50 protein-coding genes and 1 riboswitch are annotated in these 51,571 nt (G+C 73.7%); of the genes, 17 read left to right on the top strand and 33 right to left on the bottom strand.

From position 1 onward, the window contains the following. Positions 1 to 2,553: ATP-binding protein (locus KME80_RS32880; protein WP_219510431.1), on the top strand; the 2,553-nt coding region annotated here is incomplete at its 5' end. A 21-nt stretch (positions 2,554 to 2,574) separates the two neighbouring features. On the opposite strand, the gene KME80_RS52920 is transcribed toward KME80_RS32880, so the two are convergent. From KME80_RS52920 to KME80_RS32920, 8 genes are all read right to left on the bottom strand, one after another. Beyond that, positions 2,575 to 4,089 (bottom strand): PucR family transcriptional regulator, encoded by a 1,515-nt coding sequence (locus KME80_RS52920; RefSeq protein WP_219510432.1) that lies wholly within the window; start codon positions 4,087 to 4,089, stop codon positions 2,575 to 2,577. A 38-nt stretch (positions 4,090 to 4,127) separates the two neighbouring features. Beyond that, positions 4,128 to 5,192: a DUF917 domain-containing protein gene (locus KME80_RS32890; RefSeq protein WP_219510433.1), complete on the bottom strand. Its 1,065-nt coding sequence runs from the start codon at positions 5,190 to 5,192 to the stop codon at positions 4,128 to 4,130. After that, on the bottom strand, positions 5,189 to 6,112 hold the full coding sequence (locus KME80_RS32895) for a hypothetical protein (protein WP_219510434.1): 924 nt from the start codon (positions 6,110 to 6,112) through the stop codon (positions 5,189 to 5,191). Before KME80_RS32895 ends, KME80_RS32890 begins: the two co-directional genes overlap by 4 nt. Beyond that, entirely contained in the window at positions 6,109 to 7,416 is a 1,308-nt protein-coding gene (locus KME80_RS32900; RefSeq protein WP_219510435.1) for an MFS transporter, read from the bottom strand. Before KME80_RS32900 ends, KME80_RS32895 begins: the two co-directional genes overlap by 4 nt. A 134-nt stretch (positions 7,417 to 7,550) precedes the next feature. Next, on the bottom strand, positions 7,551 to 7,919 hold the full coding sequence (locus KME80_RS32905; protein WP_219510436.1) for a nuclear transport factor 2 family protein: 369 nt from the start codon (positions 7,917 to 7,919) through the stop codon (positions 7,551 to 7,553). Between the two features lie 83 nt (positions 7,920 to 8,002). Next, a complete protein-coding gene (locus KME80_RS32910; protein WP_219510438.1) occupies positions 8,003 to 8,758 on the bottom strand; it encodes an ATP-binding cassette domain-containing protein in 756 nt (251 codons plus the stop codon). Further along, positions 8,755 to 9,777 carry an ABC transporter permease gene (locus KME80_RS32915; protein ID WP_219510440.1) on the bottom strand — a complete coding sequence of 341 codons (1,023 nt, stop codon included), beginning with the start codon at positions 9,775 to 9,777 and terminating at the stop codon, positions 8,755 to 8,757. Before KME80_RS32915 ends, KME80_RS32910 begins: the two co-directional genes overlap by 4 nt. Beyond that, complete coding sequence (locus KME80_RS32920; RefSeq protein WP_219510442.1) at positions 9,774 to 10,751, bottom strand: sugar ABC transporter substrate-binding protein; 978 nt, start codon at positions 10,749 to 10,751, stop codon at positions 9,774 to 9,776. The genes KME80_RS32915 and KME80_RS32920 overlap by 4 nt, the downstream gene beginning before the upstream one ends. 124 nt (positions 10,752 to 10,875) lie before the next feature. Between KME80_RS32920 and KME80_RS32925 the strand changes: the two genes are divergently transcribed. Continuing rightward, on the top strand, positions 10,876 to 11,508 hold the full coding sequence (locus KME80_RS32925) for a TetR/AcrR family transcriptional regulator (RefSeq protein ID WP_246646160.1): 633 nt from the start codon (positions 10,876 to 10,878) through the stop codon (positions 11,506 to 11,508). Positions 11,509 to 11,517: 9 nt separating this feature from the next. On the opposite strand, the gene KME80_RS32930 is transcribed toward KME80_RS32925, so the two are convergent. Both KME80_RS32930 and KME80_RS32935 read right to left on the bottom strand, forming a co-directional pair. Then, on the bottom strand, positions 11,518 to 12,375 hold the full coding sequence (locus tag KME80_RS32930; protein WP_308126021.1) for an HpcH/HpaI aldolase/citrate lyase family protein: 858 nt from the start codon (positions 12,373 to 12,375) through the stop codon (positions 11,518 to 11,520). After that, positions 12,372 to 13,559: a CaiB/BaiF CoA transferase family protein gene (locus KME80_RS32935; protein WP_219510444.1), complete on the bottom strand. Its 1,188-nt coding sequence runs from the start codon at positions 13,557 to 13,559 to the stop codon at positions 12,372 to 12,374. The genes KME80_RS32930 and KME80_RS32935 overlap by 4 nt, the downstream gene beginning before the upstream one ends. A gap of 58 nt (positions 13,560 to 13,617) precedes the next feature. Between KME80_RS32935 and KME80_RS32940 the strand changes: the two genes are divergently transcribed. The 4 genes from KME80_RS32940 (at position 13,618) to KME80_RS32955 (ending at position 16,038) form a co-directional block, all read left to right on the top strand. Beyond that, positions 13,618 to 14,283 carry a GntR family transcriptional regulator gene (locus tag KME80_RS32940; RefSeq protein WP_246646161.1) on the top strand — a complete coding sequence of 222 codons (666 nt, stop codon included), beginning with the start codon at positions 13,618 to 13,620 and terminating at the stop codon, positions 14,281 to 14,283. A gap of 4 nt (positions 14,284 to 14,287) precedes the next feature. Beyond that, entirely contained in the window at positions 14,288 to 14,824 is a 537-nt protein-coding gene (locus KME80_RS32945) for an HAD family hydrolase (RefSeq protein WP_219510446.1), read from the top strand. A gap of 10 nt (positions 14,825 to 14,834) precedes the next feature. Next, positions 14,835 to 15,575, top strand: coding sequence for a GntR family transcriptional regulator (locus KME80_RS32950; protein WP_219510447.1), 741 nt, complete (start codon positions 14,835 to 14,837; stop codon positions 15,573 to 15,575). A 106-nt stretch (positions 15,576 to 15,681) separates the two neighbouring features. Continuing rightward, positions 15,682 to 16,038 (top strand): STAS domain-containing protein, encoded by a 357-nt coding sequence (locus KME80_RS32955; RefSeq protein ID WP_219510448.1) that lies wholly within the window; start codon positions 15,682 to 15,684, stop codon positions 16,036 to 16,038. A gap of 22 nt (positions 16,039 to 16,060) precedes the next feature. Here KME80_RS32955 and menD read toward each other — a convergent pair whose 3' ends face one another. Next, positions 16,061 to 17,725 (bottom strand): 2-succinyl-5-enolpyruvyl-6-hydroxy-3-cyclohexene-1-carboxylic-acid synthase, encoded by a 1,665-nt coding sequence (gene menD / locus KME80_RS32960; protein WP_219510449.1) that lies wholly within the window; start codon positions 17,723 to 17,725, stop codon positions 16,061 to 16,063. Continuing rightward, the gene (locus KME80_RS32965) at positions 17,722 to 18,615 is read right to left on the bottom strand and encodes an o-succinylbenzoate synthase (RefSeq protein ID WP_246646173.1); all 894 of its coding nucleotides are present in this window, start codon (positions 18,613 to 18,615) and stop codon (positions 17,722 to 17,724) included. Before KME80_RS32965 ends, menD begins: the two co-directional genes overlap by 4 nt. An 81-nt stretch (positions 18,616 to 18,696) precedes the next feature. Here KME80_RS32965 and KME80_RS32970 point away from each other — a divergent pair, with 81 nt between their 5' ends. From KME80_RS32970 to KME80_RS32980, 3 genes are all read left to right on the top strand, one after another. Beyond that, positions 18,697 to 19,842 (top strand): AMP-binding protein, encoded by a 1,146-nt coding sequence (locus KME80_RS32970; RefSeq protein WP_219510451.1) that lies wholly within the window; start codon positions 18,697 to 18,699, stop codon positions 19,840 to 19,842. Positions 19,843 to 19,888: 46 nt separating this feature from the next. Further along, complete coding sequence (locus KME80_RS32975; RefSeq protein WP_219510453.1) at positions 19,889 to 20,233, top strand: hypothetical protein; 345 nt, start codon at positions 19,889 to 19,891, stop codon at positions 20,231 to 20,233. Positions 20,234 to 20,385: 152 nt separating this feature from the next. After that, entirely contained in the window at positions 20,386 to 21,699 is a 1,314-nt protein-coding gene (locus KME80_RS32980; RefSeq protein WP_219510454.1) for an RNA polymerase sigma factor, read from the top strand. Between the two features lie 63 nt (positions 21,700 to 21,762). On the opposite strand, the gene KME80_RS32985 is transcribed toward KME80_RS32980, so the two are convergent. Then, positions 21,763 to 22,161, bottom strand: coding sequence for a hypothetical protein (locus KME80_RS32985; RefSeq protein ID WP_219510455.1), 399 nt, complete (start codon positions 22,159 to 22,161; stop codon positions 21,763 to 21,765). Between the two features lie 130 nt (positions 22,162 to 22,291). Between KME80_RS32985 and KME80_RS32990 the strand changes: the two genes are divergently transcribed. Next, entirely contained in the window at positions 22,292 to 22,852 is a 561-nt protein-coding gene (locus KME80_RS32990) for a TetR/AcrR family transcriptional regulator C-terminal domain-containing protein (protein ID WP_219510456.1), read from the top strand. Between the two features lie 198 nt (positions 22,853 to 23,050). Beyond that, the gene (locus tag KME80_RS32995; RefSeq protein WP_219510457.1) at positions 23,051 to 23,248 is read left to right on the top strand and encodes a DUF5999 family protein; all 198 of its coding nucleotides are present in this window, start codon (positions 23,051 to 23,053) and stop codon (positions 23,246 to 23,248) included. Positions 23,249 to 23,297: 49 nt separating this feature from the next. On the opposite strand, the gene KME80_RS33000 is transcribed toward KME80_RS32995, so the two are convergent. Beyond that, a complete protein-coding gene (locus tag KME80_RS33000) occupies positions 23,298 to 23,891 on the bottom strand; it encodes an alpha/beta hydrolase family protein (RefSeq protein WP_219510458.1) in 594 nt (197 codons plus the stop codon). 82 nt (positions 23,892 to 23,973) lie between these two features. Here KME80_RS33000 and KME80_RS33005 point away from each other — a divergent pair, with 82 nt between their 5' ends. After that, a complete protein-coding gene (locus tag KME80_RS33005) occupies positions 23,974 to 24,330 on the top strand; it encodes a hypothetical protein (protein ID WP_219510459.1) in 357 nt (118 codons plus the stop codon). A 209-nt stretch (positions 24,331 to 24,539) separates the two neighbouring features. On the opposite strand, the gene KME80_RS33010 is transcribed toward KME80_RS33005, so the two are convergent. The 13 genes from KME80_RS33010 to KME80_RS33070 form a co-directional block, all read right to left on the bottom strand. After that, positions 24,540 to 25,373, bottom strand: coding sequence for a tetratricopeptide repeat protein (locus KME80_RS33010; RefSeq protein ID WP_219510461.1), 834 nt, complete (start codon positions 25,371 to 25,373; stop codon positions 24,540 to 24,542). Positions 25,374 to 25,511: 138 nt separating this feature from the next. After that, entirely contained in the window at positions 25,512 to 28,331 is a 2,820-nt protein-coding gene (gcvP, locus tag KME80_RS33015) for an aminomethyl-transferring glycine dehydrogenase (RefSeq protein WP_219510463.1), read from the bottom strand. 166 nt (positions 28,332 to 28,497) lie between these two features. Next, a riboswitch (glycine riboswitch) is annotated at positions 28,498 to 28,590 on the bottom strand. A gap of 203 nt (positions 28,591 to 28,793) precedes the next feature. After that, positions 28,794 to 29,414 carry a MerR family transcriptional regulator gene (locus tag KME80_RS33020; protein ID WP_219510464.1) on the bottom strand — a complete coding sequence of 207 codons (621 nt, stop codon included), beginning with the start codon at positions 29,412 to 29,414 and terminating at the stop codon, positions 28,794 to 28,796. A gap of 147 nt (positions 29,415 to 29,561) precedes the next feature. After that, complete coding sequence (locus tag KME80_RS33025; protein ID WP_082310546.1) at positions 29,562 to 30,032, bottom strand: bifunctional nuclease family protein; 471 nt, start codon at positions 30,030 to 30,032, stop codon at positions 29,562 to 29,564. 106 nt (positions 30,033 to 30,138) lie between these two features. Further along, on the bottom strand, positions 30,139 to 30,765 hold the full coding sequence (gene ftsR / locus KME80_RS33030; RefSeq protein ID WP_246646162.1) for a transcriptional regulator FtsR: 627 nt from the start codon (positions 30,763 to 30,765) through the stop codon (positions 30,139 to 30,141). Positions 30,766 to 30,788: 23 nt separating this feature from the next. After that, positions 30,789 to 31,301, bottom strand: coding sequence for a double zinc ribbon and FHA domain-containing protein (locus KME80_RS33035; RefSeq protein ID WP_219510466.1), 513 nt, complete (start codon positions 31,299 to 31,301; stop codon positions 30,789 to 30,791). Between the two features lie 237 nt (positions 31,302 to 31,538). Next, the gene (locus tag KME80_RS33040; RefSeq protein ID WP_219510467.1) at positions 31,539 to 34,043 is read right to left on the bottom strand and encodes a mannose-1-phosphate guanyltransferase; all 2,505 of its coding nucleotides are present in this window, start codon (positions 34,041 to 34,043) and stop codon (positions 31,539 to 31,541) included. A gap of 4 nt (positions 34,044 to 34,047) precedes the next feature. After that, entirely contained in the window at positions 34,048 to 34,629 is a 582-nt protein-coding gene (clsA, locus tag KME80_RS33045; RefSeq protein ID WP_219510468.1) for a cardiolipin synthase ClsA, read from the bottom strand. Positions 34,630 to 35,004: 375 nt separating this feature from the next. Further along, positions 35,005 to 35,766, bottom strand: coding sequence for a GNAT family N-acetyltransferase (locus KME80_RS33050; RefSeq protein WP_219510469.1), 762 nt, complete (start codon positions 35,764 to 35,766; stop codon positions 35,005 to 35,007). Between the two features lie 165 nt (positions 35,767 to 35,931). Beyond that, on the bottom strand, positions 35,932 to 36,525 hold the full coding sequence (locus KME80_RS33055) for a phosphoribosylanthranilate isomerase (RefSeq protein WP_219510470.1): 594 nt from the start codon (positions 36,523 to 36,525) through the stop codon (positions 35,932 to 35,934). A 117-nt stretch (positions 36,526 to 36,642) separates the two neighbouring features. Then, on the bottom strand, positions 36,643 to 37,086 hold the full coding sequence (locus KME80_RS33060; protein WP_246646163.1) for a hypothetical protein: 444 nt from the start codon (positions 37,084 to 37,086) through the stop codon (positions 36,643 to 36,645). 59 nt (positions 37,087 to 37,145) lie between these two features. Beyond that, entirely contained in the window at positions 37,146 to 37,844 is a 699-nt protein-coding gene (locus tag KME80_RS33065) for a response regulator (protein WP_219510471.1), read from the bottom strand. After that, positions 37,841 to 39,442, bottom strand: a complete 1,602-nt coding sequence (locus KME80_RS33070) for a sensor histidine kinase (protein WP_246646164.1) — start codon at positions 39,440 to 39,442, stop codon at positions 37,841 to 37,843. Before KME80_RS33070 ends, KME80_RS33065 begins: the two co-directional genes overlap by 4 nt. A 128-nt stretch (positions 39,443 to 39,570) precedes the next feature. Between KME80_RS33070 and KME80_RS33075 the strand changes: the two genes are divergently transcribed. Further along, a complete protein-coding gene (locus KME80_RS33075; protein ID WP_219510472.1) occupies positions 39,571 to 40,188 on the top strand; it encodes a class I SAM-dependent methyltransferase in 618 nt (205 codons plus the stop codon). Next, on the top strand, positions 40,188 to 41,369 hold the full coding sequence (locus KME80_RS33080; protein ID WP_219510473.1) for an acyl-CoA dehydrogenase family protein: 1,182 nt from the start codon (positions 40,188 to 40,190) through the stop codon (positions 41,367 to 41,369). Before KME80_RS33075 ends, KME80_RS33080 begins: the two co-directional genes overlap by 1 nt. Positions 41,370 to 41,489: 120 nt before the next feature. Here the strand turns inward: KME80_RS33080 and KME80_RS33085 are convergent, their stop codons facing one another. From KME80_RS33085 to KME80_RS33095, 3 genes are read right to left on the bottom strand one after another with little or no spacing between them, the layout of a single operon-like run. Beyond that, the gene (locus tag KME80_RS33085; protein WP_219510474.1) at positions 41,490 to 42,269 is read right to left on the bottom strand and encodes an enoyl-CoA hydratase/isomerase family protein; all 780 of its coding nucleotides are present in this window, start codon (positions 42,267 to 42,269) and stop codon (positions 41,490 to 41,492) included. Beyond that, complete coding sequence (locus KME80_RS33090) at positions 42,266 to 43,180, bottom strand: alpha/beta hydrolase (RefSeq protein WP_219510475.1); 915 nt, start codon at positions 43,178 to 43,180, stop codon at positions 42,266 to 42,268. Before KME80_RS33090 ends, KME80_RS33085 begins: the two co-directional genes overlap by 4 nt. Positions 43,181 to 43,190: 10 nt before the next feature. After that, on the bottom strand, positions 43,191 to 43,877 hold the full coding sequence (locus KME80_RS33095; RefSeq protein ID WP_219510476.1) for a gamma-glutamyl-gamma-aminobutyrate hydrolase family protein: 687 nt from the start codon (positions 43,875 to 43,877) through the stop codon (positions 43,191 to 43,193). 434 nt (positions 43,878 to 44,311) lie between these two features. Between KME80_RS33095 and KME80_RS33100 the strand changes: the two genes are divergently transcribed. Next, positions 44,312 to 45,439, top strand: a complete 1,128-nt coding sequence (locus tag KME80_RS33100; protein WP_219510477.1) for a globin domain-containing protein — start codon at positions 44,312 to 44,314, stop codon at positions 45,437 to 45,439. A 3-nt stretch (positions 45,440 to 45,442) separates the two neighbouring features. On the opposite strand, the gene KME80_RS33105 is transcribed toward KME80_RS33100, so the two are convergent. Further along, entirely contained in the window at positions 45,443 to 46,234 is a 792-nt protein-coding gene (locus tag KME80_RS33105) for a helix-turn-helix domain-containing protein (RefSeq protein ID WP_219510479.1), read from the bottom strand. Between the two features lie 143 nt (positions 46,235 to 46,377). Here KME80_RS33105 and KME80_RS33110 point away from each other — a divergent pair, with 143 nt between their 5' ends. Both KME80_RS33110 and KME80_RS33115 read left to right on the top strand, forming a co-directional pair. Next, positions 46,378 to 47,457, top strand: a complete 1,080-nt coding sequence (locus tag KME80_RS33110) for a WD40/YVTN/BNR-like repeat-containing protein (RefSeq protein WP_246646165.1) — start codon at positions 46,378 to 46,380, stop codon at positions 47,455 to 47,457. 3 nt (positions 47,458 to 47,460) lie between these two features. Then, positions 47,461 to 47,769 (top strand): ubiquitin family protein, encoded by a 309-nt coding sequence (locus KME80_RS33115; RefSeq protein ID WP_053174846.1) that lies wholly within the window; start codon positions 47,461 to 47,463, stop codon positions 47,767 to 47,769. A 6-nt stretch (positions 47,770 to 47,775) separates the two neighbouring features. On the opposite strand, the gene thyX is transcribed toward KME80_RS33115, so the two are convergent. Beyond that, positions 47,776 to 48,486 (bottom strand): FAD-dependent thymidylate synthase, encoded by a 711-nt coding sequence (gene thyX, locus KME80_RS33120; RefSeq protein WP_219510481.1) that lies wholly within the window; start codon positions 48,484 to 48,486, stop codon positions 47,776 to 47,778. A gap of 100 nt (positions 48,487 to 48,586) precedes the next feature. Then, positions 48,587 to 51,196, bottom strand: coding sequence for a M4 family metallopeptidase (locus KME80_RS33125; protein ID WP_219510483.1), 2,610 nt, complete (start codon positions 51,194 to 51,196; stop codon positions 48,587 to 48,589). Between the last annotated feature and the right edge of the window lie 375 nt (positions 51,197 to 51,571).

Consider the following 51,571-nt stretch of genomic DNA (forward strand, 5'->3'; position numbering starts at 1 on the left):
GAGGCGATCCCCCGCCAGGCCCCCCCCCTCACCCCCGCCCCCGCCCCCGACCCCGACGCTCCCGACGCTGCCGGCTTCGCCGACGGGACGGGGGCGCGGGCCCGGGGGAACCTGCCCGCGCCGCTGACCGGGCTGATCGGCCGGGAGGAGGAGGTGCGCCGCATCGGCGCGCTGCTCGCCGACGAGCGGCTGATCACGCTGACCGGCGCGGGCGGCGTCGGCAAGACGCGGCTGGCGCTGGAGGCGGCCGGGCAGGTCGCCGCCCGCCACCCCGACGGGGCCTGGCTGGTGGAGCTCGCCCCCGCGCGCACCGCCACCGAGGTGCACGAGGCCGTGGCGGCGGTGCTCGGCCTGCGCGACGACGTCCGCGCCCCCGCCCGCTCCCGGCCCGGCCGCCTCGCCGACGCCCTCGCCGGCCGCGACCTCCTGCTCGTCCTGGACAACTGCGAACACGTCGTCGAGCCCGTCGCCGAGCTGACCACGCGCCTGCTGCGCGCCGCCCCCGCCCTGCGCGTCCTGGCCACCAGCCAGGAGCCGCTCGCCGTCGCGGGTGAGCGCCTGTGGCCCGTCGCCCCGCTGTCCCTGCCCGATCCGTACGACGAGCGCCCCGAACGCTCGGACGCGGTGCGGCTCTTCGTCGCCCGCGCCACCGCCGCCGACCCGGGCTTCCGCCTGGGACCGGGCGACGCGGAGGCGGTGGCCACGATCTGCCGCCGCCTCGACGGCATCCCGCTCGCTCTGGAGATGGCCGCCGCGCGGGTGCGCGCCATGCCCGTCACCGATCTCGCCGCCCGCCTCGACGACCGCTTCCGCCTGCTGACCGCGACCCTGCGCGGCGCCCCGGCACGGCAGCGCACGCTGCGCGCGGCCATCGACTGGAGCTGGGGCCTGCTCAGCGAGCCGGAGCGGATCGTGCTGCGCCGCCTGGCCGTCTGCGCCGACGGCTGCACCCTGGAGGCGGCCGAGGCCGTCTGCGCGGGCGGGCCGGTGGGCCGTGACGACGTGTTCGGCCTGCTCGCCCGGCTGGTCGACCGGTCCCTCGTGCATCAGCGCGAGGGCCGCTACCGGCTGCTGGAGTCGGTCGCCGCCTACTGCGCGGAGCGCCTGGCCGGCGCCGGTGACGACGACCGGGCCACGCGCGACCGCCACCTCGCCCACTACACCGCCTTCGCCGAGCACGCCGACGCCCGGCTGCGCGGCCCCGAGCAGCGCCTGTGGCTGCGGCGGCTGGAGGCCGAGACGGCCAACACCCGCGCCGCCCTCGCCCACGCCGCCCGGACGAACCCCAACACCAGCCCCGGCACCGGCACCAGCCTCGGCACCGGGACTGGCGTCAGGACCGGTGGCGGTGCCGCGTTGCGGCTGGTCGGCGCGCTGGCCTGGTTCTGGTTCCTGCGGGGCCGGTTCGCCGAGGCGCGGCGCTCGTTCGACCTGGCGCTGTCGACCGGCGGCGGCCCGGAGCTGAAGGCGGCCGCCCGCGCCTGGCGGGCGGGCATGTCCCTGTTCCTCCTGGACGCCGACGACCCGGGCGAGACCGGCGAGGCGGGCAGCCGGGCCGCGCTCAAGCTGTACGACACGGTCGCCGACCCGGCCGGGCAGGCTCGGGCGCGCTGGTTCGTGGCGCTGGCCAGGGCCGGGTTCGGCGACCCCGGCGTGCCGCTCCGCCTGGCCGGGCTGGCCCACGACGCCTTCGACGCCCTGGGCGACCAGTGGGGGGCCGCCGCCGCCCTGTCGGTCCGCGCCGAGGTCCATCTCTACCAGGGCAGGGCCGTCGAGGCGGACGCGGACGCCCGCCGGGCGCGGGCGCTCTTCCGCGACGTCGGCGACGGCTGGGGCCTGCTCCAGACCGCCTACGTCCTGGGCGACCTGGCCGAGATGTCCGGCGACTACGGCGAGGCAGGGCGCCTGCGCGAGGAGGGGCACCGGCTCGCCCGCGACCTGGAGCTGTGGAGCGACGCCTCCAAGATGCTGTCCAGGCTGGGCCGCACCGCCATCCTCACCGGCGACCTCGACCACGCCCGCGACCTGCACGAACGCGCCCGCCGGCTGGCCGCGGCCCACGCCTACCGGCGCGGCGAGGAGTTCGCCGAGGTCGGCCTCGGGATCGTGGCCCGCCGCCAGGGCCGCTTCGACGACGCCGAGGCCCACCTGCGCGCCTGGCTCGACTGGTGCCGCCGCTGGGAGGGCGACCACGGGACGGCGTTCATCCTGGCGGAGCTCGGCTTCATCGCCGAACAGCGCGGCGACGCCGCCGCTGCGCTGGCGCTCCACCGGGAGGGGCTCGGCCACGCCCGCCGCACCGGCGACCCGCGCGCGCTCGCCCTCGCCTGCGAAGGGCTGGCCGGCGCCGCGGCCCTCGCCGGTGACCACACCCGGGCGGCCCGGCTGCTCGGCGCCGCCGCCGCGGCCCGCGACGCGGTCCACGCCCCGCTGCCCCCGGCCGAGCGCGCCGACGTCGACCGCGTCACGCGGGCCGTCAGGGCGGCACTCACCCCCGAGGCGTACGAGCGCGCCTTCCACGCGGGGCTTCCCGGCGACCTCGGCCCGCCCTGACCCAGGCCGGCGGGGGGCCGGTCAGCGCAGCACGACGTGGCAGGCGAGTTGGAGGGCCAGCCGTGACGCCGGGTCCTCCAGGTCGAAGCCCGCCGCCCGGACCCGTTCCAGCCGGGCGGTGACGGTGTTGCGGTGCACGCCCAGCCGGTCCGCCGCCCGCAGCGCGCCGCCCTCGTCGAGGACGGCGGCCAGCGTCTCCAGCAGGCTGCCGTCCTTGTCCACGGCGAGCAGCGGGCGCAGGACCACCGTGGCGGGCGCCTTCAGCACCCCGGCGGGGAGCGCGCCGAGCAGTTCGGCGGGCCCCATCCGGTCCGCCCGCGCCACCCGGCCCGGCCCGGCCACGAACGCCGCGGCCTCCGCGCCCAGCAGCGACTCCCCCACCCCGTCCAGCCCCACGGCGGCGGCCCCGGCCCCGGCGGCGCACGGCCACGGCATCGCCGCCACGCACCGCGCCAGCCGCCCGGCCAGCTCGTCCGGCGCCGCCGCCGACCAGCCGGCCCAGCCGCCGCCCCGCCGCAGCACCGGCGCCTCCCCGACGGTGGCGGCGATGACCGCCTGCGCCCGCCCCGCCGCCTCGGCCCCCGTCACCCCGTCGGCGGGCAGCACCAGGAACCCGGTCACGGGCCCCCGCACCGCCCACCCCAGCGCCGCCGCCCGCCCCCGCACCTCGTCCGGCTCCTCGCCGTCCGCCGTCCGCGGGCTCTCCGGTGCGTGGCCGTGTCCCTCCTCCAGGGGGCGGGCGTGCCGGGCCAGGAGGCGTTCGGCCAGGGACTCCTGGTGGACGAAGTCACGGGAGGCCGACAGGCGCTCGGCGGCGGCCCAGGCCACCAGCGGCGCCACCGCCAGCCCCAGCACCGCGCGCACCACGGACGGCCAGCCGGGGGAACGCGCCGCGCCGCCCGCGACCAGCGTCCCCAGCGCGTCCCCGTCGCGGTCCGGCACCGCCACCTCCGCCAGCACCCCGCCACCGGCCCGCCCCTCGGGCGCCGGGCCGCCGTCGCGCGGGCGGTGTCCCGCCGCCCCGGCGGCGCGTCCCGCCAGGAGCTGGCCGTACGGGTCCACGAAGGCGACCGAGGTGCCCGGCAGCTCGGCGTTGAGCACGCCCAGCACCCGCCGGGCCGACGTGCCCGCCTCCGCCAGCCGGGTGGCGCACCTGGCCACGAGCTGCGTGCGCGCCGCCTCGGGACGCGACGCCGCCGACGCGACCCGTACGGCGGTCACGAGCGGGTCCTCGTCCACGAAAATCAACGTCACGCCGAGCCGTTCCGCCAGCACGGCCCCGGAGCCGGCGCTCAGCCCGCCCGAGGGCGCGATCACGCACGCCGCCGCCTGTTCCCAGGCCCGGCGCATGGCCATCTCCACGGCCCACCCGCCGCCGGCCGCCGCGCCGATCAGCACCACCGCCGTGTGGGGCGTCACCGTCGACAGCACCGACAGCTCGTCCACGATGCGCACCCGGTGCACGGGGTTCTCGCCGGTCCCGTACATGCGCGCCCCCGCGAGCGGCCCGGCGTCCACCAGCTCGGCCACCGTCACCGGGGCCTCCCACCCGGACCCCACCCGGCCTGCCGCGCTCACAGCGGCAGCCCGAACGCGCGCGGCCCGCCGAGGGCCAGGCCGGGGCCGGTGTGCCAGACCGGGGCCGCCCGCACCACCATGATCTCCACCTCCATGCCGGGAGCCGCCTTGTCCACGTCCACCACCGTCCCGCCGTCCGCGGCGATCATGCAGATCTGGTCCGGCGCCATCGCCACGGCCGCGCCGTCGGCCAGCGCCAGGACGATCTCGTTGTGCGCCTCCAGCCGGACGAGCCGCCCGAGGCCGCCGGACTCCCGGACGACGATGCTCGACGGCAGCGACGGCAGCGCCAGCTCGGCCCCGTGCCCGGTGCTGCCCTCGACCGCCAGGATGCGGCCCCGGCACAGCGTCCGCACCCCGTACGGCGCCGCCACCGCGCGGGCGGTCCCGGGCGCGCCGGCGCGCAGCAGCCGGCTCACGGTGCCGGGCACCAGCACGCGGGCCAGCACGCCGGCGCACATCGGGTAGCAGGCCGTCACCGCCCAGCCGCCCACGGACAGCACCACCGGCCGCAGCAGCTCCTCCACCCGGTCGGCGGCGGTGTCGATCACCACGACCTCGCCGGAGGCCCCGGCGAGCGCCAGCGGCGTCGCCGGGACCCCGCCCAGCGCGAACGTCGTCTGCTCCACCAGCGGGAACACCCGCCCGGTCCCGTCGCCGTCGACCAGCGGCACCCCGAGCGCCGCCGCGGCCACGAGCGGGATGAGCGCGTTCTCGGCGGCCAGGTTCAGCGCCACGACGGCCCCGGCCCGCCCGCCCAGCCGGCCTTCCAGCGCCCGTACGGCCCGCGCCGGCTCGTCGCCCGACGGCAGCAGCTCGCCCAGCGCGGTCGTCGAGCCGACCAGGCTCACGGCCACGCAGCGCACGTCCTGCGGCAGGTCGCCCGCGGCCACCACCTCGACGCCGTCGCCGATCACCGATCCCGCCCAGTCGGCCGCCAGGCTGAACGCCGACTCGGCGGCCCCGGTGGCGAACAGCCGCGACCCCGCCACGTACGCGGCCAGCTCCGCCGCGCCGATCCGCCCGGCGGCGCCGGAACCCGTCGTGCCGGGTGATGTCACGGCGTCGCCCCCTCGGCGGTCACGCGGACCCGGTAGAGCCCGTCGGGCAGGTACGACAGCGGGTTGACCGTCGTCTCCACCACCCGGGCCGACCCCGGCGCGGCGCCCGCGCTGACGACCCGGGTCAGCACCTCGTCCTCGGCGTCGCGCAGCGCCCGGTCGAGCTCGGCCCGACCCAGCGCCCGCACGATCCGCTCGACCTGCGCCTCCGGCCCGCCGGCCGTAGCCCCGAAGGCGGCCGCCGCGTCGCCCGCCAGCCCTGCCGCCGTCCCCCGGTCGCGCGCCGCCGTCGCCCCGGCCCGGCACGCCAGCGGGTAGCGGCGGAAGTAGTGCGCCGACACCAGGCCGCTGCCCGAGCGCGCGAAGTACGCCGGCACGCCCGGCCACCGGCCCGCCACCTCGTCGGCCACCCGTCCGGCGTGCGGGCCCAGCGCGGCGCTGAGGATCGCGTCGTGCTCCCGCTCGCGCAGCCCACGGCCGCCGAACTCGTACGAGAGCGTGATCCGCGCCCCCGGCACCGCCTCGGCGACGATCGAGGCGACGGCCAGCTCGTGATCGGCCAGCACCGGCGAGCCCGTCGCCGTGACCGCGAAGTCGCTCAGCCCGCACCCTTCGGCGAAGCGCCGGACCGCCTCGGTGTCGAGCGGGGCCAGCGGCCGCCCGGTCAGGCTGTGCCCGCCCCGCACGATCGCCGCCACGCCGGACCCCTCGGGCCATCCCACCAGCGGCTTCAGCACCTCCGGGCACGGGCCGCCCACCCGGATCGCCGCCACCGGGGCCAGTGGCGCCCCGTCCAGGTCGACGGCCACGCACACGGCCCTGGCCCCCCGGGCGGCCCGGGGGGCGGGCACGGGCACGCCGTCCCGTACGGCCACCGTCACCGGCGACGGCGGCCGTCCGAGACAGACGCCCAGGATCACTCCAGCTCGCGCCCTTCCGTCTCCGGCAGCGGCACCGCCAGCAGCGCCGTCACCACCATGAACGCGTTGATGATGAGGATGGTCGCGGTGAACCCGGTCGCCCCGGCCAGCATCGCGCCCACGGCCGACGGGGCCGCCGCCGTGGCGACGAGCTGGGCGGCCGTCGCCCACGAGTAGCCGGTGCCGCGCAGCGCCGTCGGGTAGAACTCGCCGTTCCAGGTGTTCCAGACGCCCCAGGCGCCCATGCTGAAGAACGCCAGCACGAAGTTGCCCAGGTAGAGCTCCACGGTCGACCCCGCGGTGGCGAACCAGAGCCCGCCCAGCACGGCGGCGACCACGTACACGAGGAAGACCTTCTTGCGCCCGAACCGCCCGGTCAGCAGCGACGCGCTCACGTACCCGGGGATCATCATCACGGCGCTGAGGGCCGCGAACCCGAGCGAGGCCGACAGGCTGAGCCCCTTCTCCTGCAGCAGCGTCGGCAGCCACGTCTGCAGCCCCCAGTAGCCCCAGTTGAACGCGAAGTTCAGCACCAGCATCAGCACGGTGATGCGGGCCAGCCGCCCGCGGAACAGGTCGAGCGGGTTGCCCACCCGGGTGGCCGAGACGGTGAAGGTCGCGTCGGCGTCGGCGCTGCCGAGCGAGCGCAGCACCGCCCGCGCCTCCTCCTGGCGTCCGCGCGCCGCCAGCCAGTACGGCGACTCGGGCACCCAGGCCCGGATCGCGAACGCCCACAGCCCGGCCGCCGCGCTGGCGATCACCACGACGTGCCAGCCGAGCGAGCCCAGCGCGACCGACGCGCCGATCGCCGCGAGCATGCCGATCGGCCAGCCGATCGACAGGTAGACCGCCGCCCGCCCGCGGTGCCGGGTCGGCAGCAGTTCCAGGAAGTACGGGAACGTGATCGTGTAGACGCCGGCCAGCGCCAGCCCGGAGGCGACGCGCAGGGTGACCAGCGTCTCCAGGTTCGGAGAGAACGCCGAGGCGAACGCGACCACCCCGTAGGCCAGCAGCGACCAGAACGCGGCCGGCTTGCGCCCGATCCGGTCGGCCACCGGCCCCCAGATCAGCACGCCGGGGATCATACCGAAGGCCACGGCCGACAGCACGAGGCCGATGCCCGCCTCGTCGACGCCGAACTGGGCGCCCAGGTCACCGGCGACGTAGATGAGCGCGAGCTGTTCCCACGACTCGATCACGAAGGCGATGAACAGGGCCAGCGCGATCAGCACGTGCCTGCGGGTGAACGGCATCCGGTCGAACGCCGCGCCGATGGGCAGCGTCCGTTGCTCGACGGCGGTCATGGGGGCTCCTCGGAGGGGGGCGTGAAGTCTTGCCGCACGATAGGGCCGCCCCCTCACCGCTCTCCTGTGCGCGCCGCCCGGGCCGTGCCGCCCGGCCTGTGCGCCCCGCCTTGCCGTATCAGGATACGCGCAGGTCAGATGGTGTTCTCGTGGACGTGCACGATGAGCCAGGAGCCCTCCACGAGGCGCAGCACGCTGGTCGTCCTGACGATCTCGTGCTCGCCGGAGGCGTAGTCCACGCGCAGCAGGTAGCGGGCCAGCGCGGTGTCGCCCCACACGTCCACGACCTCGTCGTAGGCGTGCAGGCCGGTCTCGCCGGGGCCGTCGGCGGGCCGGGCGTCGCGTACCTTGTCGAGCTGCTGCCTGCTGGTGATCAGTTCGGGCGCGGCCGAGTCGAAGATCGTGGCTTCCGGATGCAGCAGGCGGTCGATCCCCGCGCGGTCCCCCCGGGTATAGGCCGCGTACATCGCGGAGATGACGGCCCACACGGCTTCACGAGACACGAAACAGCTCCCTAATCGGTGATATTTGGTGTTTTGTCACCGTAAGGGTATTCGTCCGGCCGGGCGCCTTTACAACGTAGATCTCACTCCCGTTCCAGCTCGTGGGCCAGCGCCCGCAGCTCCGCCTCACCGGCCATCAGCGCGGTCAGCCGTTCCCTGCTGATGTCGGCCTTGGCGTACTCCCCCAGGCTCGTCCCCCGCTTGAGCAGCAGGAACCGGTCGCCGACCGGGTAGGCGTGATGCGGGTTGTGCGTGATGAACACCACGCCGAGCCCCCGGTCCCTGGCCCGCGCGATGTAGCGCAGCACCACCCCGGCCTGCTTGACGCCGAGCGCCGAGGTGGGCTCGTCGAGGATGAGCACCCGCGCGCCGAAGTGGACCGCCCGGGCGATCGCCACCGACTGCCGTTCGCCGCCGGACAGCGTGCCGACCGGCTGGTCCACGTCGCGGATGTCGATGCCCATCGCGCGCAGCTCCTCCCTGGCCACCCGCCGCGCCGTGCGCACGTCGAAGGCCAGGCCCCGGCGCGGCTCGGCGCCGAGGAAGAAGTTGCGCCACACCGACATCAGCGGGATCATCGCCAGGTCCTGGTGGACGGTGGCGATGCCGCGCTCCAGCGCGTCGCGCGGCCCGGACAGGCGCACCTCGGCCCCGTCGACGAGCAGCGCGCCCGAGTCGTGCCGGTGCACCCCGGCCAGGATCTTGATGAGCGTCGACTTGCCGGCGCCGTTGTCGCCGAGCACGCAGGTGACCTGCCCGGCCTCGACGCCCATCGACACCTCGCGCAGCGCCAGCACCGAGCCGAACGACTTGCCGATGCCGCGGGTCTCCAGGATCAATGCCGCACCTCCTCGGCGTAGCGCCGGACCAGGCGGTTGGCCAGCGTGGCCAGCAGCAGCATGGCCCCCAGGAAGAACTTGAACCAGTCGGCGTCCCAGCCGAGGAACACGATGCCCTTGTCGGCCATGCCGAAGATCACCGCCCCGATCGCCGCGCCGACGGCCGAGCCGTACCCGCCGGTGAGCAGGCAGCCGCCGATCACGGCGGCGATGATGTAGATGAACTCCTGCCCGATGCCGATGTTGGCCTGCACGGACGTGTAGCGCAGCGCCAGCATGGAGCCGACCAGCCAGGCCGCGAACGCCGTCGTCATGAACAGCGCGATCTTCGTGCGGGCGGCCGGCACCCCGGCGGCGCGGGCGGCCCGCTCGTCGCCGCCCACCGCGAAGATCCAGTTGCCGGGCCGTGACCGCATGAGCACCCAGGTGGCGGCGGCGGTGACGAGCAGCCACCACAGGATCGCCACCCGGAACGGGGTGCCGGCGACCTCGACCGTGCCGCCGAGCACGGCCTGGGCCGAGGCGTAGCCGCCGGCCTGGCGCAGCCCGCCGACCTGGACGGTGCCGGTGAGCGCCTTGGTGACGCCCAGGTTGACGCCCTGGAGCATGAGGAACGTGCCGAGCGTCACGATGAAGCTGGGCAGCCGGGTGCGGGTGACGATGAGCCCGTTGAGCAGCCCGACGGCCAGCGCGACCACGAGGCTGACCAGCATGGCCGGCCACACGTTGAAGCCGTACTCGGTGGCGAGCGTGACCAGGATCAGCCCGGTCGTGCCGGTGAGCACGCCCGCCGACAGGTCGAACTCGCCGCCGATCATGAGCAGCGCGATCGCCACCGCCATGATGCCGAGCGTCGAGGCGGGGTCGAGCCAGTTGGCGACGCCGTCGAGCGAGCGGAAGACGGGCGACTGCGCGGCGAAGAACGCGAACACCACGATCGCCCCGACGACCGCGCCCAGCTCGGGCCGGATCAGCAGGCGGCGCAGCACGCCGGCGCGGGCCAGCCGCTCGTCCGTCACCTGGTGCCCGCCCCGGCCAGCTCGGCCACCTGCTGGGCGTTGTCCTTGGTGACGAAGCCGGGGCCGGTGTTGACGGGCAGGCCGCCGCCGACGGTGTTGAGGTTGTTCTTGTACAGGTGCAGGAAGACGATCGGCAGGTAGCCCTGCAGGTACTGCTGCTGGTCCACGGCGAAGAGGATCTCGCCGTCGCCGATGGCGGTCACCACGTCCGCCGACAGGTCGAAGGTGGCCAGCTTGGCCTGCGACCCGGCGTCCCTGATGGCGTCGCGGGCGGCGACGGCGACGGCCGGGTTGAGCGCGAGCACGCCGTTGACCTGCTGGTCGGACTGGAGCTTGGCGGCGACCTTGGAGGTCACGTCCGGCAGGTTGTTCATGTCGACCTGCAGCCGCTCGACGGCGCCGCCGAGCGTCTCCTCGGCGCCCTTGCAGCGCTGGTCGAGCCCGACGTTGCCGGCCTCGTGGATGACGCACAGGAGCTTGGTCACGCCGGCGGCCTTGAGCTGCTCGCCCGCGCCGCGCCCGGCCACGTCCTCCGACTGGCCGACGTGCGTGATCGCGCCGAGCGCCTTGGACTCGCCGGCGCCCGAGTTGATGGTGACGACCGGGATGCCGGCCGCGACGGCCCTGCCGATGGACTCGCGCAGCGCGTCGGGGTTGGCCATGGAGACCACGACGCCGTCGGCCTTGGCCGACACCGCCTGGTCGATGAGCTGGGACTGCTTGGCGGGGTCGCCGTCGCCCTGGTACGTGACCCGCGCGCCGTACTGCTTGCCGGCGGCCTCGGCGCCGTTCTTGACCACGTCCCAGAAGGAGTCGCCGGGGGCGCCGTGGGTGATGACGGCGTAGCTGCCGCCGCCGGACGCGGGGGGCGCCGTCGCGGCCGCCGTTTCCTGCGTCCGCTGTCCGGCCGGCGCCGAGCAGCCGCTCAGCGCCAGCGCGCTCGCCAGGGCCAGCACGATCGGGGTTCGTCTCATCGGACACCTCCATGAGCAACGGCCTCGCCCCGGTTGTACCTCAATATCAACTCTATGTATAGACATGCGGACCAAGCAGTCACGTCAGTCAGAACGGAATTGTACGTTCCCGTATGATGGGGTCATGACCACCGCACCCATGAGCGGCCGCAAGGCGCAGGCCGCACGGAACGACGAGCTGATCCTCCAGGCGGCCAGGGCGGTCTTCACCGCCGATCCGGGCGCCCCCATCGCGGCCGTGGCGGAGAGGGCGGGCGTCGGCATCAGCGCCCTCTACCGGCGCTACCCCAGCAAGGAGGCGCTGCTGCAGAAGCTCTGCGGCGACGGGCTCAAGCTCTACATCGCCGTGACCGAGCGGGCGCTCGCCGACGACGGCGACCCGTGGGAGGCGTTCGCCGGCTACATGCGCGGCATCGTGGACGCCGACACCAACTCACTGACGATCAAGCTGGCGGGCACCTTCCACCCCACGGAGGAGCTCTACCATGACGCGGTGCGCTCGGCCGAGGTGGCCGAGGAGGTGCACCGCCGGGCGGTCGAGGCGGGCGTGCTGCGCCCCGACGTGACGGTGGCCGACCTCGCGCTGCTGTTCGAGCAGATCGCCTCGATCAAGCTGGGCGACGAGGAACGCACCTCCCAGCTCCGCCACCGCTACCTGGCCCTGATGATGGACTCGCTGCGCATCCCGCCGGCCCACCGCGAGCTGCCCGGCCCGCCCGCCGCCGACGAGGAGCTCTCCGCGCGCTGGACGCCCTGACCGCCGCCGTCAGGGCAGGTCGTCGCGGAGCCTGGCGGCCAGCTCCAGGGTGCGGCGGGCGCGGGCGACGATCGGCGCGTCGACGAACCGGCCGTCGGGCAGCGCCACCGCGCCCGCCCCGGCGGCCTCGGCCTCCTCGGCGGCCCGGACGATCTCGGCGGCCCTGGCGGTCTCCTCCTCGCCCGGCCGGAAGGCCCGCCGGATCACCGGGATCTGCCGGGGGTGGATCGCGGTCCTGCCGAACAGGCCCATCCCCCGCCCGGCCGCGCACGAGGCCAGCAGCCCGGCCTCGTCGCGCACGTCCGGGTAGACCGACATCGGCACCGGCGGCAGCCCGGCCGCCGCCGCGGCCAGCACCACCCGCATCCGCAGGTGGTTCATCGCGCCCTCGTCGGTGATCGACAGCTCGGCCGCGAGATCCTGCTCGCCGAGCGCGACCCCCGCCACGCTCGGATGAGCCGCGATCTCGCGCGCCCCCGCGATCCCCGCCGCCGACTCCAGCAGCGCGTACGCCCGCGCCCCCAGCCGCTCCACCAGCTCCAGCGGGGTCCCGGGCTCCACCTTGGGCAGCCGCACCGCGCCCGCCAGGCCGCCGACCGCCTCCAGGTCGTCGCGCCCGCGCGGGGTGGCCAGGTCGTTGATCCGTACGTGGACCGCGCCGTCGCCGGGACGCCCGCGCAGGTAGGCGACGGCGTGGGCGCGGGCCTCGTCCTTGCGGGCGGGCGCGACGGCGTCCTCCAGGTCGATGATCACCACGTCGGCCCCGGACGCGGCGGCCTTGGCGAACCGGTCCGGCCGGTCGCCCGGCACGTACAGCCAGGTCACGGGCGGCGTCACGGGCTGCGGCGTCGCGGGCGGGGCCGTCACGCGATCACCCCGCTCTCGCGCAGCCGGGCCAGGTCGGCGGCGGCGTAGCCGAGCTCGCCGAGCACCTCGTCGGTGTCGCGGCCCAGGCGGCGGCCCGGCCAGCGCACCTCGCCGGGCGTGTCCGACAGCCGGAACAGCACGTTCTGCATGACGACCGAGCCGAGTTCCTCGTCGGGCACCTCGACGAACGTGCCGAGCGCCGCGTACTGCGGGTCCTCGGCGATGTCGGTGACGTCGTAGATGGGGGCGACGGCCGCCTGCGCCTCCTCGAAGCGGGCGATGACCTCGGCGGCGTCGCGCTCGCCGATCCAGGCGGCGACGGCCTCGTCGAGCTCGTCGACGTGCTGGACCCGGCCCGCGCCGGTGGCGAACCACGGCTGCTCGACCAGGTCCGGCCGGCCCACGAGGGTGACGACGCGCTCGGCGATGGGCTGCGCGCTGGTGGAGACGGCCAGCCAGCGGCCGTCGCGGGTGCGGTAGGTGTTGCGCGGGGCGTTGCTGCTGGACCGGTTGCCGGTGCGCGGCGGCACCACGCCGAGCGCCTTGTAGGCGGTCATCTGCGGGCCGAGCAGGCCGAGGATGGGCTCGATGATGGCCATGTCGATCACCTGGCCGCGCCCGGTGCGCTCGCGGGCGTGCAGCGCGACCATGATCGCGTAGCTCATGGCCAGGCCGGCGATGCCGTCGGCGAGCGCGAGCGGCGGCAGCGTGGGCGGCCCGTCCGGCTCGCCGGTCATCGCGGCGAAGCCGCTCATGGCCTCGGCCAGCGTGCCGAACCCGGGCCGCCCGGCCATCGGCCCGCTCTGCCCGAAGCCGGTCATCCTGGCCACGATCAGCCTCGGGTTGGCCGCGATCAGGTCCTCGGGCGACAGGTTCCAGCGCTCCAGCGTGCCGGGGCGGAAGTTCTCCACCAGCACGTCGGAGCGGGCGGTCAGGCGGCGCAGGATCTCCTGCCCCTCGGCCCGCGACAGGTCGACGGCGGCGGCCCGCTTGTTGCGTGACAGCGACTTCCACCACAGCCCGACCCCGCCGGCCGACGCCCCGTGCCCCCGTGACGGGTCGCCGCGGCGTGGGTGCTCGATCTTGACGACGTCGGCGCCGAAGTCGCCGAGCATCATGGCGGCGGAGGGCCCGGCGAACAGCGTCGCGGCGTCGATGACCCGAAGGTCTGCGAGGCTTGTCATAGTTCTGTAAGTTATAAGAAATATGTCATAGGTCAATTCCGCCGGCCCTGAGGAACACATGACCACCGAGCCCCGGCCGCCCATGAGCAAGGCCGACTACGTCTACAGCGTCCTGCTGGAGGAGATCCGCACGGCCCGGATCCCCGGCGGCACCGCGTTGCGCGCCGGGGCGCTCGCCAAGCGGCTCGGCGTCTCGGTGACGCCGGTGCGCGAGGCGCTGCGCCGCCTGGAGAAGGACCGGCTGATCAGCTACGAGGCGCACCACGGCGCCACCGTGGTCGACCTGGGCGACGACGCGCTGGAGGAGTTCTACGGCCTGCGCGCGGTCGTCGAGGGCCTGGGCGCCCGGCTGGCCGCCGCCCGCGTCACCGCCGAGGACCTGGCCTGGCTGCGCGAGCTGCACGCCGCGATGGCCCGCGACGCCGCCGAGGGCAGGCTCGACCGCCTGGCCGAGCAGAGCAGGCACTTCCACCTGCGGATCGCCGACATCGGCGGCCCCGCCTTCCTCGGCCAGCACGCCAGGGCCGTGCGCAACAGCTTCCCGGTGCCGCCCGGCGTCTCGCTGTGGCTGGACGCCGGCCAGGCGGCCCGCCAGCTCGACGCGCACGAGCGCATCCTGGCCGCCCTGGAGGCCGGCGACGGCCCGGCCGCCGAACGTCTCATGATCGACCACGTCCGGCAGGCGGGCGAGCATCGCCGAGGGAGCGGCCCGGTGGCAGGATGACGGTGTGATCACCAGCGCGGTCCGGGGCGTCCTGTTCGATCTCGACGGCACGCTGCTCGACCACCGGGCGGCCGCCGACGCCGGCATCACCGCCTGGGTGGCCGAGCACGCGCCCGGCCACCCGCGCCTGGCCGAGGCAGCCCGGCTGTGGGAGGCGCTGGAGGAGCCGCACCTGGCGGCCTGGCACGCGGGCGAGTGCTCCTGGCAGGAGCAGCGCCGCCGCCGCGTGCGGGCGCTCTGCGCGGAGCTGGGCCTGGACCTGCCGGACGACCCCGACACGGCCTTCGCCTCGTACGCGCGCCGCTACCGCGAGGCGTGGCGCGCCTACCCCGACGCGGCGGCGGCCGTGGCCGCGCTGCGCGGGTTCCGCCTGGGCGTGCTGACCAACGGCGGCCCCGCCGCGGCCGGCATGCGCTCGGCCTGGCTGGACCGCCTCGGCGTCGCCCCGCCGCCCGCGGGATTCCCGCGCATCACCACGCTCGCCGAGCTGCCCGCACTGCTGTCCGGCGAGCATTTGTCTGGACATTCTGACCTCGGTTAAGCTGATCAGCATGACCGCGAATCTGGCGATCGACCTGGATCGATCCAGCCCCGTGCCGCTCTACTTCCAGGTGGCCGAGCAGATCGCCGAAGCGATCCGGCGGGGCGACCTGGCGCCCGGATCCCGGCTGGACAACGAGATCCTGCTGGCCGACAAGCTCGGGCTGTCGCGGCCGACGATCCGCCAGGCGATCCAGTATCTCGTCGACAAGGGCCTGCTCGTGCGCAAGCGCGGCGTCGGCACCCAGGTCGTGCACGGCCAGGTCAAGCGCTCGGTCGAGCTGACGAGCCTCTACGACGACCTGCGCCGCTCCGGCCAGGAGCCGGCCACCCAGGTGCTCACCCTGGAGCCCCGCCCGGTCGAGGAGCAGATCGCGGCCATCCTCGGCGTCGAGCCCGGCAGCCAGGTGCTCTACGTGGAGCGGCTCCGCTTCGCCGCGGGCGAGCCGCTGGCGCTCATGCACAACTGGCTGCCCATCGGCCTGGCCCAGATCACCGCCGCCGACCTGGAGGTGCGCGGCCTGTACGAGCTGCTGCGCGGCGCCGGGGTGCGGATGCGGGTGGCCAACCAGCGCATCGGCGCCCGCGCCGCCAACCAGGCCGACGCCAGACTGCTGGACGAACGGCGCGGCGCCCCGCTGCTGACCATGATCCGCACCACCTACGACGACCAGGGCCGGGCGGTCGAGCACGGCTCGCACGTCTACCGGGCCTCGCACTACTCGCTGGAGGTCACGCTCATCGAACGGTGACCGCGGATGGCTACGGATAGGTCTCATTCTGTCACCACGGCGCGACGTGGAGTATTCTTCGCCTGGCCGCCCTTTCTCCACCCCGGCACGAGAACGGCGAACGCCCATGGACTTCCACCTGACGACCACCCTCCGTGACGGCCGCGTGACCGTCGTGGTCTCGGGCGAGCTCGACATCGCCACCACTCCCCTGCTGCGCGCCCGCCTGCGCGAGGCCGCCGCGCGCGGGCCCGGCGAGGTGGTGCTCGACGTGAGCGGGCTGACGTTCGCCGACGCGGCCGGGCTGGGCGCGCTGGTGGCCGCCCGGCTGCACGCCGAGTCGGCCGGGACCGCGCTGGTCCTGGCCGAGGTCCCGGCGTCGCTGGCCCGCCTGCTGCGCATCACCGGCCTCGACGCCCAGCTCCTGCCTCCGGCCTGGGCCGGCGCCCCGCCGGGTCCCTACGACGGCCTCACCGCCCCCTGACCCCCCGGAGGCCGGAGGCCGGCTACAGCTCCTTGAGGTAGGTCGCGATCGACTCCTGGGCGGCCTCGCGCAGGTGGCCGTGCACGATCGCGTTGGCCTCGCGGTCGGTGCGCACCTCCACCACCCTCGGCCCCTGCCCGCGCAGCGCCTTCGGCAGCTCCGAGATGTCCTGCACCAGCGTGTACGGGGTCCCGGTCGCGGCCGTCACGTAGCCGAGGTCCACCCCGTGCGGCGTGCCGAACACCCGCTCGAACGGGTCGCGCACCGCCGCCTGCGGCAGCAGCGAGAAGATGCCGCCCCCGTCGTTGTTGACCACCACCAGGCACAGGTCAGGCCGGGGCTCGCGCGGCCCGAGGATCAGCCCGTTCTGGTCGTGCAGGAACGACAGGTCGCCGAGCAGCGCGTAGGAGGGCCCGTTGTGGGCCAGCGCCGCGCCCATCGCCGACGAGACCAGCCCGTCGATGCCGGAGGCGCCCCGGTTGGCCAGCACCCTGATGCCGCGCCTGGGCCGCATCGCCTGGTCCAGGTCGCGGATCGGCATGGAGGACCCGCAGAACAGCAGCGACCCGTTGGGCAGCCCGTCCGCCAGGTCGCGGGCCAGCCGGGGCTCGCTCAGCCCGGAGCCGTCGAGCACGTCGTCGAGCGCCGTGCGCGCCGCCTGGTCGGCCTGCCGCCAGGCGTGCAGCCAGCTGTCGTCGCCGGCCGCGACCGGGATCTCCACCGCCTGCGCCACCTGCGTGGCCGAGCGGGTGGGGTCGGGCCAGCGGTCGAGGCCGGGCGAGACCACGATGTGCTCCTCGGCCCGCTTCAGCCACGACAGCAGCGGCCGGGACAGGCCGGGCCGGCCGAGCGTGACGACCACGTCGGGCCGATGGGAGTCGGCGAACTCGGGCATGCCGAGCAGGTAGTGGTAGGTGGAGATGGCGTGGTCGCCATAGCGTCCGCCGCCGTTGGGCTCCGACAGCACCGGCCAGCCGGCCATCCCGGCCGCCGCCACGTAGCGGCGCACGTTGGCCGCGCCGTCGCCGACCACGAGCACGCCGCGCCGGGTGGGCGCGATGTGCAGGGCGACGGGCGGCGGCGCCACGCGGGCGCGCACCCACGGCCCGGCCGCGCCGCCGTCGAGCGGCTCGCACCAGGAGTCGTCGCCGTCGGGGATCAGCGGCTCGCGGAACGGCAGGTTCAGGTGGACCGGCCCGGGGTCGGCCGGGCCCGCCGCCCGCTGGTAGGCACGGCAGGCCAGCGACCGCCAGTAGGCCACCTGGCCGGGCCGCTCCTCCGGCACGCCGACCTCGGCGAACCACCGGGTCGCGGTGCCGTACATCTTGAGCTGGTCGATGGTCTGGTTGGCGCCGGTGCCGCGCAGCTCCGGCGGGCGGTCGGCGGTGAGCACGAGCAGCGGCACGTTCGACTCGCTCGCCTCGATGACGGCGGGGTGGAAGTTGGCCGTGGCGGTGCCGGACGAGCACAGCAGCGCGACGGGCCGCTCGGAGCGCCTGGCCAGGCCCAGCGCCAGGAACGAGGCCGAGCGCTCGTCGATGCGCACGTGCAGGCGCACGCGCGACTCGGCGTGCAGCGCGAGGGCGAGCGGGGCGGAGCGGGAGCCGGGCGCGATCACCACGTCGGTCAGGCCGCAGCGCACCAGCTCGTCGACCAGGACCGTGGCCAGCGCGGTAGCGGGGTTCACAGTGACGCCTCCTGCATCCGGCGTAGCCACGACGGACAATCAATCTCAAAATCCGACAAATGCTCAAAACTTACATCCGGGCGGCGTACGGGCAGCATCCCGCCCTCGGGGACGAGCGAATCGGCCACCACGTCGCCCGACAGCAGCGACATCGTGCCGAGCCCGCACGCGTACGGCAGCTCCGGCAGCGCCGCCGCCAGCGCCACGCCCGCGGCCAGCCCCACGGAGGTCTCCACGGCGCTCGACACCACCGCCGGCAGCCCGCACGCCTCCACTACCCTCAGCGCCGCGCGCACGCCTCCCAGGGGCTGCACCTTGACGACCGCGATGTCGGCGGCCTCCGCCGCCCTGACCCGCAGCGGGTCCTCGGCGCGGCGGATCGACTCGTCGGCCGCGATCGGCACGTCGCAGGCCCGCCGCACGGCCGCCAGCTCCTCCAGCGTGGCGCACGGCTGCTCGGCGTACTCCAGCCCGAAGCGGTCGAGCTCCTTGAGCCGCCGCACGGCCTCGCCGACGTCCCAGGCGCCGTTGGCGTCGATCCGGACCCGCCCCGAGGGGCCGAGCGCGTCACGCACGGCCTCCACCCGCGCCACGTCCGCCGAGAACGGCTGCCCCGGCTCGGCCACCTTGACCTTCGCGGTGCCGCAGCCGGAACGCCGGACGAGGTCGTGGGCCTGCTCCGGCCCGACCGCCGGCACGGTGGCGTTGACCGGGACCGCGTCGCGTACCGGCGCGGGCCAGCCGTCGAAGGCGGCCTCCCGCGCGCACGCGAGCCACCGGGCGCACTCGCGCGGCCCGTACTCGGGGAACGGCGAGAACTCGCCCCACCCCGCCGGTCCGTGCAGCAGCACCCCTTCCCTGACGGTCTGTCCCCGGAACCTGGTGCGCATCGGAATCCGGAAGACCACGGGAGAACGCGTCACGACCCTCCCTGCGCCGCTGCCCGATCTGACGCCATTAACCTTACGAGCATGTGGAGGAACCCGTCGCATCCGGACCGCCCGCTGCACGCGGTCGCGCTGCCCGCCGGGCCGCGGCTGTTCGCGGCGGTCCGCGACGCGCTGTCCGGCGACGGCCCCGCGGTGCTGCCCCTGATCCCCGGCCAGGAGGCCGCCGCGGTCGAGGCGCTGCGCCCCACCCACGCGGGCGGCGCACGGCTCGCCGGCGGCGCCGGGGTGCCTGCCGGCGTGGCCGTGGTCATCGCCACCAGCGGCAGCACGGGGACCCCCAAGGGCGTGATGCTCTCCGCCGCCGCGCTGCGCGCCTCGGCGGCGGCCTCGCTGCGCCGCCTGGGCGCGTCCAGGGGCGAGCGGTGGCTGTGCTGCCTGCCCGTCTCCCACGTCTCCGGCCTCCAGGTGCTCGTCCGGTCGCTGCTGTGCGAGAGCGAGCCGATCCTGCACGAGCGCTTCGACCCGGTGGCGGTGCTGGAGTCGGGCGCCGACCACGTGTCGCTGGTGCCCACCCAGCTCCACCGGCTGGTCGAGATGCGGGCCGACCTGTCGGGGTTCCGCACCGTCCTGCTCGGCGGGGCCGCGCCCCGGCCGGGGCTGCTCGCCGAGGCGGCCGCGCTCGGCGCGCGGGTGGTGACGACGTACGGCATGAGCGAGACGAGCGGCGGGTGCGTGTACGACGGCGCGCCCCTCGACGGCGTGGACGTGCGGGTCGGCGAGGACGGGCGGATCGAGGTGTCCGGGCCGGTGCTGTTCTCCGGCTACCGGGGCCGTGCCGGGAGCCCGCTCGACGGGGGCTGGTTCGTCACCTCCGACCTGGGCGAGCTGGCGGACGGGCGGCTGCGCGTGCTGGGCCGGGCCGACGACGTCATCAACTCCGGCGGCGAGAAGGTGCCGGCCGCGTCCGTGGCCGCCGTCATCGGCGCCCATCCCGGAGTGGCCGACGTGGCCGTGGTGGGCCGCCCCGACCCCGAGTGGGGCGAGCTCGTGGTGGCCGCCGTCGTGCCCGCCGACCCCGCCGCGCCGCCGACGCTGGCCCAGTTGCGGGCCTACTGCGCCGACCGGCTGCCGCCGTACGCCGTGCCGCGTGACCTGCGGCTCCTGCCGAGCATGCCCCTGCTGGCGAACGGGAAGACCGACCTGATCCGCCTCAAGTCCGGAACCTGATGACTTGTGCGTGCGTCATAGTGGGGAAGAGACGGAGGGAGTGTTCATGGACCAGACCCGCAAGATGTGGGCATCCGCGGTGGCCGTCGGCGTGATCGTCGCCGGTGGCGTCTCCGTCGCGGCGGCCGCCTCGGCGGGCAGGCTCGACCAGGCCAGGCAGACCCGGGCCGTGATCGAGAAGTCGGTGGTGCAGCCCGCGCAGCCCACCCCGTCCACATCTCCGACCGGGCTTCCCTCGGCGCGGCCCTCGGACGACGGTCTCGTGGTGACCAGCGAGGTCAACCCCGATCCCGACGAGGTCATCCGCTACTGGACGGACGATCGCCTGGAGGAGGCCAACCCGATGCCCATGCCGGAGGCCAGGCAGGGAGAGTTCGAGCTGGCCGAATAGCGCCACCGGTCACCCTTTTGGGCGTTTTTCACCCCTCGGGAACAAATAGCGCGGATCGGCGTTATTGATACTGGTGAGTCGTGCGGCCGGAGCCGGGCCGCCCCACCCAAAACGCCCAGAATCGCTTCCACTCCGTTGGAGGAGGTGTCCTCATGCCCCGAACCGCCGTGGCGACCCCACCCGCAACCCTCGAGCAGCTGATTGACCGAGGGCGAGCCCAGGGTCACCTCTCTCTCGCGGACCTGCGTGACGCATTCGCCCACGCGGGCATCAGCCCCGCCGAGGGCAGGTCGATCCTGCGCGAGCTGACCGACGCCGGGGTGAGCCTGGCCGCCGGTGACGAGCCGCCTGCCAAGGCGCCCGCCCAGGCCCGGAAGACCGCCAGGAAGCCCGCCGCCAAGCGCTCCACCAGGAAGAAGGCTTCGAGTCCCGAGACTACCGACTCCGGGGCCGCCAACGCAAAAACCGGCGACGAGGACGTGCCCGACGAGCTGGTCCTGCAGGCCGAGGAGGCCGAGCTGGAGAGCGAGCCCCTCGACCTGGACGACAACCAGTCGGTCATGGGCGACTCGGTGCACACCTACCTCAAGTCGATCGGCCGCCGCACGCTGCTCACCGCCGCGCAGGAGGTCGACCTGGCCCGCCGCATCGAGGCCGGGCTGTACGCCGAGTACAAGCTGGAGATCGGCGAGGACCTGTCCCCCGCCGCCCGCGACGACCTGCTCATGGTGGTCGAGGACGGCAAGGCCGCCAAGGACCACATGCTGGAGGCCAACCTCCGGCTGGTGGTGTCCGTGGCCAAGAAGTACACCGACCGCGGCATGTCCCTGCTGGACGTCGTCCAGGAGGGCAACCTGGGCCTCATCAGGGCCGTGGAGAAGTTCGACTACACCAAGGGCTTCAAGTTCTCCACCTACGCCATGTGGTGGATCCGGCAGGCCATCCAGCGCGGCTTCGCCGACTCCGCCCGCACCATCCGGCTGCCCGTGCACGTGCTGGAGATGCTCTCCAAGCTGTCGCGCATCGAGCGTGACATGCACCAGCGGCTGGGCCGCGAGCCCACGCCGGAGGAGCTGGCCGTCGAGCTGGACAAGACGCCCGACCAGATCGAGGAACTGCTGCGCACCAGCCGCCAGCCGATCTCGCTGAACGCGACCATCGGCGAGGACGGCGAGACCACGATCGGCGACCTCATCGAGGACGTCGACTCGCCGGAGGCGTCGGAGATCGTCGACCGCCAGCTCCTGGGCGACCAGCTCCGGGGCGTGCTGCAGAACCTGTCGCCGCGCGAGGCCAAGATCATGGCGCTGCGGTTCGGCCTGGTGGACGGCAAGCCGCACACGCTCGACGAGATCGGCAAGCACATGGGCCTGACCCGGGAGCGCATCAGGCAGCTGGAGAAGGAGTCGCTGTCGAAGCTGCGCCACCCCAGCAACACGCGCCCGCTGCTCGACTGGGCCAGCTGACCGGCCACCCACCAGGAAAAGCCCCGGCCACCCGGCCGGGGCTTTCTCATGTCTGCGGAAGCGTCAGCGGACGGCCGGGACCGGGCGGGGGACGCGCGGGATGCCCCACATGCGGTTGTTCTCGCGCAGCGTGCGCAGCCGCTCCACCTCTGCGGTCCACATGGCCCCGGCCGGCGTCGCCTTGGCCTTGCGGCGGGCGATCCGGTCGTCGTAGGCCTTGACGCCGAACGTCGCCCGCTGGCCCGCCTCGGCCGCGCGCAGCGCCTCGGTCAGCGCCTGGTCGAACGCGATCCCGGCGGCCATCAGCTCGACGTCGTCGGCGTCGGCGGCCCGCAGGTCGCGCAGCGTGCTCTCGGCCTCACGGGCCTTGTCGAGCAGCGCGGGGTAGCTCTTGGAGATCTCCACATCCGCGTGGAAGCGGACCTCGGCCTCGCGGCTGACCCGCGGACGGAAAAACGCCATCGAACTCTGCCCTTCACCACTGTCGTCAGCACTGTCGGCTCTTACCAGCGACAAGCGTACGCCGTCCGGCGCCACGCCCGGCAACCGGACGTCCCCCGGCCGGCGCCCTTTACATAGTAAGATGATCTCCATGCCCGCCAAGCGACCACCCGTCCCCCTCTCGCGCGAGCGGATCATCGAGGCCGCGCTGCACATCGCCGACACCCAGGGCCTGCGCAGGCTCACCATGCGCCGCCTGGGCGACGCCCTGGAGGTCGAGGCGATGGCCATCTACCACCACCTGCCCCGCGGCAAGGAGGCGCTGATGGACGCGCTGGCCGAGCATGTCACCGCCGTCCAGGTGGAGCCCGCCGGCACCTGGCAGGAGACCGCCAGGGCGTGGTGCCGGGCCAGCCGGGAGGTTCTGCGCGACCATCCGGGCGTGCTGGCCCTGGCGCTCACCAAGCCGCCCAAGGGCGGCACCGCCGTGGCGATCGGCGAGCAGATCTCCCAGCTCGCCGACGCGGGCCTGCCCGACGCGGCCGACGCCGTACGGTCGCTGCGGGCGTTCGTGTTCGGCAGCGTGGCGGTCGAGGTGCAGCAGTCGGGCTGGGCCGACCCCGAGGCGGACGAGTGGATCCGGCGCGACGAACGGGCCGACGCCGACTTCGAACGCGGTCTCGACGCATTGCTCCGAGGCTTGGAAACGTAGTGTGCGTGTCTCGCTTGGACCGTTATCCTGCATAAGGCACGCTGTGTCGAAGGTCACACGCCAAAGTGCATCCTCCTCCAACCGTCCTAACGGACTATGTCGGAACATGTGACATACGTCGCACACTTGCTGGAAACGAATACCCGAGCCGCTCCCGCCCCCACCGGGAGCCACCCACGAGATATCGGAGGCACGCCGATGTGCCCGCACGACCCGGCCTGTCCGTCTGCCGAGGCGCCCGACCGCGAGGCCGCACGCACCCTGGCCTGGCACCCCGAGCAGGGGTGGAGCCTCCTCTGCAATGGCGTCGTCCTGTTCGAGGACACCGGGGAGCTCCTTCCTGGCGGCACCGCCATCGCCCCGCACCGGCCCGAACCCATGGTCGGCGCGGCCTGACCGCACGCTCCTCATGCGGCCACCGGCCCCTCACGGGCCGGGGCCCCGGCTACCTCCAGTAGAGCTTCACCCAGTCGGCCACCACCTCACCCACCCGGGCGGGGTCCTTCTTCAGGTCGTGCCCCTCCCCGGGCAGCACCACCAGCCGCGCCGCGTCCGCCGCCTCCGGCACCCCGAACGGATCCCGGTCCCCGTTCACCACCAGCACGTCGACCCCGGCGCCCCGCAGCTCCTCCGCCCTGGAACGCTCCGGCCTGCCCGGCGGGTGCAACGGGAACGCCAGCGCCACCACCGCCGCCGCCCCCGCCGCCTTCGCGGTCCGGCACGCCACCCGCGCGCCGTTGCTCCGCCCGCCCTGCACCAGCGGCAGCTCCGGCCAGCGCGCCCGCAGCTCCCCCAGCACGGTCAGCCACGCCTCGTCCTGCCGCTCCGCCGACCCCGGCGCCCGCGCCCCCGCCACCCGGAACGCCTGCGTCACCCGGGCCACGTGCGCCCGCGCCCCCAGCGCCGCGTCCCGCACCGCCAGCAGGTCGGGCGCGTCGACTCCCCCGGCCGACCCGTGCGTCAGCACCAGCAGCACCCGGGCGCGCTCCGCCTCGTCGATCTCGACGCGCGCCGGGCCCCGCGCCGTCATGATCTCCATGGCAGCACCGTACCTGGGGATGAGGCGAAGATGGCTCTCAGGTCTGATGACGGCGCGCCGCCCGGAGTGCAGGATGGCCAGCATGCGAGAGACGAGTCCCATGCGCGAAGATCTTCAGGCGACGCTCGACGCCCGCCGCGACCTCGGGCCCGAATACGAAGCCGCGCTGGTCGACTCGCTGGTCGAGCGCATCGACGCGACGATCGCCGCCCGCGTCGCCGCCGAGCTGCAGTATCAGGGCGTCGCCCCCCGCAAGCCGCCCAAGCAGAAGTCCAGCGGCACCGGCATCATCCCCGTCGCGCTGGGCTCGATGGGCATCGGCATCCCCCTGACGGCGATCGCGGCCGGCAGCGCGGGCATCGCGGGCCTGCTGATCACCTGGATCGCCATCGTCGTCATCAACGTCGCCGCCGCGGCGGCCATCATCCGCCGCCCCTGACCCCGTCCCCCGTGGCCCTGCCACACGGGACCGCCCCAGCCCCCCGCCGCTGCGGGACGTAGCCACCCCAGGAGCCCGGCCGCGCCCTGCGGGGCCACCTGCCGCACGAGGCGCTGCCGCTCCCTCGTGGCCTCCGGATGCCGGGGCCGCCCGTGGCCGTCCGCCGGCCGCTGCCGTGCGTCGCCGCTGCCGGTCGCTGTGGGTGCGGGTCAGCGGTCGTAGCGGAGGCGGACCTCGGAGGCGAGCGTCTCGTCCTCGTGGTCCAGGCCGTACGCCCACACGTGGTCGGCGTCGTCGGCCCGGCCGCGCAGCGGCAGCGTGCGGGCCAGCAGCTCGATCGCCAGCGCGCTCGTCTGGGCCTCGCCGCCGTCCTCGACCGCGCCCGCGAACTCGGCGCACGCGAGCTCCAGATGGGCGATGCCGAGCTGGACGCGCAGCCGGGCGGCGTCGTCACCGGAGGCGTCGCGGAGGGCGTCGAGCAGCAGGTCGGCGGCCTCCCCCGGGTCGCCGCGCTCGATGAGCAGGTCGGCGAGCTGCTGGACGGCGTGCATCCGCACGTCGGTCGCACCCTCAGGGGCGTCCCCGGCGCGCGGCTCACCGTCGGCGGGCCCCGCCGTGTCGAGGGCGGCGCGCAGGGCGGACTCGGCCTCGTCGGGGTCGTCGGCGTCGAGGGCGAGCCGGGCGAGCGCCAGGTGGGCCAGCGGCACGTACGCGGGCGTCCCGACGCCGAGGACGGCCTGCCAGGCGCCCCGGGCCTGGCCGAGGCGGCCCTCGCGTTCGAAGCCCTGAGCCAGGTGGCAGGCCGCCTGGGCGGCGAACTCGGGATGGCCGGTGGCGAGCGCGGCGCGGGCGGCGGCGCGGGCGCCCTCGACGTCGCCCGCCTCGTCGAGGACGACGGCGAGCCCCACGGCGGCCTGCGCGGCGTCGGGCCCGTCGGCGGCGGCGAGGTCGGCGAGAATGGCCGCCGCGCCGTCGAGGTCACCGTGCTCGGCCAGCCGGCGAGCGGTGTCGAGGGGCGGGGTCTGCAGCTCTGAGGACGTCAAGAGAGCTCCTTCGCGCGGCGATCGCACCGAGCTTAACCACTTCTGACGATCATGTCTGCTCACTTGACCCAGCCGGCCTGGAAAGCGGAGAACCCCGCCCTGCGCGGGCGGGGTCCTCCGGGCGGCCGAGCGGTCCGGTCAGTCCTCGTACGCCTCCAGCGGCGGGCACGAGCACACCAGGTTGCGGTCCCCGTACGCCTGGTCGATGCGGCGCACCGGCACCCAGTACTTGCCGTCGCGCAGCGAGGGCACCGGGTAGGCGGCCTCGGTCCGGGTGTAGGGGTGCGGCCACTCGTCGGCGGTGACCGCCTCGGCGGTGTGCGGGGCGTTGCGCAGAGGGTTGTCCGACTTGTCGTAGTCGCCGGACGCCACCTTGGCGATCTCGCCGCGGATGGCGATCATCGCGTCGACGAACCGGTCGAGCTCGTTCAGGTCCTCGCTCTCGGTCGGCTCGATCATGAGCGTGCCCGCGACGGGGAACGACATGGTCGGCGCGTGGAAGCCGTAGTCGATGAGGCGCTTGGCCACGTCGTCGACGGTGACGCCGGTCTCCTTGGTGATCTGCCGCAGGTCCACGATGCACTCGTGGGCCACCAGCCCGCCGCGCCCGGTGTAGAGGACGGGGTAGTGCGGGGCGAGCCGCCTGGCCAGGTAGTTGGCCGACAGGATGGCCTGCTCGGTGGCGGCGGTCAGGCCCTCGGCGCCCATCATCCGGACGTAGGCCCACGAGATCGGCAGGATGCCGGCCGAGCCGTAGGGGGCGGCGGAGACGGGGCCGACGGCGCTGCCGTCGCGCAGCGGGTGGCCGGGCAGGTAGGCGGCCAGGTGGCCGCGGACCGCGACGGGGCCGACGCCGGGGCCGCCACCGCCGTGCGGGATGCAGAACGTCTTGTGCAGGTTGAGGTGGGACACGTCGGCGCCGAACTCGCCCGGCTTGGCCAGGCCGACGAGCGCGTTGAGGTTGGCGCCGTCGACGTACACCTGGCCGCCGGCCTCGTGCACCTTGGCGCACACCTCGGTGATGCTCTCCTCGTACACGCCGTGCGTGGACGGGTAGGTGACCATGATCGCGGCGAGCCGGTCGCGGTGCTTGCCGATCTTGGCGTCGAGGTCGGCGAGGTCGACGTTGCCGTCGTCGTCACAGGCCACGACGACGACCCGCATGCCGGCCATGACGGCGCTGGCGGCGTTGGTGCCGTGCGCCGAGGACGGGATGAGGCAGACGTCGCGCTCGGTGTCGCCGTTGGCCCGGTGGTAGGCGCGGATGGCCAGCAGTCCGGCGAACTCGCCCTGGGAGCCGGCGTTCGGCTGGATGGAGACGGCGTCGTAGCCGGTGACCTCGGCCAGCCAGCCCTCCAGCGTCTCGATCAGCTCGCGGTAGCCGGCGGCCTGGGCCTCGGGCGCGTACGGGTGGATCGCGGCGAACTCAGGCCAGGTGATGGGCTCCATCTCGGTGGTCGCGTTCAGCTTCATCGTGCAGGAGCCGAGCGGGATCATGGAGCGGTCGAGCGCGATGTCCTTGTCCTGGAGCTTGCGCAGGTAGCGCAGCATCGCGGTCTCGGAGCGGTGCTCGTGGAAGACCGGGTGGGTCAGGTAGTCGGACTCGCGCAGCAGGGCGGCGGGCAGCGCGTCGGCGGCCTCCCCGGCGGGCTCGACGCCGAACGCCGCCCACACGGCGGCCAGCTCGGCGGCGCCGGTCTTCTCGTCGCAGGAGATCGAGACGTGGTCGTCGCCGGCCTGCCACAGGTTGACGCCGCGCTCGGCGGCGGCGGCGACGACCTCGGCGGCGCGGCCGGGCACGCGGGCGAGCACGGTGTCGAAGAACTCGCCGTGCACCACCTCGACGCCGCCCCGGCGCAGCCCCTCGGCCAGGGTGGCGGCGTGGCGGTGGACGCGGGCGGCGATGCGGCGCAGCCCGTCGGGGCCGTGGTAGACGGCGTACATGCCGGCGATCACGGCGAGGAGCACCTGGGCGGTGCAGATGTTGCTGGTGGCCTTCTCGCGGCGGATGTGCTGCTCGCGGGTCTGCAGGGCCAGCCGGTAGGCGGGGTCGCCGTCGGCGTCGACCGACACCCCGACGAGGCGGCCGGGCATCTGCCGCTGCAGCCCGTCGCGTACGGACATGTAGGCGGCGTGCGGGCCGCCGAAGCCGAACGGCACGCCGAACCGCTGCGAGGAGCCGATCGCGATGTCGGCGCCGAGCTCGCCGGGGGCGGCGAGCAGGGTGAGCGCGAGCAGGTCGGCGGCGGCCACGACGAGCGCGCCCGCCTCGTGCGCCCGCCCGGCCACGGCGCGGAAGTCGCGCAGCCGGCCGGAGGCGCCGGGGTACTGCACGAGCACGCCGAAGCACTCGGGCAGCTCGCCCTCCAGGTCGCTCTCCACGAGCGTGATGCCGAGCGGCTCGGCGCGGGTGGCCAGCACCGCCTTGGTCTGCGGGAGGGCGTCGGCGTCGACGACGAACACGTCGCTCTTCGCCTTGCCGGCGCGCCGGGCCAGCGTCATGGCCTCGGCCGCGGCGGTGGCCTCGTCCAGCAGGGACGCGCCCGCGACGGGGAGGCCGGTGAGGTCGGACACCACGGTCTGGAAGTTGAGCAGCGCCTCCAGCCGGCCCTGCGAGATCTCCGGCTGGTAGGGCGTGTAGGCGGTGTACCAGCCCGGGTTCTCCAGCAGGTTGCGGCGGATGACGGCGGGCGTGACCGTGTCGTGGTAGCCCAGGCCGATCATCGAGGTGAGGACGCGGTTGCGGCCGGCCAGGGCGCGCAGCTCGGCGATCGCCTCGGTCTCGCTCGCGGCGGCGGGCAGCTTGAGCCGGTCCTTGGCCCTGATGGACTCGGGGACGGCGACGGCGACCAGGTCCGCCACCGATTCGAAGCCGACGGCCTCGAGCATGCGCTGCTGCTCGGCCGCGGACGGGCCGATGTGCCGGGCCGAGAACGGCGGTGCTGACAGATCTGTCATGGAGATGCCTCCCGAGGCTTTGGAGACCGGCGCTGGGCGCGGGCGAATGCCGGATCTCCCCCTCTGTCACCGCGCGCTAGTCATCGCGACCTGAGAGCTTCGCCCCGGCGGGGCTTGCACCGTCGGTGAAGCGCGCCTGGCGGGCGCACCTGCTTTCCAGAGTTGCCTCACCCGAGCGGTACGGGATGCCTGAGAGATTCCGGGGAGGGTTGCTCCTTCGGCGCCCCGGGCCAGCCGGGGTCTCTCCCGCACGGGGTCGACAGCATGTCCCAGATTACTACGCCTTGTCCGGCAACCCCACCGCAGGCGGCCTGATGCGCACGCCGGGAGAGTCGCTCCCCGTCACCCGGTGATTCCCGTCACCCGGTGTTCCCCGTCGCCCCGTGTTCCCCGCCGCCCTGTGCGCGGTGGTCACCTGTACGTCGCGGTCACCTGTGCGCGGTGGTCACCTGTGCGTCGTGGTCACCCTGTGCGCCGTGCGCGGCGCCGCCGGGCCAGCTCGTCAGCGGGATGTTCGGCCGGGACGGTGTCCGCGACCGCCGCGCGTTCCCCCGGCAGCTCCGCGAGGGAGCCCTCGACCTCGCGCCAGACCCGGCCGAGCGCGATGCCGAACACGCCCTGACCGCCCTGGAGCAGGTCGATCACCTCGTCGGCCGAGGTGCACTCGTAGACGCTGACCCCGTCGCTCATCAGCGTGATCTGCGCGAGGTCGGCGACCCCGCGGTCACGCAGATGCTGCACGGCGGTGCGGATCTGCTGGAGCGAGACTCCCGTGTCGAGCAACCGCTTGACGACCTTGAGGACCAGGATGTCGCGGAAGCTGTAGAGCCGCTGCGATCCCGAGCCCTGGGCGGCTCTTATCGTGGGCTCCACCAGTCCGGTGCGCGCCCAGTAGTCAAGCTGCCTGTAGGTGATGCCGGCCGCCGCGCAGGCCGTCGGCCCGCGGTATCCGATGTCGTCGGGAAGCATGGCGGGCTGCTCGTCGAAGAGCAGACCCTGCTCCCCGGCACGCTGCCGCGCGCTCTCGCGCCGCACCGGATCTTCCTGGCCGGCCGTCTTTCCCTCGCCGCTGCTGACCGCCACGCGGACCTCCGGCTTTCTCTCATCCCGCGGCCTGATCTGGGGGTTCGTAAAAGGCGACCGCGGGTTTCACTTGCACCGTAGGACCGTGACCATGCTCAGTCAACGATCCGGCTCGGCGCGTCGTGAAGCGTAAATGCACTGAAATACCTACCCCGCCCTGCCGAAGTCCTCGGGAGAGATCGTGTCAAGGAACTCCCTGAACTTCTCCACCTCGTCCTCCTGGTCGTCCGGGATGATCACGCCGGCCTCCTGGACCACCTCCTCGCTGGCGAAGATGCGGGCCCCGGTGCGCAGGGCGAGCGCGATCGAGTCGGACGGCCGGGCGCTCACCTCCACCCCGTTGGAGAACACGAGGTCGGCGAAGAAGATGCCGTCACGCAGCGCGACGATGTTGACCGCGCGCAGGCCCACGCCGAGCGCGCTCAACACGTCCCGGAACAGGTCATGGGTCAGCGGCCGCGGGGGAGGCTCCTCCGCCTGGGCCAGGGCGATGGCCGTCGCTTCGGTCATGCCGATCCAGATCGGCAGGAACCGCTCCCCGTGTGCCTCCTTGAGCAAGACGATCGGTTGATTTGTAGGCATTTCTACGCGAACGCCCACGACCTCCATCTGCAACACGGGCTGCTCCATATTCGACTGGCCGGTGGCCCGGCACAGGTCATCGCTGGTCCGCTTCTGCAATTCAACGTAACACCCGGGGAGCCCTGAATGTCCCGCGGGCCGCTCATCGCCCCAGAACGCTCCGCACACCCGTGCGCAGCAGCGCCGCGTGCAGGTCGAGCAGCAGAGCCGACAGCTCCCTGGCCGTCTCGTCGGCCTCCCCGATCGCGCCGGGCGCCCGGCGTTTCAGGATCGGCGCCACCGTCTGCTCCACCAGCCCCGCCTCGCGCTCGGCCGCCGCCCGGACCGCCCGCAGATGGCGGGCGTGCAGGCCGAATTTGGCCAGCGCGCCGACGCTGCGGGCCACCTTCAGCGCGTCCTCGTCGTAGCGCCTGGCCTTGGCCGCGAGCAGGCCGTAGTCCTCCAGCTCGGTGAGCGTCTCCTCGTCGATCCCGGCGGCCTCCAGCAGCTCGGCGCGGCTGAGCCGGACCTCCTGCTTGTCCTGGAGGGCGCGCGGGCGGCCGAAGCCCTCCGCCATCTTGTCCTTGATCACCCGCAGCGGCAGGTAGTGGTCGCGCTGCTCGGTGAGGATGTAGCGCAGCTGCTCGACGTGCAGGTGGGTGAACTTGCGGAAGCCGGACGGGGTGCGCTCGGGCTCGATGAGCCCTTCGCCCTCCAGGAATCGGATCTTGGAGACGGTGACGTCGGGGAACTCGCCCTGCAGCAGGGCGAGCACCTCCCCGATGCTCATGTGCGAGCGTGCCGCCTGCGAACTCATGTGCCGGCGGGTGTCCGCATCAGGAACAGGAGCCGGAACTTGCCGATCTGCACCTCGTCGCCTGAATGGAGCGGAACCTCCTCGATGCGCTCGCGGTTGACGTAGGTGCCGTTGAGGCTGCCCACGTCGCGCACCGAGAACTGGCCGCCGCGATGGCGGTAGAACTCGACGTGGCGGCGCGAGACCGTGATGTCGTCGAGGAAGATGTCACTCTCCGGATGGCGGCCGGTGGTGGTGAGGTCCTTGTCGAGTTTGAAACGGCTGCCCTGGTTGGGCCCCCTGGTCACGGTCAGCAGCGCCGTGCCGGGCGGAAGCTGCTCGACCAGCGCCCGCTCGGCCAGCAGCATGTCACCGGTCTCTGCCTCGTACGCCTCTATTCCCGCGACGGAGATCGTCGATGTGGTATCCCCTGAGACCTCGGGTCTGGTCAACGGTGACCCACAACGGGAACAGAAACGGGCATCCTCGGGGTTGGCGTGCCCGCACTGCGTGCAGTAGACGCTCGGCATCGATCGGCTCGGCCTCCTACCGCGAAGACGCGGCAACGGTGCTCGGGGCGCGCCTCGCTTCGCTCTCAAGATTTTGCGAATGCCGCAACTTACGCTGATCAGCGGCAAAGGTCAAGGCGGGGCGCTGGACGACAGGCTGGACGCTGACAAAGTTACCGCCGCCCCCGCCCGAAGGTCCATGCCGCCGCGCCTTTCCAACATTACGATCTTGCCCGCCATCCCGACAAATCACCGGGATCAGGTGCTCGCCCGCTCCACCACGCGCGCCCAGCGCTCCAGGAGGAGCTGCGCGGTGTCGACGTCGGCCGCCTCGGCCCACAGGTGGGTGACCGGCTCGGTGGCCGCGGGCAGGATGAGCACCCAGCTCCCGTCCTCCCCCGCCACCCGCACGCCGTCGGTGGTGTCGACGCGGTGGCCGTCGCGGGCGGCCTCGGCGGCCTCGATGACCGAGCGCATGACCGCGCCCTTGACCGCCCACTGCGTCGGGATCGCCCGTCTGAGCAGGTTGACCTCGGGGATGCGGGCGTCGATCTGGCTGAGCGAGAGCCGGGTGCGCGCGACCAGGCCGAGCAGGCGCATGAACACGGCCAGGCCGTCGAGCGCCGGGCTGAACTCCGGCACCACGAAGCCGCCCCGGCCGTCGGCCGCGAAGATCATGCCGGGCCCGGCGGCGGCCGAGGTGAGGGCGTCCACGGCGGTCGAGGTCCACTCCACCTCGACGCCGTGGAAGCGGCACACCTGCTCGGCGACGCGGGTGGTGGTGACGGGCAGCGCCACCCGCCCGCCGCGCCGCTCGGCGGCCACCAGGTCGAGCACCACGAGCAGGGCCCGCTCCTCGCCGATGAGCTGGCCCATCTCGTCCACCAGCGCGATGCGCTCCCCCACGGGGTCGAAGCGGACCCCGAAGGCCGCCCTGGAGGAGCTGACGAGCTCGGAGAGGCGTTGCAGGTCACGGCGGCGCTCGGCGATCGTCTCCGTGGGCGACAGGTCGTCCAGGACGGCGTTGACCGTCAGCACCTCGATCCCGGCCCGGCCCAGCAGCCGGGGCAGCACCAGCGACGAAGTGCCGCCCGCGCAGTCGACGACCACCTTCATGTCCCGTACGCCCGTCATGTCCACCCGGCGCAGCAGCTCGTGCGCGTAGTCCTCGACGGCCCTGGCCGGGTAGGTGAGCTCGGCGATCTCGCCGGGGAAGGCGCGGCGGAACTCCTGCCGGGAGAAGACCCGCTCCAGCTTGCGCTGAGCGGCCGGGGGCAGGTCGGCGCCCCGGTCGTCCATGATGACGATGTCGACGCTCTGCGGGTCGCCGGCCGTCGTGCGGAGCGCGATGCCGCCCGCCGCCGTGCCCCGGGTGGCATGGAAGCGGGCCACGGGCAGCGGGGCGGCCTCCAGGTCCAGCACGTTGATGGCGCTGGCGGTCAGCGCGCCGATCACCGCCCGCTTCAGCGCCCGCGCGGCCAGCGAGGAGTCGCGCGAGGTGACGACGTTCGCGCCCTTGCTCAGCGTGGTCGCGTACGCGCTGGCCAGCCGCACGCACAGCTCGGGGGTGATCTCCACGTTGACCAGCCCGCTGACGCCGCGCGGCCCGAACAGGCTGCGCTGGCCGCGCGACTCCCAGATGACGCTCGTGTTGACGACCGCGCCCGCCTCGATGGTCTTGAACGGGTAGACCCGCACCCCGCTGGAGACGTACGCCTCGGGCTCGATGACGCACTCGTCGCCGACGACCGCGTTCTCCTCGATCCGGGCGCCGCTCATCACGTCGGTGCTCTTGCCGATCACGCAGCCGCGCAGGTGGGTGCCAGGGCCGAGGTAGACGTTGTCGTGCACGATCGCCCGGTGCAGGAACGCGCCCTCGCGCACCACCACGTTGTTGCCCAGGACCGTGTACTCGCGCAGCTCGGCGCCCGCCTCGACCTTGGCGTACTCGCCGATGAACAGCGGGCCCTTGAGCACGGCGTCGGGCTCGACGGAGGCGGAGGCGGCCACCCAGACGCCGGGCGAGACCTCGAAGCCGCCGATGTCCAGCCTGACCTTGCCGGTCAGGGCGTCGGCGTGGGCCTTGAGGTAGCTCTCGTGGGTGCCGACATCCTCCCAGTAGCCGGCGGCCACGTAGCCGTAGATGGGGGCGCCGCGCTCCAGGAGGCGGGGGAAGACGTCGCCCGACCAGTCGACGGGCTCGCCGGCGGCCACGTGCGCCAGGACCTCGGGCTCCATGACGTAGACGCCGGTGTTGACGGTGTCGGAGAAGACCTGGCCCCAGGTGGGCTTCTCCAGGAAGCGCTGCACCCGGCCGGACTCGTCGACGATGATGATGCCGAACTCGAGGGGGTTCGGGACGCGCTTCAAGCCGATGGTGACAAGTGCCGAATTTTCGCGATGAAAGCGGACCATGTCGGATAAGTCGATATCCGTCAGGGCGTCGCCGGAGATGACCAGGAAACGATCGTCATGTAACCGGGCAGCGGCGTTCTTCACGCTGCCCGCCGTGCCGAGCGGCACGTCCTCGGTGGCGTACTGCAGGCTCATCCCGAGCTCGTCGCCGTCGCCGAAGTAGTTGCGCACGAGCGCCGCCAGGAACTGGACCGTCACCACGGTCTCGGTGACGCCGTGCCGCTTGAGCAGCCGCAGGACGTGCTCCATGATCGGGCGGTTGACCACGGGAAGCAGGGGTTTGGGCTGGTTGGCCGTCATCGGACGCAACCGGGTGCCCTCACCGCCCGCCATGACGACCGCCTTCACCCGATCACTCCTTCGTGGTCGCGGTTACGAGCCGGCGCACCTGTATCACATACAACACGCCTGCCCACCAGTACAGGCCCGTTCCCCAGAGCGCGAACGCCCACCCGACAATGCGGGTTATATCGGCATACCACCCGTCATGGGAGGCAAGGAAGAGCAGAGGGAAGGCGTACATGAGGTTGAACATGGCTGCCTTGCCCAGAAAATGCACTTGAAGTGCCTTATAGCCATGTTTGCGAAGTACGGGGATGAAACACGCGACGAAGAGTTCCCGCGCCAGGATCACGGCCGCCAGCCACCACGGGATGACCTCCCGCACGAGCAGCGCCAGGATCGTCGCGAACACGTAGAGCTTGTCGGCCGCCGGGTCGATGATCCGGCCCAGCTTGCTGGTCTGGTTGAACGCCCGGGCGATCTTGCCGTCGAGCCAGTCGGTGAAGCCGGCCACCGCCAGGATCGCGATGGCCCACCCGTCCGCCTTCGGGCCCAGAACCAGCCAGAGGAACACGGGCACGCCGAGGAGGCGCAGGAAGCTCAGCAGGTTCGGAACCGTCCAGATTCGGTCCTCGGCGGAAGTTTCACTCACGCCCCAGACCCTACTGCGTCAAACTTCCTGCCCAGCGGCCCCCGATCCCCCGATTCCCCACCTCAGGGTCGCCCCCGGCGACGGCCGGACGGCGGCTCAGGGCCGACAGGGGGTGGGGCGGCCGCATCCCCCGATTCCCACCTCAGGGTCACCTCGGCAGACGGCCGGACGGCCCGCTGGGGCACCTCGGGGTTGTCGGGGGCGGGGCGGCGGTATCCCCCGATTCCCCCACCTCCGGGTCACCCCCGGCGGACGGCACGCTCGGCGGCTCAGGGGCGACAGGTGCGGGCGGACGTACCCTCCGATTTCCCAGCCGGAGGGTGGACGGTCGGAGGGTGGACGGTCGGAGGGGCGTTGCGGGGCCGGGGGGCGCCGCTACGGGGTCTTCAGGAAGGAGTGCGTGCGTCCGGCCGTCTCGAAGCCGAGGCGGGCGTAGAAGTCCTTGGGCCAGTCGGCGGCGTCGGCCAGCAGGAAGACCAGGTCAGCCCCCGCCGTCTCGGCCAGCAGCGAGCGCATGAGGGCGCGGGCGTGGCCGTTGCCCCGGTGCCGGGCCAGGGTGACCAGGCTCTCGATCTGCGCGACGCCCTCGTGCGCGTACAGGTCGGCGTACGCGGCCAGGCCGCCGTCCGCCGCCCGTACGCCCCGGAACCCCACCCGGTCGGCGCCCCGCAGCCGGGTCTCGATCCGCCGCGCCAGCCCGTCGACGACCTCCTCGGACGCCTCCGGCAGCGTCGCGCGCCAGCTCTCCCGCACCACCGGCAGCAGCTCGGCCACCTCCAGGCGCTCGGCCTCGGGCGGCCCGGCCGGCGGGGCTCCGCGGAAGACCATCACGAGGGTCTCCTCGTGCTCGTACCCGGCCGCCGCGAACGTGGGCGCGAAGGCCGCGCCGAGCGCGTCGTCGTCCACGTTGACCTGCCGGTGCTCCCTCCCGCCGAGCACCCGCTCCGCCGCCTCCAGCACCACGCCGGGGTCGTCACCGGCCCACACGACGAGCTTGTTGTCGTCGTACGAGCCCGGGTAGCGGTCGTCGAGCACCGCGAACCCGCCGGGCACGTCCACGACCCGTGGCGCCCGCCGCCGCGCGAACCCCCGCACGAACTCCAGCGCCCGCCGCAGCTCCACGTCCTCTCGGCCCATGTCCGGCCCCTCCGTCACTCGGTCGTCGAACGTCCGGCCCTCCCGGGGGTCCGGGGCAGGCGGCAGGAAACCCGGACGCCCGTACGCGCTCCGGGACGGCTCTGGCGTGACCCGTTGGCCCCGAGGGCACTCGGGGCGCTCGGGGTGCTTGGGTGCTCAGGGTGGTCACGCGGCGGCGCGGGAGGCCGCGAGGAACGCCTCGATGAGGGCGGAGTCCTTCACGCCCGGGGCGGTCTCGACGCCGCTGGAGACGTCCACGCCCCAGGGGCGGGCGGCGGCGACGGCCTCGGCGACGTTGGCCGGGTCGAGGCCGCCCGCGAGGAGCCAGTGGCCCGAGGGGCGGTCGCGGACGGCGGCCCAGTCCCAGGGCTCGCCGGAGCCCGGCCGGGGCGCGTCGACGATGAGCATGCTCTCGTCGAAGGCGCCGCAGCGCAGGTCGGCGCTGGCGTCGACGGCGCGGACGAGCGTCAGGCCGAGGTCCTTGAGCGCGGTGAAGTCGCCGTGCGGGTGGCGGCCGTGCAGCTGGATGGCGCGGACACCGGCGGTGAGGGCGGCGGCCCGCACGGTGGCGGGGTCCTCGCCGCGGAAGACGCCGACGGTCAGCACGTGCTCCGGCACCAGGGCGGCCAGCTCGGCGGCCCGCTCCGGGGTGACCTGGCGCGGGCTGCGGGTGAGCACGAAGCCGATCGCGTCGGCGCCGGCCTCGACCGCGGTGGCCACGTGCTCGGGCTCACTGAGACCGCAGATCTTCACATACACACCCCAAACCCTAGCGGAGAGGAGGGGAGACACCCCAAACCTTGACGGGCCGGCGGGCAGACGCCCGGACCCTGGCGGGCCGGCCGGGAAGACACCCCGACCCCGGAACCCGGGGTGCTAGCGGCGGCGGGAGGCGGTGGGGGACCAGGACCACAGCAGCATCGCGGTGACGAGGCCGAACAGGACCACGCCGCTGGGCAGGTGGGCGCCGAGCCACAGCCAGGTGAAGTGCTGCCCCATCCCGACGACGAACAGGGCGACGCTGGCCAGGGCGGGCCAGCCGGCGCCCCGGCCGGGCCGCCAGACGAGCACGGCCAGGACGATCTGGACGAGCGCGACGAGGTGGACGGCGAGCCCGGCCATCACGTGCGCCTCGGCCATGGCGCCGTCCGAGGCGACCGCCTGGCCCGCCAGGGAGGCGGCGACCAGCAGCGACGCCGCCTGGGCGACGACGGCCACGCGGAGCGCGTACAGGAGTCCCGGGGACACCCGGCCGCCCGTGGGGGCCGGTCCGGGGCGGGCGCCCGCGCGCGTGGTCGTGTCGTAGGTGGAGTCGGACATGGCGATCCTTCCGTCGGTGGTGAGAGCAGAAGGATCGCGCCCGCCCCCTCCCCCGGTCGTCAGCCTGACGGGCTACCCGCCGGTCCGCCACGCGGCGGACGGACGGTGCGGAAGGAGGCGTCGACGAGGCCGGCGCGGTGCGCGACGACGGCGGCCTGGATGCGGTTGCGCAGGCCGAGCTTCTCCATCGCGGCGGCGATGTGGGTCTTGACGGTGGTGACGCCGACGTGCAGCTCCTCGGCGATCTCGGCGTTGGACAGGCCGGTGCCGACGAGGGCGAGCACCTCGATCTCGCGTTCGGTGAGGCCGCGCGGGGCGGGGGCGGCGGCCTGCTCCTCGGCGTCGAGGAAGCGGTCGACGACGCGGCGCAGCACGGAGGGGGCCAGGAGCTGCTCGCCGGCGTGGGCGCGGCGGACGGCGTCGACCATGCGCTCGGGCTCGTCGTCCTTGACGAGGAAGCCGACGGCGCCGGCGCGCAGGGCCGCGTACACGTTGGAGTCCTCGGCGAACGTGGTGAGGACGACGATGCGGGTGGACGGCCGGGCGGCCAGGACGCGGCGGATGGCCTCCAGCCCGTCGACGCGGGGCATGCGCAGGTCCATGAGGATGACGTCGGGCAGGTGGCGTTCGGCCAGCCGGACGGCCTCGGCGCCGTCGTCGGCCTCGCCGACCACCTCCATGTCGCTGTTGGCCTGCAGCAGCATCCGCACGCCGGCGCGGACGAGCACCTGGTCGTCGGCGATGAGGACGCGGATCACGCGTTGCCCCTGGCGGCGGGCAGGCTGGCCGCCAGCAGCCAGCCGCCGTCCTCGTCGGGCCCGGCGGTGAGGGTGCCGCCGAGGGTCTTGACGCGCTCGCGCATGCCCGCCAGGCCACGCCCGGAGGAGGGCAGCCGTTCGATGCCGGTGGGCGGGCGTCCGTTGCGGATCTCGACGGCGAGGCTGTCGCCGTCGGCGCGGACGCGGACGCGGACCTCGGTGCCGGGTCCTGCGTGTTTGAGCACGTTGGTGAGGCCTTCCTGGACGATGCGGGCCGCGGAGGTGCGGGCGAGCAGCGAGGTGTGGTCGGTGGCGGGGTCGAGGTCGAGGTCGACGAGGAGCCCGGCGGCGGACATCCGTTCGGCGGCCTCGCGGACCACGTCGGCGGGGTCGGCGAGCAGGTCGGGCTGGCGGTCGGGGTCGCGCAGCAGGTCGATGAGGCCGCGCAGGTCCTCCAGCACCTGGTGCCCGGTCTCGCGGATGTCGGTGAGGGCGTCGGCGACGGGCCCGTCGGGGGCGGTGTAGCGGGCGGCGCTGGCCCGCAGCACCATGGCGCCGACGTGGTGGGCGACGATGTCGTGCACGTCGCGGGCGATGCGCTCGCGTTCGGCGAGCTGGTCGGCGCGGACCTGCGCCACGGTGAGCCGGGTGGACTCCCGTACGCGCAGCCGTTCGGCGGCGGCGGCGGCCTGTTTCATCCCCAGGTAGCGGCCGATGGCGACGGGGGTGATGACGAGGGCGCAGAGCACGGCGGCGCGGAAGCCGGTGACCTCGGTGCCGGGCCCGACGACGGCGATGGCGGCGAGCAGGCAGGTGGCCAGGTAGGCGACGACGGTCCAGGTCCAGGAGGCGACCCGCATCGCGAACACGCCGAGGGCGATGAGCGTGAGCACCAGGCAGCTGTTGACGACCTCGGGCAGGTAGCTGTCGGCGGCGACGAGCACGATGCCCTGGAGGAGGAAGACGAGGCCGGGCAGCCGCCTGGCGACGCCGAGCGCGAGCCCGGCCCCGACGGCGAACAGGCCGATGACCCAGGCGGGGTGGCCGCCGCTGTGCCAGCTCGTCCAGGTGCTGAGGACGGTCTGGGCGACGCCGCCGGCGGCCAGAAGCACGTCGGGGGTGACGTCGCGGTGTTCGAGCTCGCCTATCGAGCCGCGCAGGTAGCCGCCGACGATCACGGGGAAGACGGTGATGCCCGCGGCGTACATCAGCGAGGTGCTGGTGAAGGCGATGCCGGGGTCGGCGAGGTTGAGCCCGGTGGCGACGCCGCTGGCGGCCATCGCCATGATCACCGATCGCCAGCCGGCGCTGTAGGCGGTGACGCCGACGGCGACGAGCAGCAGCACCTGGGCGGTGTTGGAGCTGAAGGCGTCCAGCCGGTCGGTGCAGATCAGCGCGACCGACAACCACAGCGCGGTGGGCAGCGGACAGCGCCGCACGAACCCCATGGGCGCGCCGACCAGCAGCGCGAAGGGTCCGACCGTGTATGCGGGCGGCAGGTCGCCGATCCGCGCCTGGCCGGACATCAGCAGGTCGAGGCTGACTCCGGCGGCGGCGAGGAGCAGGTCGAGGGGCGCGCCACGCCAACGCCAACTCATGCGTCAAAGGTATCCAGGTGGCACTCGTGGACAGTCCTCCCGGCGGAGGATGGCTTCTCCTCCTACTGGCCGGATCCCCGGCCCGATGACGGACTCCCGTACACGATCTTCGCACTTACCGTCGGTGCATGCCCAACGACAGCGCACTGTTCCTCGGTCAGTTCCTGCGTGCCCCGGCGACCATCGGCGCGTTCGCGCCCAGCTCCCAGCGGCTGGCTTCGGCGGTCTGCGCGCCGGTGCCCGAGCGCGGCGAGCCCACCGTCGTCGAGCTGGGACCGGGCACCGGCCCGTTCACGGCGGAGATCCAGCGCCGGCTGGCCGGGCGGGGGCACCACCTTGCGGTGGAGCTGAACGAGCCGATGGCGGCGCTGCTGGCCGAGCGGTTCCCGGCGGTGGACGTGGTGCACGGCGACGCGGCGGAGCTGACCGGGCTGCTGTCGCAGCGCGGCCTGCGGCAGGCGGACGTGGTGGTGAGCGGGCTGCCGTGGGCGGCCTTCCCGACGGAGCTGCAGCTCGCGCTGCTGGGCGCGGTGACGGCGGCGATGAGCCCGGCGGGGGCGTTCACCACGTTCTCCTACATCCACGCGATCCCGATGAGCTCGGCCCGCCGGTTCCGGTCGCTGCTGTCGGAGCGGTTCGAGGAGGTGGTGGCGGGGCGCACGGTGTGGCGCAACGCTCCCCCGGCGTTCGTCTTCCACGCGCGGCGCCCTCGCCCGCCGGCAGAACTTCCTTCTACGATGATGTGATGGACTTCACCCTCCCCGAATCCGCGCTGGCCGTGCGGAGCGGCGTGGCCGCCATCTGCTCCCGCTACGACCTGGACTACTGGCAGCGCTGCGAGAGCGACAAGCGCTGGCCGCAGGAGGTGTGGGACGAGCTGGCCAAGGGCGGCTGGCTGGGGCTGGCGGTGCCGGAGCGGTTCGGCGGCGGCGGGCAGGGGCTGCTGGAGCTGGCCGTGGCCACCGAGACGATCGCGGCCTCGGGCGCGGCGGGCGGGTCGGCGTTCACGTACGTGCTCACGCCCGGGTTCGGGGCGCTGACGCTGAGCCGTCACGGCAGCGCCGAGCAGCAGGCGGAGCTGCTGCCGTCGCTGGCGACGGGCGAGGTGGAGACGTGTTTCGCGCTGACCGAGCCGGACGCCGGGTCCAACGCGCTGGCGATCACGACGTCGGCGCGTCGCGACGGCGGCGACTACGTGATCAACGGGCAGAAGATCTGGATCACCGGGGTGCAGCGGGCCACCTGGATGCTGCTGGTCGCCCGGACGATCCCGGCGGCCGAGGCGCGCCCGCGCAGCGCCGGGCTGACGGTGTTCCTGGTGAACGTGCCCGAGGCGGTCGCGGCGGGAACGCTCACCTACCGGCCGATCCCCAAGATGGGCGCCAACACCACGCCGTCCAACCTGGTGTTCCTGGACGGCGTGCGGGTGCCCGCCTCGCGGGTCGTGGGGCGGCCGGACGAGGGCGCGGCCGTGCTGTGGGACATCCTCAACCCCGAGCGCGTCCTGCTGGCCGCCTCGGCGCTGGGCGGGGCCGAGGTGGCGCTGCGCGTCGCGGTCGACTACGCGAAGCAGCGCGAGGTGTTCGGCCGGCCGATCGGCGCCAACCAGGCCATCGCGTTCCCGCTGGCCCAGGTCAAGGCGAAGATCGAGCTGGCCCGCCTGATGATCTACAAGGCGGCGTGGTCGTTCGACCGGCGGCTGCCGTGCGGCACCGAGGCCAACATCGCCAAGCTGACCGCGTCGCAGGCCGCCTGGGAAGCGGCCGACGCCGCGTTCCAGACGCACGGCGGGATGGCCTACTCGCTGGAGTATCCCGTGGCCCGGCTCCTGGCCGACGCCCGGATCGGGAAGGTGGCACCTGTGACCGAGGAGCTCCTGCTCAACTACCTCGCGACCCAGGTGCTCGGCCTGCCCCGCGGCTTCTGACCCTCGCGGGCCGCTGCTTCGTCCCCCCGGGCGGCGTTCTCGGCCCCGGCAGACAGGCCCTGGGTCTGTCGCCCCGCTCCGCTCTCCGCCTACCCGCGGGGCGGGGGCGAAACCACTTGTTCAGCCGAACGACGGGGGACGCTTCTCGCGCAGCGCACGGACGCCTTCGGCCACGTCGGGGCCGGTGAAGCCGAGGAACTCCATGGCCAGCGAGGCGTCGAAGGACGGCCCGGCCAGGCGCAGCCAGTTGTTGAGCGCGTACTTGGTGAGCCGGACGGCCTCCTGGGCGCCGGCGGCGAGCCGGACGGCGAGGCCGAGGGCGGTCTCGTGCACCTCGTCGTCATCGACGCAGAGGCTGACCAGGCCCATCCGCTCGGCCTGCTCGCCGGTGACGGGCTCGCACAGCAGCAGGTGGTATTTGGCCTTGGCCAGCCCGCACAGCAGCGGCCAGACGATCGCGGCGTGGTCTCCGGCGGCGACGCCGAGCCGGGTGTGGCCGTCGATGACGCGCGCGGTGCGGCCGGCGACGGAGATGTCGGCCAGCAGGGCGACGGCGAGCCCGGCGCCGACGGCGGGGCCCTGGATGGCGGAGACGATCGGCTTGGAGCAGTTGATCACGTTGTAGACGAGGTCGCGGGCCTCGGCGAACACGCGCATCCGGGTGGCGTGGTCGCGGGTCATGTCCTCGATCATCGACAGGTCGCCGCCGGCGGAGAACGCCTCGCCCTCGCCGCGCACCACGACGGCGCGCACGGAGTCGTCGCCGTCGATGTCGCGCCAGATCCCGGCCAGCTCGCGGTGGCCGGTGGCGTCGACGGCGTTGAGCTTGCCGGGCGCGCTGATCGTGACGCGCAGGACCCCGTCGGCGGGCGTGTCGGTGGTGAGCCGCTCGTAGGTCACAGGAACTCCCTCAGCCGCCCGGCCACGTAGTCGCGCGCCTCGGCGGCCTGGTCGAACAGGCGCGGCAGGCCGAAGAAGCCGTGCACCGCGCCCTCGAAGCGGCGCACCTCGACCGGCACGCCCGCCTCGGCCAGCCGTTCGCCGTAGCGCTCGCCCTCGTCGCGCAGCACGTCGCAGCCCGCCGTGACCACGGTGGCGGGCGGCAGCCCGGCCGCCGACTCCAGCCGCAGCGGCGCCAGGCGCGGGTCGGCGCGGTCGGCGTCGCCGGCGTACTGCCGCACGTACCAGTCCATCTCGGCGGCGTCGAGGCCGTAGCCCTTGGCGAACTCGCGGTAGCTGGGGGTGTCGAGGGCGGCGTCGAGGACCGGGTAGACGAGGACCTGGTGGGCCAGCCGCAGCCCGGCGTCGCGGGCCTGCCAGGCGGCCACGGCGGCCAGGTTGCCGCCCGCGCTGTCGCCGATCACCGCCACGCTGCCGGTGCTCTGGTAGAAGGCGGGCCGGGCGAAGATGTCGCGCAGCACGGTCCAGGCGTCGTCGGCCGCCGCCGGGAACGGGTGCTCGGGGGCCAGCCGGTAGTCGACCGAGACGACGACCGCGCCGGTGCGGATGGCGAGGTCGCGGCCGAGGGCGTCGTTGCGCTTGACGCTGCCGAACACCCAGCCGCCGCCGTGGAAGTAGACGAGCACGGGCAGCGGCTCGTCGCCCCGGTCGGCGCGGTAGATGCGGATCGGCACGTCCTCGGCCGTCTCGTCGCGGACGAACGGCAGCTGCGGCAGCGGCCCGCGCTGCTCGGCGAACCCGTCGACGGCCCGCAGCTCGTGGATCTTCTCCAGGTCGAGCGTGGCCAGGTCGGTGTTGAGGTCCGACGGGTAGGCGGCGACGTAAGCCTGCGCCTGGGGGTGCAGCGGCATGATCCGAAGCCTAGCGGGCCGCTTCCACGAGCGCATCGAACAGGCCGTTGTCGTCGCCGCGTTCGGGGTGCCACTGCACGCCGACGGCGAAGCGGTGGCCCTGCAGCTCGACGCCCTCGACGACCTGGTCCTCGGCCCAGGCGACGGCCAGCAGGCCGGTGCCCAGGCGGCGCACCGACTGGGTGTGCGGGGCGACGACCTCGACGTGGTCGCCGACCGCCTTGCCGAGCTTGCTGGAGACGCTGACCTGGATGCGGTGGCGGGCGCCGGCCTCGCCGTGGCGGTCGCTCTCCAGCATCTCCGGCAGCCACGGGATGAGGGTGCCGCCCTGGGCGACGTTGAGCACGTGCATGCCGCGGGCGATGCCGAGGACCGGCACGTCGGCCCGCACGGCCGCTCGGGCCAGGGCGAGCTCGAAGCGGTCGCGCTGCGGCTGGGGGGCGGGGGCGCGCTCGTCCTGCTCGTCCCCGTAGGCCGACGCGGCGACCTCGACGCCGCCGGTCAGCACCACGCCGCGCAGGCCGCGTACGTAGTCGTCGACCGCGTGGGGGGCGAGCGGGGGCAGCACCACGGGCGCGCCGCCGGCCCGTTCGACGGCCTTGGCGTAGGCCGGCGGTGAGAGCACGGCCTCGCGTACCCAGACGTCCCAGCGGGCGGCTTCGAAGTAGGCGGTGATGCCAATCAGCGGTCGGGACATGGCGATCTCCAGGGGGCGCTCTCTCCGGTGTGGCGTCGCCGGTCGCGGCAGCCACAGGCCCATCATGGCGCACTCCATTTCGCCTATGTCGCTTCTCCCACAGATCTCCTCGCTCCTGCCCGTCTGACGTTCTCCGGGTCCGGCGGCACTCTCGCGCCGCACGTGGGAGGGGAGATATGAAGAGAATTATCATTCATATTTATCGGCCTAAATCCCATTGACGCTGAATGCTGCTAATAACCCTCCAGTTACGGATAGTTCAGATCCGCACCTCATTGGGGTGAATCGGTTGTGAGGTCCAGGAGGTGGTGTAACACTGGATTTCGAGCGATCGGACGTGCCGGGGTACTCCGGACGCTCGTCACCCGGAGCCGTCAGGGAGGTGGGACGACACGACCGGAATGCGTTTCCGGTCAATAGGACGGGTTGGGTATATGTCGTTGAATCCGCGCCTGGTCAAAGAGAGCTTCTCCATCATCGAACCGGTGGCCGGCAAGGCGGCCGCCTACTTCTACGGCCGCCTGTTCGCCGAGAACCCGCACCTGAGGGGCATGTTCCCGCCCTCGATGGACGTGCAGCGGGACCGGCTCTTCCATGCGCTGACCCGCATCGTGTGGAGCCTGGACAGCCCGGACAGCATGGCGTCATACCTGGGGCAACTAGGGAGGGACCATCGCAAGTACGGCGTCGTCGCCGACCACTACAGCGCCATCGGCTCGGCTCTGCTGGCCACCGTGCGGCGCTTCGCCGCCGCCGTCTGGACCGCCGAGATCGAGGCCGCCTGGGTCGCGGCCTACGAGGCGGCCGCCACGCTCATGATCGAGTCGGCCGAGGCCGACGCCGGGGTGTCACCCGCGTGGTGGCTGGCGGAGGTCGTCGACCACGAACGCCGCCGCCCCGACATCGCGGTCGTCACGCTGCGCCCCACGCAGCACCTCCCGTTCACCGCCGGGCAGTACGTCAACGTGCAGACCGCCCGCTGGCCCCGGGTGTGGCGGACGTTCAGCATCGCCAACGCGCCGCGTCCCGACAACACCGTCCGCCTGCACGTGCGCTCGGTCCCCGGCGGCTGGGTCTCGACCACGCTCAACCGCGACACCCGCATCGGCGACACCGTCATGCTGGGGCCGCCGATGGGCACGCTGGCGCCGCCCGGCGAGGGCACGCGCGACCTGCTGTTCGTGGCGGGCGGCACCGGCCTGGCGCCGCTGAAGGCGATCATCGAGCAGGTGATCGCCTCCGGCGGCCGCCGCGGCGTCCACCTGCTGTACGGCGCCCGAACCCCCGGCGAGCTGTACGACCTGCCCGACCTGATCAGGATGGAGGCGTCGTACCCGTGGCTGCGGGTGCTGCCGGTGGTGTCGGACGAGCCGGGCTACGACGGGCTGCGCGGGCGGCTGCCCGAGGTCACGCAGCGCTTCCACTCCTGGGCCGAGCACGAGGTGTACGTGTGCGGCCCGCCCCCGATGGTGAACGAGACGGTCCGGCGGCTGCAGGGCGACGGCGTGCCGCTGTCACGCATCCACCGCGACGTGGTGCACGGGGAGGGGTGGATCGCCTGAGCGTCACCTGAAGGCGGCGGCGGTCTCCTCGTCGTTCGGCCAGAACGTCTCGATGGCCAGCTCGGAGACCGTCACGTCCACCGGCGTGCCGAAGGTGGCGATCGTGGTGAACATCGACAGCACCCGGTCGCCGTCCCGGATGCGCAGCGGGATCAGGATGTCGGCCGGCCCGGGCGCGCGCACCACGTTGAGGTCCACGCCCGGGTAGGTGTAGGCGGCGAGCTCGTCGTGCAGCTCGGCCAGCCGCCCGCTGCCCGACATCTCGGCCTGCCTGCGCAGCTGGTGCAGCAGGTGGGCGCGCACCTCGGGCAGGTTGACCAGCCTGCCGCCCATCGCGTCGGGGTGCAGCGACAGCCGCATCACGTTGACCGGCTCGGTCAGCAGCTCCGCCGGCGCGCCCGCCATGAACATCGCGGCCGCGGCGTTGGCGGCCACCAGGTCCCAGTTCGCGTCCACGACCAGCGCCGGGTACGGCTCGTGCCCGGCCAGGATCTTGTCGAGCGCCAGCCGTACGGACTCCATCTCCGGCGCGCGCACCTCGCGCTCGGGGAACACCGGCGCGAAGCCGGCGGCGACCAGCAGCCGGTTGCGGTGGCGCAGCGGCACCTCCAGCTCCTCGGCCAGGCGCATGACCATTTCGCGGCTCGGCTTGGCCCGCCCGGTCTCCAGGAAGCTCACGTGCCGGGAGGAGACGTCCGCCTCGATCGCCAGGTCGAGCTGGCTCACCCGGCGCCGCTGCCGCCACGAGCGCAACAAATCACCAAAAGTCTCATCTTGTATAGCAATGGCTCCCATGTCTGGCACCGTAGCGCTTCGCGGGAAGTGTCTCGATTACCTCCTGGGTAATCGTGCGGCAAATCGCCCAGTCCTCGCCAGTGCCCGCGCACGGCAGGGAACCACGTGGCACGATGGCCGGAAGCGAACATGGGAGCGATGCCATGACTGACGCAATGCTCGCGATCGGCACCCGCAAGGGCCTGTTCCTCGCCCGCTCCTCCGGCGGGAGCGCGTTCGAGATCGAGCCGATCCAGTTCTCCACGGTCGCGGTGCACGCGGTGGCGATCGACACCCGCGGCACGACCCCCCGCCTGCTCGCGGGCATCGAGTACGGCCACTTCGGCCCGTCGGTGCTCTACTCCGACGACCTCGGCAAGACCTGGCAGGAGGCCGACCGGCCGCCGGTCGCCTTCCCGGACGACACCGGGGCGACGCTCACGCGGGTCTGGCAGCTCACCCCGTCGCCGTCGGAGCCCGGCGTGGTCTGGGCGGGCGCCGAGCCGGCCGCGCTGTTCAGGTCCGAGGACGGCGGCGTCACCTACAGCCTCGTCGAGGGCCTGTGGGAGCACCCGCACCGCCCGCAATGGCAGCCGGGCGGCGGCGGGCTGTGCCTGCACACGATCGTCTGCCACCCGTCCGACCCGCGCGTGATGGCGATCGCCGTCTCGGCCGCCGGCTTTTACCGCACCGCCGACGGCGGCCTCACCTGGGAGGCCGCCAACCAGGGCATCCGCGCGCCGTTCCTGCCCGAAGGACAGCAGTACCCCGAGTTCGGGCAGTGCGTGCACAAGGTCGCCATGCACCCGTCCCAGCCCGGCCGCCTCTTCCTGCAGCACCACTTCGGCGTCTACCGCAGCGACGACTTCGGCGGCACCTGGCACGACATCGGCTCGGCGCTGCCGTCGGACTTCGGCTTCCCGATCGTGACCCACCCCGCCGAGCCCGACAGCGTGTACGTGCTGCCGCTGCACGCCGACGTGGACCGCACGCCCGTCGATCACCGCTACCGCCTCTACCGCAGCGACGACGCGGGCGGCGCCTGGCGCCCGCTGGAGCGCGGCCTGCCCGAGGGGCCGGTCTACGCGACCGTGCTGCGCGACGCGATGACGTTCTCCGAGGCCGGGCTGTTCTTCGGCACCCGCGACGGCGAGGTGCACGGCTCGCGCGACGCCGGTGAGACCTGGGAGCCGGTCGCCCGGCACCTGCCCGACGTGCTGACCGTGCGCGCGGCGGTGCTGTGATCCATGGCCAAGTCCGTGACCATGGTGGTCTTCGTGCTGCCCGCCTCGCTGCGGCGCTGGGTCAGCGGCCGTACCGAGGTGAAGGTGTTCGCGGTGGGCGCCGACCATGAGTCGCCGCCCACGCTGGGCTCGGCCCTCGACATGCTGCGCCGCACCCATCCGCTGCTGGAGGAGCGGATCCGCGACGACTACGGGCGCATCCGCCGCCACATCAGCATGATCGTGTGCGGCGAGAACTCCCGCGGCCTCGGCGGCCTCGACTGCGCGCTGCCGCCGGGCGCCGAGGTCTACGTCCTGCCCGCCCTGGCCTGAGCCCGCCTACGGGGCGACGCGGCCGTTGGCGACGAAGGCGGCGTGGGTCAGGGGCATGAGCTCCGCCCACACCGCCTCCATCCGCTCGGCCACCATCTCGATCTCCCGCTGCGGGAACGACTTGACCCGGGCCTGCTCGTGCTGCGTGCGCAGCGACAGGAAGTGCATGAGCGAGCGGGCGTTGCAGGTGGCGTACATGGTGGAGAACAGGCCGACCGGCAGCACCGCGCGGGCCACCTCGCGGGCGATGCCGGCCTCCAGCATCTCCTCGTAGGCGGCGTAGGACTGGCGGTAGGACTCCTCCATCCGCTGCGTGACGAGCTTGTGCTGCTCGGCGGTGCCGTCGACGAACACGTAGCGGCCCGGCTTGCCCTCCTGCACCAGCTTGCGGTCCTCCCCCGGCACGTAGAAGGACGGCTGCAGCTCGCGGTAGCGGCCGCTCTCCTCGTTGTAGGACCAGCCCACCCGGTGGCGCTGGAACTCGCGGAAGACGAAGATCGGCGCGCTGACGAAGAAGGTCATGGAGTTGTGCTCGAACGGGCTGCCGTGCCGGTCGCGCATCAGATAGTTGATCAGCCCCTTGGACCGCTCGGGGTCCTTCTCCAGCTCCGCCAGCGACTGCTCGCCGGCCGTGGACACGCGCGCCGCCCACAGCACGTCGGTGTCGGACGCGCTGTGCTTGACCAGCTCCACCGTCACGTCGTCCAGAAACCGCACTCGAGGATCCCCCTTCGTCTCGACACAGGCCGCCCGCCATCGTACGCCCGCCGCGCCCCCCTCCGGAGCGCGGCGGGCGGACGTGGGCCAGGTCAGCCCGTCAGCAGCGGCCGGCCGGCCGGTGGCGGGTGACCAGGTCGGTGTCGGCCGCGGTGCCGTCCAGCCACAGCACCTGCCGGTCCTCGCCGGCGGCGAACAGGTACTGGTCGCCGCGGTTGCACGAGACCCGTTCCAGCTCGCCGCCCGCGATCGGCAGCTGGAACAGCTTGGGCAGGTCGTCGTTCGTCAGGCCGAAGCCCATCTGCTCGGCGATCGTGACGTAGCCGTCGCTGGCGTCGAGCCAGTAGGACATCGGCGCGTCGGGGCCGTCCGGGACGAGCGTGGTCACGCCCGTGCCGTCCAGGCCCGCCCGGCTCAGGCCGGCGGTGTAGTCGCCGTCCTCGTTGTGCGTCCAGACGGCGTACCGGGAGGTCAGCACCAGCATGCCGGCCCGCGAGCCGGGCACCGGCAGCACCGTCTCCCTCCCGGTCGCCACGTCGTACACGGCCGGGACGCGCTCCGCGCCGCGCACGCGGACGTAGCCGAGCCTGCCGTCCTTCAGCGACGGGAACACGCCGGTCACGTCCTCGGCGGCGGTGACCAGGACCGGCGCCGCGCCGCCGCGCTTGACCCAGATCTCGCTGCGCTGCGTGGCCAGGTCCTGCTCCTCCCAGGCGACGACGTCGCCCTCGACGGCCAGCTGCACGAGGTAGCCGGTCGTCTCGTGCACCGTCGTCTCGGGGGCGCCGCGATCCAGCGGCCTCGACAGGATGCGGAACCGGGTCTGGGCGTCGTCGAAGGACCCCCACACGGCCCGCTCGCCGTCGGTGACGGGGATGTAGTTCCACTCGGCGTTCTGCGACAGCCTGACCAGGGCGCCGCCGCGCAGCCGCCCGGTGTGGACGGAGCTGGGCTCATCCGCGGAGGCGCTGTTGTTCATCACCACGTAGCGGCCGCCGGCCAGGTCCGGGGCGAAGAACGCCTCCGTCAGCCCGTCGGCGACGACGCGGCTGTCGGTGCGGATGCGCCGGTCCCAGCCCGGCTTGATGCCGTGCCGGTCGAACGCCAGCGCCACGGCCAGCCGGTCACGCGCCGGCAGGCCCGCCGCGCGGGCGGCCGACTCCACGGCGCGGCGGCCGTCCAGGAACTCGTCCAGCGGCGTCATGTACTCCGTCAGCGCCTTGTAGACTAGCTTGTCGGCCTTGGCTCCGCCGATCTTCTCCCGGATGTCCCACAGCGCGCCGGAGAAGATCGTCGAGTTGAGGTGCACGCCGCCGCCGTCCAGGCTCACGGTCACGCCGATGTAGTCCTCGGCGGCGTCGCGGCCGTCGTCCAGGTCGCGGATCGCGCACTGGGCCGGCGGCAGCGTCTTGCACAGCCGCTCGCCCAGCAGGCTCGCGTCCGGGTCGGACATGGGGATGCCGAGCGCGTCGACCTCCACGGCGTTGCCGAAGTAGTCGGCCAGGCCCTCGTTCATCGCGCCCGACTGGCCCAGGTAGACCAGGTCGGCGCTGTTGGTGATGACGCCGTGGGTCATCTCGTGGCCGACGACGTCCAGGCCCGCGGCGAACGAGTGGTAGTCGGCTCCGCCGCCGCCGTAGACCATCTTGGTGCCGTCCCAGAACGCGTTGGCGAACGGCTGGCCCTCGAGGGTGACGTTGACGACCGAGTACATGCTGCCGCCCGCGCCGTCGAGCCCGTCACGGCCCAGGCCGCGGTAGAACGCGTACACCTGGCCCGCGCCCCAGTGGGCGTCCACCGCGCCGCTGGCGGTGTGCTGCGGGCCGAACCGCGCGGTGGCCGACTCGGCGAGCTTCGCGTCCGCGGGGACGCCGCCGCCGAGGAACTCGGTGACGTCCCGGCCCGCGGCGTCGTAGGTGAGGATCTCGCCGGTCGTCCCGTTCCACATCGGGCGGGAGCGGTCACGCAGCTCGTGCGCGCCGTCGGCGCGCCGGAAGGCGGGGAACGTCACCTCGCGGCCGTCCGAGGTCGCGCCGCTCGCCTCCACCGGCCCCTCGGGGGCCGCGAAGTGCAGCCGGTCCACCGCGAACAGCGGGCGGCCGGAACGGGCGTCCACGTACGCGTCGCGCACGAACGGGCGCCCGGCCGTCACACCGCTGAGCGGCACCCGCCAGGCCAGCACGCCGGCGCCGCGCGGCACCACGACCAGCTCGCCCGCGCCGGCCTTCACCGTCCGCCGGTCCGTCCGGTCGCGGACCAGCGTGGCGACCGCCAGCCGCCCGGCCAGCTCCGCGCCGACCGTGGGGACCGGGTCGACCTTCAGCTCGGTGAGGAACCGGCCGCCCGCCCCGGTGACCGTCCGCACGCCGTTCTCGGTGCGGAAGTGGACCAGGTACTGGCCGCCCAGCACCGGCAGGTTCCGGTAGCGCTGGGCGAACCTGACCGTCTCGTCCTTGCCATCCTTGACCGTGCGTAAGTGCACCAGGTCGGTGGGATTCAGGTGATACCGCGGATCGGCCAGGTGCGCCTTGGCCGCGGCCACCGGGTCCCCCGCCGCGGCGGGCTCGGCGAGCCCGCTCACCTCGGCGGGAGCCTCGGTGCCGGCGCGCGGCTCCACCGCGGGCGGCGGCGGATCGTCGGCGTGCGCCGTTCCGGGTACGGCCAGCGCGACGGTCAGCGCGGCCAGGAGAGTGATGGGACGCCAGGACACGACACCTCCAGGTGTGGCGTAGGGGTCTGGCGCCCTCGATCATGACCGCGCCCTTGACGATCAGACAAATAACGATTCGATCACCCAAATCAGGAAATTCCCCTCACCAAACCGCCCCACCGAACCCGCACCCCCCACGGGAGCGCACTTCCCCGCCCAGCTTCCTCACGGGCGCGGCCCCCACAGGCGCCTCTCACGGGCGCGGCCCCCACAGGCGCCTCTCAAGGGCGCAGGCCCCCGACGGGCGTACCGCGGGGCGGCCTCTCTCCCGGGTGGACCCACCTGGATGTGGCGGGCTGGGGTGCGGCGGACGCGGTGTAGCGGGGGCCTGGGGTTGGGCGGGGCCTTGGGGTTGGGGCGGGGCCCTGGCGGGGG

The sequence above is a fragment of the Nonomuraea ceibae genome, from assembly GCF_019396325.1.
GTDB classification, from domain to species: domain Bacteria; phylum Actinomycetota; class Actinomycetes; order Streptosporangiales; family Streptosporangiaceae; genus Nonomuraea; species Nonomuraea ceibae.

Coding starts and splice junctions, on each gene's coding strand:
- KME80_RS33035 (WP_219510466.1), bottom strand. CDS start 31,301: ATGCCGAGCGTCTACTGCACGCAGTGCGGGCACGCCAACCCCGAGGAT.
- KME80_RS32975 (WP_219510453.1), top strand. CDS start 19,889: ATGGACCAGACCCGCAAGATGTGGGCATCCGCGGTGGCCGTCGGCGTG.
- KME80_RS33075 (WP_219510472.1), top strand. CDS start 39,571: ATGCCCAACGACAGCGCACTGTTCCTCGGTCAGTTCCTGCGTGCCCCG.
- KME80_RS32985 (WP_219510455.1), bottom strand. CDS start 22,161: ATGGCGTTTTTCCGTCCGCGGGTCAGCCGCGAGGCCGAGGTCCGCTTC.
- KME80_RS33050 (WP_219510469.1), bottom strand. CDS start 35,766: ATGGGCCGAGAGGACGTGGAGCTGCGGCGGGCGCTGGAGTTCGTGCGG.
- KME80_RS33110 (WP_246646165.1), top strand. CDS start 46,378: ATGACTGACGCAATGCTCGCGATCGGCACCCGCAAGGGCCTGTTCCTC.
- KME80_RS33070 (WP_246646164.1), bottom strand. CDS start 39,442: ATGAGTTGGCGTTGGCGTGGCGCGCCCCTCGACCTGCTCCTCGCCGCC.
- KME80_RS32980 (WP_219510454.1), top strand. CDS start 20,386: ATGCCCCGAACCGCCGTGGCGACCCCACCCGCAACCCTCGAGCAGCTG.
- KME80_RS32935 (WP_219510444.1), bottom strand. CDS start 13,559: ATGACAAGCCTCGCAGACCTTCGGGTCATCGACGCCGCGACGCTGTTC.
- KME80_RS33115 (WP_053174846.1), top strand. CDS start 47,461: ATGGCCAAGTCCGTGACCATGGTGGTCTTCGTGCTGCCCGCCTCGCTG.
- KME80_RS32970 (WP_219510451.1), top strand. CDS start 18,697: ATGTGGAGGAACCCGTCGCATCCGGACCGCCCGCTGCACGCGGTCGCG.
- KME80_RS33105 (WP_219510479.1), bottom strand. CDS start 46,234: ATGGGAGCCATTGCTATACAAGATGAGACTTTTGGTGATTTGTTGCGC.
- gcvP (WP_219510463.1), bottom strand. CDS start 28,331: ATGACAGATCTGTCAGCACCGCCGTTCTCGGCCCGGCACATCGGCCCG.
- KME80_RS32965 (WP_246646173.1), bottom strand. CDS start 18,615: ATGCGCACCAGGTTCCGGGGACAGACCGTCAGGGAAGGGGTGCTGCTG.
- KME80_RS33060 (WP_246646163.1), bottom strand. CDS start 37,086: ATGTCCGACTCCACCTACGACACGACCACGCGCGCGGGCGCCCGCCCC.
- KME80_RS33090 (WP_219510475.1), bottom strand. CDS start 43,180: ATGCCGCTGCACCCCCAGGCGCAGGCTTACGTCGCCGCCTACCCGTCG.
- KME80_RS32900 (WP_219510435.1), bottom strand. CDS start 7,416: ATGACCGCCGTCGAGCAACGGACGCTGCCCATCGGCGCGGCGTTCGAC.
- KME80_RS32955 (WP_219510448.1), top strand. CDS start 15,682: ATGGACTTCCACCTGACGACCACCCTCCGTGACGGCCGCGTGACCGTC.
- KME80_RS32950 (WP_219510447.1), top strand. CDS start 14,835: ATGACCGCGAATCTGGCGATCGACCTGGATCGATCCAGCCCCGTGCCG.
- KME80_RS33005 (WP_219510459.1), top strand. CDS start 23,974: ATGCGAGAGACGAGTCCCATGCGCGAAGATCTTCAGGCGACGCTCGAC.
- ftsR (WP_246646162.1), bottom strand. CDS start 30,765: ATGAGCATCGGGGAGGTGCTCGCCCTGCTGCAGGGCGAGTTCCCCGAC.
- KME80_RS33080 (WP_219510473.1), top strand. CDS start 40,188: ATGGACTTCACCCTCCCCGAATCCGCGCTGGCCGTGCGGAGCGGCGTG.
- KME80_RS32990 (WP_219510456.1), top strand. CDS start 22,292: ATGCCCGCCAAGCGACCACCCGTCCCCCTCTCGCGCGAGCGGATCATC.
- KME80_RS33000 (WP_219510458.1), bottom strand. CDS start 23,891: ATGGAGATCATGACGGCGCGGGGCCCGGCGCGCGTCGAGATCGACGAG.
- KME80_RS32940 (WP_246646161.1), top strand. CDS start 13,618: ATGACCACCGAGCCCCGGCCGCCCATGAGCAAGGCCGACTACGTCTAC.
- KME80_RS33095 (WP_219510476.1), bottom strand. CDS start 43,877: ATGTCCCGACCGCTGATTGGCATCACCGCCTACTTCGAAGCCGCCCGC.
- KME80_RS32920 (WP_219510442.1), bottom strand. CDS start 10,751: ATGAGACGAACCCCGATCGTGCTGGCCCTGGCGAGCGCGCTGGCGCTG.
- KME80_RS32995 (WP_219510457.1), top strand. CDS start 23,051: ATGTGCCCGCACGACCCGGCCTGTCCGTCTGCCGAGGCGCCCGACCGC.
- KME80_RS32925 (WP_246646160.1), top strand. CDS start 10,876: ATGACCACCGCACCCATGAGCGGCCGCAAGGCGCAGGCCGCACGGAAC.
- KME80_RS33100 (WP_219510477.1), top strand. CDS start 44,312: ATGTCGTTGAATCCGCGCCTGGTCAAAGAGAGCTTCTCCATCATCGAA.